Below are 56,232 nucleotides of genomic sequence, written 5' to 3' on the forward strand. Positions count from 1 at the left end.
AAGTCTCCCACGGTCCGTACTGGCTAGAGTCGGAATCGAGCTTTTAGTCCCGCCCACCCCTTCAAGTCTAAACATACAAGCGAGCTTGCTCGCGATGGCGGCCTGACAGGCAATGACGACAGTCAGGACCGCCCCCAATTGTTGAATCGGGCCAACGCCTCTTCAGCCAACCGCAGGGTCAACTCGGCTGTCGACAGCTCGCGCCCCAAGGGAAACGCCTGGCCGGCCCAGAGGTTGCTGAAGTCCGCTTCGCCCTTGGCGCGCAACGGCATCAACGCGCCGCCTGCCAAGGGGAATGCCGGCGCGAGCGGGCTCATCGGACCCACTTCGCGCATCACCCGGTTGACGATGCCCCGGGCCGGGCGACCGGTGAACAGGTTGGTGACGGCGGTCTGGCTTTCCTTGGCCGTGCGCAACGCCCGGTGATGGGACGCGCTGATTTTCGCCTCCGGGGTGAACAGGTAGGCGCTGCCCAGTTGCACCGCCGAGGCGCCCAGGGCGAATGCCGCGACAATTCCGCGCGCATCGCCAATGCCGCCGGTGGCGATCACCGGTACCTTCACCGCATCCACCACCTGCGGCAGCAAGGCAAACAGGCCGACCTGGGTGTTGAGGTCGTCGCTGAGGAACATCCCGCGATGCCCTCCGGCTTCATAGCCCATGGCGATGATCGCGTCGCAACCACGCTGTTCGAGCCAGATGGCTTCCTCGACGGTGGTGGCCGACGAAAGGATTTTCGCCCCGGTGGCCTTTACCCGGTCCAGCAGGGATTTTTCCGGCAGGCCAAAGTGGAAACTGACCACCTTGGGACGCATCTCCTCCAACACCCGGCAGGCGGCATCATCGAAGGGAGTGCGGTTGGACACCGGGGTCGGTGCGTCGAAGTCGACGCCCAGTTCCTGATAATACGGCTTGAGCCGTTGCTTCCAGGTTTCGGCCCGTTGTTCGTCGAAGGCCGGCGGCTGGTGACAGAAAAAATTCACATTGAACGGCTTGTCGGTCTGTTCGCTGATGGTCGTCAGCGCCTGGCGCAACTGCTCGACATCGAGCATCGCCGCCGGCATCGAACCCAGCCCGCCGGCATTGCAGGTCGCGACCACCATGGCCGGGCCGGTCACCCCGGCCAGCGGCCCTTGGATGATGGGCAGCTCGATACCGAGCAGATCAAGAAGGCGAGTGTCTGGCCACTGGCTCATGTGCGGGTCTCCGACGGCAGAAGGAAACCGTGTTTTTAGCAGGTGTGGGCCGGCGAGGGCCAGTCGAGTTTTTCAATCGCCCGTCGCAACTTGATCCCGCCGGTGGGAGGGTTACCATGCGGCTTCAGTCATCAAGGAGCCTGACCCATGGACGTGAAACTCAAGACCGTCGAACCCTTCACCGTGGCCGGTTTGCAGGTGCACACTCGCAACGCCGACGAGCAGCAGCCCGACACGGCCAGGATCGGCCCGATGTGGCAGCAGTTCTTCAACGAAGGGTTGTTCGACAGCATCCCGGCCAGGCAGTCGGAGTCGTTCGTCTACGGGGTGTATTCCAACTACGAGTCCGACGCCACCGGCTACTTCGACGTGACGGCCGGCGTACAGGTGGATGCGACGAGCGCCGGTTACCCCGCCGTGGACATCGAGGGCGGGGATTACCTGGTGTTTTCGGCCAAGGGGCCGATGCCCGATTGCGTGATCCAGACCTGGGGCCTGATCTGGGCCTACTTCGCGGATAACCCACAAACACTGCGCCGCTTCACCACCGATTTCGAGGTCTACAGCGGCCCCGACTCGGTGGCGATCTACATCGGCGTTCAGTCCCCGGCCGAGCGCTCCAGCGCCAGCAGCTGACGCTTGCGCTCCACGCCCCAGCGATAGCCCGACAGGTTGCCGTCGCTGCGCACCACCCGGTGGCAAGGGATCGCCACTGCCAGGCTGTTGGCGCCGCAGGCCTGGGCCACGGCGCGCACGGCCTTGGGCATGCCGATGCGCTGGGCGATCTCGGCGTAGCTGGCGGTGCTGCCCGGTGGAATGTCCCGCAACGCCTGCCAGACCCGTTCCTGAAAGGCGGTGCCGCGCAGGTCCAAGGGCAGGTCCAGGCCCAGGGCCGGTGCTTCGATGAAGCCCACCACCTGGGCGATCAACTGCTCGAATTCCCGGTCGGCGCCAATGAGGTTGGCTCGACGGAATTTGTCCTGCAGGTCCCGCACCAGCGCGTCGGGGTCGTCTCCCAGCAGGATCGCGCACACACCACGCTCGCTTTGCGCCACCAGGATCGCCCCGAGGGAGCATTGGCCGACGGCGAAACGGATGTCGGTGTTCTGCCCGGCGGCGCGGTAGTCGGCGGGTTTCATGCCCAACACTTTGTCGGCCGCTTCATAGAAGCGGCTGTTGGAGTTGAAACCGGCGTCGTACAGTGCCTCGGTGATCGTGCCGCCATCGGCCAGGCGTTCGCGCACCTTGCGTGAACGATGGGCGGCAGCGTAACCCTTGGGCGTCAGGCCGGTGACTGCCTTGAAGACCCGATGAAAGTGGAAGGGGCTCAAGCCGGCGCTTGCGGCCAGCTCATTCAGGCCTGGCAGCTGCTCGGCCGCCTCGATCTGCCGGCAGGCCGCCGCGACTCGGGCCGCTTGTTGGGCGGCGATCTGGGTCTGGTCCCGGGCCACGCGCTTGCTGGGCCGGTAGCCAGCGGCCTGGGCCTGTTCCGGCGTGTCGAAAAATTCGACGTTGCGCGGGTTGGGCAGGCGCGACAGGCTGCTGGGGTGGCAATAGATGCCGGTGGTTTTCACGCCATAGACGAATTGCCCGTCGGCGCGCGGATCCCGGGCGAGCACGGCGGCCCAGCGAGGATCCAGTTCAGGGGCAAGATTGTTCGAAGTGCTGTTCATGGTCGTTATTCCATTGGCCCGTTTTGCCTACAGTAGCGAGCCAGCCAAGTGACGACACTCCGGGTCTTGCGGTTGAATTCTGCACCTTCATCCAGCGGTGCGAAACGTCAGGTTGATCCGCTGGGTGCCCAGGCGCGGGTGATGTCCTTCCTTGAGCGGCAGCACACCGTGGTAACGCAACCGGTCCACGCCGCCCCAGACCACGATGTCACCATGGAGCAGCGCGATGCGCAGGCTCTTGTCGCTGCGCTCGAAACCGCCGAACTGGAACACCGCTGGCAAGCCCAGGGAGATCGAGACGATGGGCGCGGCGAGGGAGCGTTCGTCCTTGTCCTGGTGCAGCGACATCCGCGCACCGGGCACGTAGCGGTTGATCAGGCAACTGTCGGGTTCGAAATGCTCGAACTGCGCCTGCCGGGCGGCGGCCTGGGCCAATTCGCGAAACACCGCCGGCATGCCGGGCCAGGGGTGGCCGGTCTGCGGGTCATGGGCGGTGTAGCGATAGCCGCTGCGGTCGGTGGTCCAGCCCAGCGCGCCGCAGCTGCTCAAGGCCACCGACATGGTAAAGCCACCGGGCGTGACCATCTGCCGGAACGGAGCAGCCTGCAGGACGCTTTCCAGCGCCGGCAGCAAACGTTCGAGCCAGGGCAAGGCGAACCCGCGCAGCACGAAGGATTGTTGGCCAATCTGTTCGATCTGGCTGGACGTGGTGGGCGCCTGGTCGGCGAACAGGTCCAATGTGATCGGTGTGTCGTTACTGCGCATCATGAAAAATGATTCCCAAGGTGTGCCGTCTGCCGCTGTGCACGCGGCTGACGCCATGGCGCATGTTCACCCGATAATAACCGCGAACACCTTTGACTGGCCGTTGGTGCACGGCAAATACCACGGCGTCGCCCTGTTTCAGATCGATGACCTGGGGCCGCGACTGCATGCGCGGGCGCTGTTCAGTGAGGACAAACTCGCCGCCGGTAAAGTCCTTGCCCGGTTCCGACAACAGGATCGCGACCTGCAAGGGGAACACCTGCTCGCCATACAGATCCTGGTGCAGGCAGTTGTAGTCCTGCGGACCGTATTGCAGCAACAAGGGCGTCGGACGCGATTGTCCCGCAGCGTGACAGCGTTGGATGAAGTCGGCATGCTGGTCGGGATATCGCCCTTCAAGGCCCATGCATTCATTCCAGCGGTTCGCCAGCGGCACCAGCATTGGGTACAACGCCTGACGCAGCTGTTGGATGAGGTCCGGTAGCGGATAGCGGAAATACTGATACTCGCCGCGCCCGAATCCGTGGCGCCCCATGATCACCCGGGAACGAAAAAGTCCGCTCTCTGCGTATAAACCGCTGAGCATTCGACATTGCGTGGCGGGCAGCAGGTTGCGGATGAGCGCGCTGCCGTCCTGCTCGAGGCTGTGTTCCAGGGGCGACCCATCCAGGTGATTTATTCGTTGGGTCAGTGAGGGCAGATGCGGGGGAGTGGGCATGATGACAATCCTGGGTGCAAAGGATTGGTCAGTCTGGGGAGTGCTTCGTTGGTCAGCACTCCGGTTCTTGCGATGCATCAATGTCCTGAGTCGCTCCCGTCAGCAGGCACGACAAATCCCCTGTGGCGAGGGAGCTTGCTCCCGCTCGACTGCGCAGCAGTCGTAAAACCTGCCAGCGCGGTCTGCTTGCAAGAATGCACCAGACAATTGGGGCGGCTTCGCCGCCCAGCGGGAGCAAGCTCCCTCGCCACAAAAGCACTGTGCCCACTTGATGCCACAAACATTTATCAGGGTGAGTCTTTACAGCGCTTTGCTGACGCCGATGTCGCTGATCACATCGTCGGTTTCGCCATGCAGCTTTTGCAACGCGGCCCGGGCTTCTTCCTCGGTGCCGGTTTCCAGCTGCGCGAATTCGAAGCGGCGTTCGCCGTTGAGTTTGTACTTGATGACGTATTTGGTCGTCTGGGCCACGGTTTTGCCTTTCTTGAAAGGGCGATGCTCAGCTCAGTTTCGAGCTGGAACGCCGGATGATTTTGATCTTGTGGGTCAGGGTCGGCTTGCGCGTGACGCTGATTGCACGGCGGTTGACGGTGTCGATGGTGATGTTCCAGAAACCGGTGCTCGGCGCCGTGATCCTGGCCGGGAAAGTGTCGAACGCGCCACCGTGATAGGTGTGCCGGCCGCCGTTCTTGAAGCTGCGGAAGTTGGCGTCGTTCATCAAACGGATGTTGCACATTTGGGAGCATTCGATGACGACAATGTCGTCTTCGTTCAGGTGCTCGCGCTGGTGAATGAATTTCATGGGCGCCTCCAGAAGGGCTTTTTCTACAAAATCAAAACGATAGCAAGGGGCAATGGGGCGCAGTTTATCAGCCTCGAGTGTTAATATCCGGCCCGCGCTTCAGGCTTTGTTCATTTATCGCAGGTGGCGGGGAAAAAAAAGCGGTGCGGCACCGGAGCAAAACGGCGTCAGCACTGTCGGAGGATCTTTATTGGAGGAAACATATGAAGCGCAGCGTGTGGGTGTTGGCATTGGCCATGAGTGGATGTGCATCGGTATCGGACATCAACCAGACGCCTCCCACCATGAGCGTCATCTCCGGAAAGAAACCACACGAATATGCCAAGTGCGTTGCCGACAAGCTGGCCAGCAGCCGTGGCTCGCTGCAAATGGAGCCGCACAAGAACGGCGTGCGGCTGATCGTCCCAGGCAAATTGTCGACCCTGCCGGCGGCGGTGTTCGACATTGACGAGCGTTCCAGTGGCAGCAGCATCAAGCTGCACGAAAGCATGTCCAACGTGCCGGTGCGTCCGGGCGACGTGCAGGATGCGGCCAACGCCTGTATTTCCGGCTGAACACCGTCAGCGCCTGACGAGCGGACGGCCATCGGATAGACTGGCGCCCTCGACAAAAAATGCCGCCACGGTCAACGTTGGCGGCATTGTCATTCATGGAGTCAGTCGATGAAACGCGAGCAGGTGCGCGAGCGCCATGCAGAAGGCCTTATTTATGCCACCCACGTGATTCAGAACCCGGCGAACCCGGGCGAATGGGTCGTGTTCTTCAAGAAAAGCGCGGGGCGCAGTTTTTTCCTGGTGGATGAGCAGGACGAAGTCGAGTCCTTCAGCCAACTCGATGACCTGATCGAGACCATACGCGGGCTGGGCATCAAGACCGCCGAGATTCACATCTAGTGTCCTGTATCGCCAATACAGGACACTCGCTTATTTACAGACCACCACGACACTGCGGCTGCTGAAGTTGCCGACATCGACCCCCAGGGTCTTCTCGCTTTCCTTGGCCTGGGGCGTACCGTCGGTGCCGACGATGCGGTAGCCGGTGCCGGCACAGGACGCATCGGCCTTTTCATAGCAAGTCGCCCAGGAATTGGCCTCGCCCGAGCAGTCGATGGCTAAGCCCTGCTCGCCATTATCGAGAAAGGTTTTTTCGGCCGAGGCACAGCCCGCCAGGGCCAGGACTGTAAACAGCGCCAGAAGTGTCTTCATGAGATCGTCATCGAGGAGGGAAGGGCAACGGCGAGATTATAGCGAATGGCCATTGCGGTACAGCTAAACCAGCCTCGTTCGATGTCCGGGTGGCATCTACTAGAGGCCGGTCTGGTTATTTCTTGCGGCGGGGGCTGCGTGCGGGGGCGCTTTCGCGTTCATTCGTCGCTGGGGCAGCGCGTTCGTCCTGGAATACCGCTGCCACTTCCACTGCCATGGCCTTGCTAGGCAAGGGACCGGCGACCTGCTCGCCGTGGTAGTTGATAATCCACCACTGGCCGTCCTTGCCCTGGCTGACCGAATAACCGTTTGCGTTTCTTGCCGACATCTAACTGCCTCAATTGGCGTGATCAAGGACGCCATGATACGTCAAATGCTCGCAAACAGCGCTCACTGGCGTACAGTGGGCCGCTGCAGCCATCGAAACGAAAGCCGATTGAACTATCCGCCGTTTTTTATTTCTCTATGATGGCACCGGTTGGCCAGTGCGGGCATTGTAAGGTGCCCGTCGCCTGATTAGACTGCGCCGAAACTCGTACACACCGCCTTTTCAAGGACTTATATGATCAAGAAATGCTTGTTCCCAGCAGCCGGTTACGGTACTCGCTTCCTGCCAGCGACTAAAGCCATGCCCAAAGAAATGCTGCCGGTGGTGAACAAGCCACTGATCCAGTACGGCGTCGAAGAAGCCCTCGATGCGGGCCTGACTGAAATCTCCATCGTGACTGGCCGTGGTAAACGCGCGCTGGAAGACCATTTCGACATCAGCTACGAGCTGGAAAACCAGATCAAAGGCACCGACAAGGAAAAATACCTGGTCGGCATCCGCAAACTGCTGGATGAGTGCTCGTTCTCCTACACCCGCCAGACCGAAATGAAAGGCCTGGGCCACGCGATCCTGACCGGCCGCCCATTGATCGGCGACGAACCGTTCGCCGTGGTCCTGGCGGACGACCTGTGCGTCAACCTCGAAGGCGACGGCGTGCTGACCCAGATGGTCAAGCTGTACAAGCAGTTCCGCTGCTCCATCGTGGCGATCCAGGAAGTCGATCCGCAGGAAACCAACAAGTACGGCGTGATTGCCGGCGAAATGATCCGCGACGACATCTACCGTGTTCACAGCATGGTTGAAAAACCAAAGCCTGAAGACGCACCGTCGAACCTGGCGATCATCGGCCGCTACATCCTGACCCCGGACATCTTTGACCTGATCGAACAGACCGAGCCAGGCAAGGGCGGCGAAATCCAGATCACCGACGCCCTGATGAAACAGGCCCAGAACGGCTGCGTCATGGCCTACAAGTTCAAGGGCAAGCGTTTCGACTGCGGTGGCGCCGAAGGCTACATCGACGCGACCAACTTCTGCTTCGAGAACTTCTACAAGACCGGCAAGGCTTACTGATAGCCGCCGCGCCTTGAAAACGCCCCGACTGGTTCGGGGCGTTTTTTTTGCGCGGGGAAAAGTCTCTCGCACACAAGCAAACTCCCTGTGGGAGCGAGCTTGACTTGCCCATTCGATCCAGTCCGGCTGGCTTTTTCGTTTTCCGCCCCCATAACCCACCGCAACGCTGCCTCAGGTGAAAACAGCAGGTATGCTGATGACCTGCCGAAGGAGATAGAAAATGGCCTACGATTTTGACTTGTATGTGATTGGCGCCGGTTCCGGTGGTGTACGGGCTGCGCGGTTCGCCGCCGGCTTTGGGGCAAAGGTGGCTGTGGCGGAAAGCCGCTACCTGGGCGGAACCTGCGTCAACGTGGGCTGCGTGCCGAAAAAACTATTGGTCTACGGCGCGCATTACGCCGAGGACTTCGAGCAAGCGTTGGCCTATGGCTGGACGGCGGGCGAGGCGAGTTTCGACTGGGCCACGCTGATCGCCAACAAGGACCAGGAGATCAATCGCCTCAACGGCATCTACCGCAACCTGCTGGTCAACAGCGGCGTCGCGCTGCACGAAGGTCACGCCAGGCTGACCGGGCCCCATGAAGTCGAGATCAACGGCCAGCGTCACACCGCCAGGCACATCCTGATCGCCACCGGCGGCTGGCCGGTGATCCCGGACATCCCGGGGCGCGAGCACGCTATCAGCTCCAACGAGGCATTCTTTCTCAAGGAACTGCCCAAGCGCGTCATCGTGGTGGGCGGTGGCTACATTGCGGTGGAGTTCGCCGGGATCTTCCACGGCATGGGCGCGCAGACGTCGTTGCTGTATCGCGGCGAACTGTTCCTGCGCGGTTTCGACGGTGCGGTGCGCAAGCACCTGGCCGAAGAGCTGGCCCGTCGTGGCCTGGACCTGCAATTCAACGCCGACATCAAATCCATCGAAAAACTGGACGATGGCAGCCTGAGGGTCGAGCTCAAGGATGGCAAAACGTTGATCACCGATTGTGTGTTCTACGCCACCGGCCGGCGGCCGATGCTCGACAATCTCGGCCTGGAGAACACCACCGTCGCGGTGGACGAGAAGGGTTTTGTCAAGGTCAACGAAAAATACGAGACCACCGAACCGTCGATCCTGGCCATTGGCGACGTGATCGGTCGCGTCCAGCTCACCCCCGTTGCCCTGGCCGAAGGCATGGCGGTGGCGCGGCGTCTGTTCAAGCCCGAGCAGTATCGACTGGTGGATTACCGGATGATCCCCACCGCCGTGTTCAGCCTGCCGAACATCGGCACGGTGGGTCTGACCGAGGAGCAGGCCCGGGAAGAAGGGCATGAGGTCGAGATTTTCGAAAGCCGTTTCCGGCCGATGAAACTGAGCTTGACCGATTGCCAGGAGCGCACATTGATGAAACTGGTGGTGGATGCCCAGACCGACAAGGTCCTGGGTTGCCATATGGTCGGTCCGGATGCCGGTGAAATCGTCCAAGGCTTGGCGATCGCCCTCAAGGCCGGTGCCACCAAGCGCGACTTCGACGAGACCATCGGCGTGCACCCGACCGCCGCCGAAGAGTTCGTGACGATGCGTACGCCCCTCGCCTGACACGCCCCGTACCCGTAGCGTAGAAACTGACGAGTACAACGAGGCTGCGATCTTCCCCAGACACTTGGGTCCCAAGCGGAAGATCGCAGCCTTCACCAGCACCTACAGATTTTTTCTATCTATATAGATTCCTGATAGCCAAAACCAATCATTCACATGAGGTTTGCCAATGAGCCAGCCTGGGGATGAGTGGTTAAGATTCCCTCCATCAACTTCTCAACCCTGATGGAGAAACATCGATGCCTATCATCAACAGCCAAGTTAAACCGTTCAACGCTACCGCCTTCAAAAACGGCGAATTCGTCCAGGTGTCGGATGCCGACCTGAAAGGCAAATGGTCTGTCGTGTTCTTCTACCCAGCCGACTTCACCTTCGTTTGCCCAACCGAGCTGGAAGACCTGGCTGACAACTACGCCGAGTTCAAGAAGCTGGGTGTCGAGATCTACAGCGTTTCCACCGACACTCACTTCGCCCACGCCGCCTGGCACAACACTTCGCCAGCCATCGGCAAGATCCAGTACACCATGATCGGCGACCCGACCCATGTCATCTCCCGCAACTTCGACGTGCTGATCGAAGAAGTCGGCCTGGCTGACCGCGGTACTTTCGTGATCAACCCTGAAGGCCAGATCAAGATCGTCGAAATCAACGACGGTGGTGTAGGCCGCGACGCTTCCGAGCTGCTGCGCAAGGTCAAGGCTGCTCAGTACGTTGCCGCTCACCCGGGCGAAGTCTGCCCAGCCAAGTGGAAAGAAGGCGAGGCCACCCTGGCTCCGTCCCTGGACCTGGTCGGCAAGATCTAAGCCTGTGAGTCATCCGAGGGCGATCCGCTCTTAATCAAGTAAGCCGCTTCGCCCCAAAAAACGCCCGGGCGAGATTCGCTCGGGCGTTGTTTTTTTCTGAATTCACAAAATGGAAATCGCCCGTATGTTGGACGCCAATCTTAAAGCTCAGTTGAAGTCATACCTGGAACGGGTCACCCAGCCGATCGAGATCGTCGCCTCCCTCGACGACGGTGCGAAATCCCAGGAAATGCTCGCGTTACTCCAAGACGTTGCCAGTCTTTCCGACAAAATTACCTTGCTCGACAACGGTACCGATGCGCGCAAGCCGTCGTTTTCGTTGAACCGCCCGGGAGCCGATATCAGCCTGCGTTTTGCCGGCATCCCCATGGGCCACGAATTCACTTCGCTGGTGTTGGCCCTGCTGCAAGTCGGCGGCCACCCATCGAAGGCCAGTGTCGAGGTCACCGAACAGATTCGCGCCCTTGAAGGCGAGTTCAACTTCGAGACCTATTTCTCGCTGTCGTGCCAGAACTGCCCGGACGTGGTCCAGGCGCTGAACCTGATGGCGGTGCTGAACCCGAACATTCGCCACGTCGCCATCGACGGCGCGCTGTTCCAGGCCGAAGTCGATGAGCGCCAGATCATGGCCGTGCCAAGCATTTACCTGAACGGCGTGAACTTCGGCCAGGGCCGCATGGGCCTGGAAGAGATTCTCGCCAAGATCGACACCAGCGGCATCGAACGCCAGGCTGAGAAAATCAGCGCCAAGAATGCCTTCGATGTGCTGGTGGTCGGCGGCGGCCCGGCTGGCGCTTCGGCGGCGATCTACGCGGCCCGTAAAGGCATCCGCACCGGTGTGGCGGCCGAACGTTTCGGCGGCCAGGTGCTCGACACCATGGCCATCGAGAACTTCATCTCGGTCCAGGAAACCGAAGGGCCGAAATTGGCCGTTGCCCTGGAAGAACACGTCAAGCAGTACGACGTGGACATCATGAATCTGCAGCGTGCCGACGCCTTGCTGCCGGGCAAGGACGGCAGCCTGCATGAAATCAAGTTCGCCAGCGGTGCGAGCCTCAAGGCCAAGACCGTGATCCTGGCGACCGGTGCCCGTTGGCGCGAAATGAACGTGCCGGGCGAGCAGCAATATCGCAACAAGGGCGTGGCGTACTGCCCGCACTGCGACGGCCCGCTGTTCAAAGGCAAGCGCGTGGCGGTGATCGGCGGCGGTAACTCCGGCGTCGAGGCAGCCATCGACCTGGCGGGTATCGTGGCCCACGTCACCTTGCTGGAGTTCGATGTGCAATTGCGTGCCGACGCGGTGTTGCAGCGCAAACTGCACAGCCTGTCGAACGTGACAGTGGTGACCAACGCCCAGACCACCGAAGTGACGGGGGACGGCCAAAAGGTCAATGGCTTGCGCTACAAGGATCGTCCGAGCGGTGAAGTGCGGGACGTGGAACTGGAAGGGATCTTCGTGCAGATCGGCCTGTTGCCCAACACCGATTGGCTCAAAGGCACCGTCGAGCTGTCGCCGAGGGGTGAGATTATCGTCGATGCCCGTGGTGAAACCTCGATCCCAGGCGTGTTCGCCGCCGGTGACGTGACCACTGTGCCGTACAAGCAGATCGTGATTGCCGTGGGCGAGGGCGCCAAGGCTTCGCTGAGCGCTTTCGACCACCTGATCCGCACCTCCGCGCCGGCCTGAGCGGCCGATCGCGGCAAAAGAAAAACCCCATGAGCCTTGGCTCATGGGGTTTTTTTATCGCCCATCATTCTGTGAAGCGAGCTTGCTCGCGATGGCGGTGGGTCAGCTTGCCTCAATGCTGAATGTGCTGCCCTCATCGCGAGCAAGCTCGCTCCCACAATGGGCATCAGTACAGCTTACAGCGGCGCCGGCTGGATGATCTCGACCCAGTAGCCATCCGGGTCCTTGATGAAGGCCAGGCTTTTCATGCGGCCATCGGTCAGGCGTTTCTGGAAGTCACAGCCCAGTGCTTCGAAGCGCTCGCAGGCTGCGACGATGTCCGGTACCGAGATGCAGATGTGGCCGAAACCGCGTGGGTCGGTGTTGCCGTTATGGTAGGCAAACGCCGGGTCGCTTTCGGTGCCGTGGTTGTGGGTCAGTTCCAGGATGCCAGGGATCGATTTCATCCATTCGGTACGCGCCGCAGCGTCCGCCGGGATCTGGTTCTTGTCCACCAGCGCCAGGAAATACAGGCTGAATTCGGCTTCCGGGAAGTCGCGTTTTTCCACCAGCGAGAAACCCAGCACGCGGGTGTAGAAATCCAGGGACTTGGTGATGTCCTTGACCCGCAGCATGGTGTGGTTGAAGACGAACCGGGCCGTGGCGGCGTCAGGTTGTGCGGTGACGCCAGGGAAAGTATTGAGTTCGTGCAGGCTCATGGGCCCTCCGGAAAATAAGTGGGGCAAACGGCGTCGCAAGCGTGGTCGCGACGGTTCCTGGGCTTGCGTCAGACGGCTTCCTTGCAGGTGCGCCCATGATACGCAAGGGGCGCGGCGTCGCCAAACCGCACGTGACTATTGCCTGGTGCTGCCCTGGGCTTCAGACTTTACGATTCGTCCTTGAGTGGCCTCGCAATGATTCGACCGTTCCTTTCGCTGTTTGTCCTGCTGTTTGCCAGTGTTGCGAGTGTCGGTGGTGTCCAGGCCGCCGAACCGCAGATCCTGTGGCCCCAAGGCTGGGTGGTCGAACCGCTGCCAGTGGACGCATCGGCCTCGGCGCCACCCGGAACCCTGCGCCAACGGGCAACTAAAAGTGATCCGGCAGGCAACGCTGTGATGGTCATGGAACTGACCACCACCCCTGTCGAGCCCGATCATCAGGTCAACTTGCAAGGCGTATTGTTGGAAATGCGCAAGTCAATCCAGAAGGATTTTTTCCAAGGGGGTTACCAAAGTGTATGCACTAAGGTCCATGCCTCCATGTTGGGCGGCGTAACTGCGTTGGAAACCACTTGCACGATCACGCAAAACGGACGACATGTATTGTCTCAGGCACTCGTCGCGGCACTAAATGAGGGCAAGGCTTATGTGCTGTCCTATGCAGGGCAGGCGCAGGTGTTTGTTGAAAGCCAAGATGAAATACAGTCGGTGCGAAACAGTTTGAAACTATGACGCCTTCAGCGTAATACGCCAATGGGCTTAATCCTAAAGTCCTGCCCATAAAAAAGCCCTGAATGTTCAGGGCTTTTTTGCGTCTTGGGGGTTGTCAACCACGTACTGTCAACCACGCAGCCAAGAATCGACGGTCGCTGCACCGTACTGTTCTTTCCAGGCTTTCAGGCCGCGGTGATTGCCGCCTTTGGTCTCGATCAATTCGCCGGTGTGCGGGTTCTGGTAAACCTTCACCACGCGCGCGCGGCGTGTCTTAGTGGGCTTGGTCGATTGCAGGCTCGCCTTGGACGGGTTCGGGTCGAGGATCGCGACGATGTCGCGCAGGTTCTTGCCGTAGGTTTTCATCAGTCCCTGGAGCTTTTCCTCGAATTCGATTTCCTTCTTGAGCCCGGCATCGTTCTTCAGCGATTCCAGCTGCTTGAGCTGTTCTTGAAGGGCCTTTTCGGCTGCACGAAATTCAGCGAGTCTGGACAAAATGATTACTCCAATCAAAATATTTGGCTGATACCAACCGCAAACAAAGCTATAAGCCAAGCGCCTTGAAGCGACTCGGTGTTAATGACTCTCTCCTGTTATGTGGCACAGGTAGAAAAATTGTAGTAGTTAATCCGTAAAGTGTAAATCGTAACTTTTTCGTTATGTCACAACAGCAAGCGCATTTATCAATTGGCCGGACATCGTCAATAGATCGACGGCGGTTAACTGCCATTAGTGCCGATCAAGGTCTCAACGAACGCCTGCCCGCTAATCGGTCGGCCAAATAGATAGCCTTGTAGAAAGTTCACCCCGTGGGCGCTCAGGTAGTCGCTTTGTTCGGCGGTTTCGACGCCCTCGGCAACCATATCCAGGTCCAATTTGCCCGACAGTTCGATGATGCTATCGAGGAGGTGGCGCGACAAGGCGTCGGCCCCGATCATCGCGACAAAACTCTGGTCGATCTTCAGGAAGTCCACATTGAACTGGCGCAAGTACGCCAGGCTGGAATGACCGGTGCCGAAATCGTCGAGGGCGATCTTGACGCCCAAATCCCTCAGTTGGTCGAACAGTTGCCGGGTCACGGGTGTCGGTTCGATCAGCTCGCGCTCGGTCAACTCCAGCACCAGGGTCATCGCACCCGGCGCGAAGGCATTGAGAAACTCGCGGCAATCGTCCACCAGCGCCAGATCCTGGCAGTGACGGGCGGTGATGTTGATGCCGACATGAAACGGCGCTTCGAGTCGAGGCGCAAGCGGCACCAGCAGGTGCATGGTTTGCTGCATCAGCGCACGGGTCATGGGCACGATCACGCCGCTGTGTTCGGCGAAGGGAATGAACAGATCCGGGCGGACTAGGCCTTCCTTGGGATGGTTCCAGCGCATCAGCACCTCGACGCCGGCCCAGCGTTTGCTATCGCTGTGCACGACCGGTTGCAGGTAGGGCACGAACTCGCCGGCTTCCAGCGCCCGTTGCAATTCACGGCTGGGAGACGAGGCGCGCTGTTGCAGCCAGTGTCCGAGTGTCCCGGCCACAACGCCGAAGAAAATCAGCAGGCTGAACAGCGGCGGATATTCCCTGGCCATGTAGCGCCAGGTTTCACCCTCGTCGAATCCTGCTTCCACATTGAAGGCGTAGCGCGCTGAACCCAGTTCGGTCTGGGCTACCGGCAACCCGGGCAAGGGCGCTGGCCGGACCTTGCCGTCCGCCGCCAGCCAATTCGGCCCGACTTGCAGGCGCAGCCGGGTCTGACGGCCGATTAGGCGCAGGATGTTGGCCAGGTGATACCCGTCAAGGGTGGCCAGGGCGCCTTGCCGGCCTTCAGTGAGCCGGTAGATCAGCAAAGCGGTGTCCGGCGTGACCGGGTTGCCGTCCAGGAGCCACAGCGTGCCTTGGTGATAGTCGCTCGGGTTGACGCGTTCCTCGAAGGCCCCGAACAGCGAGCTGCAATAGAGGTCGTTGTCCCAGATCAGGTTGGTCGAGCGGACAAAGGGCCGGCGCGTCACCTGTTCGCGCAACGCCAGCGTCACCGCTTCGCAGGGCTGGCCGGCGAGGGGCAATAGTTCACGGGCCGCCAACGCGGTGTTGTCGAGCATCAGTTCGATCTGCCTGACCGACGCCTCGGCGGTCTGCCGGGTGTGTTGCGCCAGCGTCCGTTCGGCTTGCATGTACAAAATGACCAGCCCTGACAGGATCGGCACCAGGCCGCAAAGCAGGGTGATCAGATAGCGACGGGGACGGGTGTGCGAGCGGGTGGCGGTCAAGGGCATCGGCACAACCTGAGGAAAAAGGAGATGAGGGCAGCGTCGGATGCCGACCATGATAGATGGCCTGTCGGTGACTTGCCTGTCTGTGGGCGTGCCCGCGATTGTTGCAAGCCGCCCACCGCCATCGCGAGCCACCTTGGCCCCCAGCAGAGGCTCATGACTGTCGGGCCAGCTCGATGAACGCCAGGGTGGCGGGCGAGGCCTGGCGGCTGTCCAATACCGCCAGGCCGATCTGGCGCGGCACCGGCGGCGACAGGGGCCGGGCAACGTAACCGGAATTTCCATCGTCCGGCAACGACCCTTCGGATACCACGCTCACCGCCTCGCCACGCCTGACGACATCCAGGGTGCTGAGCAACTGCGAACAACGAAAGCGCACGTTCGGTGTCAGCCGGGCGGCATTGAACAGGCGCGTGACCAGCTCCGACGATCCGGCCTCGGTGTGCACGAAGGGGTCGTTGCACAGGTCCTTGAGGCTCAGGCTGGCCTGGGCGGCGAGGGGATGTGAGGCGGGCAGCAGGGCGACCATCTGATCTTCCAGCAACGCGAACGTATCGAAACGCTCCTCGGGCAGTACCACGAAACCGACGTCGATCCGCCGTTCGTCCAGCCATTGGATGACCTGCCTGTCGGGCCCTTCGTCGATGTGCACTTCGATTCCGGGATGCAAGGCTCGATAGCGCCGCAGGATCCCGGGCAACAGTTTCATCGATGACGTCGGCCCGAACGAGCCGATGCGCAAGGTGCCGCGGCGCATGCCCCGGGCATCGGCGGCTTCCTGACGCAAGGTGTTGGCCAGCCCGAGCATGGCCCGGGCCCGTAGCAGCAACTGCTGGCCAATGTCGCTGAGCTCCACCACCGACTGATGGCGCCTGAGCAACTCCACGCCCAACTCTTGTTCCAGGGATTTGATGGCGTGGGACACCGCGGACTGGCCAATGCCCAAACGCGTGGCCGCGGCGGTGAACCCCCGCAGCTCGGCGACCAGGGAGAAGATTTCGAGTTGAGTGAGGGTCATGAGTGATCGCTCATTTTACGATGACAAAGCATGAGCCCGATGATGAGGCATCTGATTCGAATCAGAAAGCAATACAGAACTTTGTGGCGAGGGGATTTATCCCCGTTGGGGCGCGAAGCGGCCCCCTCGAACTCCAGACACACCGAGTCGTCAGGTTTGGGGCCGCTGCGCAGCCCAGCGGGGATAAATCCCCTCGCCACAGGTTTTGTGAGTGACTTCACTTACAGGTTTCGGTGCACCATGAAAACCCTCGAACAAACCGTCCCGATCCCGTCGGACCTGCCCGTCTACCTGAAGCTCGCCATGGTCACCATGATCTGGGGCGGGACCTTCGTGGCCGGCCGGATCCTTGCCGATGCCCTGGCGCCGATGTTTGCCGCCAGCCTGCGGTTCCTGTTGGCGAGTCTCGCGCTGCTGGCGTTTCTCGCCCTGGCCGGGATCCCGCTGGCCAGGCCCACTGTGAAGCAGGGGCTGCAATTAGTGGCGCTGGGATTCTTCGGCATCTTTTTCTACAACCTGTGCTTCTTCTATGGGTTGCAGTACATCAATGCGTCGCGGGCTTCGCTGATCGTGGCCTTGAACCCGGCGGTGATCGGGCTGGCGTCCTGGTGGTTGTTCAAGGAGCGGCTGAGCCGCCTGAAAGTGGCGGGTATCGTGTTGTGCATCGGCGGGGCGGGGTTGGTGATTGTCAGTCGTGATCCGTCCTTGCTGCAAGGCGCGACGCAGGGCTGGATCGGCGACCTGTTGATTTTTGGCTGCGTGCTGGGCTGGGGCATCTATTCGCTGTTTTCGAAAAGGCTCAATGACAGCCTCGGCCCCTTGCAGACCGTGACCTGGTCGATTCTGCTGGGCACGCTGATGTTGTGGCTGACCTGCGCGGCGGCGGGCGAGGTTCGGCTCGATGCCCTGCGCGCGTTGGACATGGAGCAATGGCTGAGCCTGTTGTACCTCGGCGTGCTGGGCTCGGCCCTGGCCTATATCGCCTGGTATGACGGCATTCGCCGGATCGGCGCGACCCGCTCTGGCGTATTCATCGCGCTCAACCCGCTGACGGCGGTGCTGCTGGGGGCGCTGCTGCTGGACGAACGGCTCACGGCCTTGATGTGCGTCGGCGGGGGCGTGATCCTGGTGGGTATTTTCCTGTGCAACAAACCCCTTGCGCGCTCGAAGGAAAAGGCGATTTGATACAGAAGGCGGACAAATCCGGTTACGCTGTGTAGAATCGATTTACGCATATAAGAATAACGTCTTCTGGCAGCAGAAGCCTCGCCCGCAAGAGCCTTGGGTCGACAATGAAGATACTTGGGTTTCAACTGATCTACGGCGATTTCCTCGCCCGCAGCGTTCGTGGCATTTCCTGCGCGCCGCCCCGTGTCTCCAGCATTGCCTGCAACTAACGTTTTTTGTTAATTGACCAGAATGATGAGGCGCCGACATGGCAGATCTATACGAAAACCCCATGGGCCTGATGGGCTTCGAATTCATTGAATTCGCATCCCCGACCCCCAACACCCTGGAGCCGATCTTCGAGATCATGGGCTTCACCAAGGTGGCTACCCACCGCTCCAAGGATGTGCACCTGTATCGCCAGGGCGCGATCAACCTGATCCTCAACAATGAACCCCACAGCGTGGCCTCGTACTTTGCCGCCGAGCATGGCCCGTCGGTGTGCGGCATGGCGTTCCGGGTCAAGGATTCGCAACTGGCCTATAAGCGCGCCCTGGAGCTCGGCGCCCAGCCGATCCACATCGAGACCGGCCCGATGGAGCTGAACCTGCCTGCCATCAAGGGCATCGGCGGCGCACCGCTGTACCTGATCGACCGTTTTGGCGAAGGCAGCTCGATCTACGATATCGATTTCGTGTTCCTCGAAGGTGTGGATCGCAACCCGGTGGGCGCGGGTCTGAAAATCATCGATCACCTGACCCACAACGTTTATCGCGGGCGCATGGCCTACTGGGCCGGCTTCTACGAGAAGTTGTTCAACTTCCGCGAGATCCGTTACTTCGACATCAAGGGCGAATACACCGGCCTGACCTCCAAGGCCATGACCGCCCCGGATGGCATGATTCGCATCCCGTTGAACGAAGAGTCGTCCAAGGGCGCCGGGCAAATCGAAGAGTTCCTGATGCAGTTCAACGGTGAAGGCATCCAGCACGTGGCCTTCCTCACCGATGACTTGATCAAGACCTGGGACCACTTGAAAAGCATCGGCATGCGCTTCATGACCGCGCCGCCGGACACCTACTACGAAATGCTCGAAGGCCGTCTGCCGAACCACGGCGAACCGGTGGATGAACTGCAATCGCGGGGCATTTTGCTCGATGGTGCTTCCGAGCAGGGTGATAAGCGCCTGCTGCTGCAGATCTTCTCGGAAACTCTGATGGGGCCAGTGTTTTTCGAATTCATCCAGCGCAAGGGCGACGACGGCTTTGGCGAAGGCAACTTCAAGGCACTGTTCGAGTCCATCGAGCGCGACCAGGTGCGTCGGGGCGTGCTGGCGACCGAGTAACACCTGCCCCATGAAAAAGCCCGCCCGGCAGTGATGTCGGGCGGGCTTTTTATTGAACGACGCAGACCCCTGTGGGAGCGAGCTTGCTCGCGATAGCGGTGGGTCAGTTTGTATCGATACTGGCTGATCCGACGCCATCGCGAGCAAGCTCGCTCCCACAGGGGTTGACGTTGACCTTAAGCCCTGCGCCGTTGCCGCACCAGGTGCTTGAAGCCTTCGAACACCAACACCGCCACGGCCATCCAGATGGGGATGTAGGTCAGCCATTCAGCGGCCTTGATGCTTTCGCCCAACAACAGCGCAACGCCCAGCAGCAAGACCGGTTCGACGTAACTCAACAAGCCGAACAGGCTGAACGGCAGCAGCCGGCTGGCGACGATATAAGACACCAGCGCGCTGACGCTGATCACCCCGAGCAACGGGATCAGCAGCGACAGCCGCGGGTATTGATCGAATACGTGGAAACCCTGTTCACCGCTTTGCACGAACCACAGCGCCACGGGCAGCATCAGGGTCATGTCCAGCCAGAGCCCACCGAGGTTGTCGGTCTTGATGCGTTTGCGCAGGATGAAATAGATCGGGTAGCCGATCACCACCAGCAAGGTGGCCCAGGAAAAACCACCCACCTGGTACAACTCGTTGAACACGCCAAGGGTGGCGAAGAACACGGCGACTTTTCGCAGGTAGGACAGGCGCTCGCCATAGACGATGCGCCCGGTCAGGACCATCGACAGCGGCAACAGGAAGTACCCCAGCGACACGTCCAGGCTGTAGCCATTGAGCGGGGCCCACATGAACAGCCACAGCTGCGCGCCCATCAGGGCCGAAGAGACGATTGCCGCGATCAATAGCCGTGGCGTGGCGACCAGGCGGCGGATCAGCGCCGTGACCAGGTGCCACTCCCGTACCACCAACATGAACACGGTCATGCATGGCATCGTCAGCAGCATGCGCCAGCCGAAAATCTCCAGGCCGGTCAACGGTGAGAGCAGCGAGGTGTAGTAGTACATGACGGCGAACAGCGCAGAGGCTGAGACCGATAGAGCGATGCCTTTGGACACTGAGGCCTCTTATTTTAATGGGCAGAAACACCGTTGTGGTGAGAAGGGCAGTTGTGGCGAGGGAGCAAGCTCCCTCGCCTTGTTCTTATTCGATGAATGATTATGACGTACGCGGAACTCGCCCCGGCACGAAATGCCCCACGTCATTGAACCCCGGCGTCGACGCATGCCCCGGCGTCACCAGCGAATCGATGAAGGCTTCATCTTCCGCGCTGATCTTCACCGCCTGCGCCTTTATGTAGGAATCCCACTGTTCCTCGGTGCGCGGCCCGACGATGGCAGAAGTCACGGCGCTGTTGTTCAGCACCCAGGCGATGGCGAACTCGACGATGCCCACGCCTCGGCCCTGGGTGTATTGCAGGATCTGCTGGGCAATGCGCAGGGACTCGACCCGCCATTCGGTTTCCAGGATGCGTTTGTCCTGGCGGCCGGCACGGCTGTTGGCGTCCGGTGCCACATCCGGCGCGTACTTGCCGCTTAGCACGCCGCGGGCCAGCGGGCTGAATGGCACCACGCCGAGGCCATAGTTCTGCGCCGCGGTGATCTGCTCGGTTTCCGCCTGGCGGTTGACGATGTTGTACAGCGGTTGGCTGATCACCGGTCGGTCGATGCCCAGGCTGTCGGCGATCCGGATCACCTCGGCGATGCGCCAGCCACGGTAGTTCGACAGGCCCCAATAGCGGATCTTGCCCTGGCGAATCAAGTCGCCGATGGCCGACACGGTGATGTGCAGCGGGGTGTTGTGGTCTTCGCGATGCAGGTAATAGATGTCCAGGTAATCGGTGCCCAGGCGCGTCAGGCTGGCCTCGATGCCATTGAACAGGTGCTTGCGGCTCAGGCCGCTGCGGTTGGGCACGCCGTCCGGCGGGCCAAAGCCGACCTTGGTGGCCAGTACCCACTCGTGGCGGTGACGGGCGATCGCCTCGCCGACAATCTCTTCGGAGCGGCCGTTGGTATAGACGTCCGCGGTGTCGATGAAATTGATGCCCTGGTCCCAGGCCTTGTCGATGATCCGCAGCGAATCCTCGGTGCTGGTCTGTTCGCCGAACATCATCGTGCCCAGGGTCAACGTCGAGACTTGCAACCCGGAATGGCCTAGCGTGCGGTAGCTCATGACAAGATCCTTTTATCCATGAAGAAAGGCTCAATCAAACCCCAGAACCATTGCATGGATCAAACAGAATTCTCAAAACACCCCAATTCAACTGTGGGAGCAAGCGCTCCCACGGGGGAAAAAGAGCGTCAGGCCCGCAGGGTGCGGGCCATGCGCAGCGCCAGTAGGCTGCCACACACGATCACACCGGCGAGCAGGTACAACGCCGCGTCGGTCGAGCCGGTGGCGTCCTTGACCCAACCCACCAGGTACGGGCTGAGGAAGCCTGCCATTTGCCCCATGGAGTTAATCAACGCCAACCCGCCGGCCGCCGCGCCCGCGCTGAGCAGGGCGGAGGGCACCGGCCAGAACATCGGCAGGCCGGTGAGGGCACCCATGGTGGCAATGGACAGGCCGATGATGGCGATGGCCGGGGTGGTGGCGAAGTTGACGGCGATCAGCAGCCCGGTCGCGCCCATCAGCATCGGCACCACCAAGTGCCAGCGACGCTCCTTGTGCAAGTCCGCCGAGCGGCCCACCAGCAACATGAACACCGCTGCCAGCAGGTAAGGGATCGCACTCAGCCAGCCAATCACCAGGTTATCGCTGAAACCCAGGTTCTTGATGATCGACGGCAGCCAGAAGTTGATCGCATAAACGCCGCTCTGGATGCAGAAGTACACCAGGCCGAAGGCCCAGATCGCCGGGTTCTTGAACACCGCCAGCAACGAATCGGTGGCGTTTTTTGGCTTGTTGGCCAGGTCTTCGGCATGGTCGGCGGTGAGCACGGCGCGTTCCTCGGCGGTCAACCACTTGGCGTTGGCGAAGGTGTCGCTGAGCAGGAAGAACGCCAGAGCGCCGAGGATCACCGTCGGAATACCTTGCAGCAGGAACATCCACTGCCAACCCGCCAGGCCGCCCTGGCCCGCTGCGAAGTGGTTGAGGATCCACCCGGAAAACGGGCTGCCCAGCAGGCCGGACACCGGAATGGCCGACATGAACAAGGCCATGATCCGGCCGCGGCGGAACGTCGGGAACCATTGCGAGAGGTACAGCACCACGCCAGGAAAGAATCCGGCTTCGGCCGCACCCGTAAACAGCCGCAAGGTATAGAACTCGGTGGGCGTGGTGACGAACAGCAGGCAGGTCGACAGCGTGCCCCAGGTGATCATCATCAATGCGATCCAGCGCCGGGGGCCGAACCGGGTCAGGGCCAGGTTGCTCGGTACGCCACACAGCACGTAGCCGATGAAGAAAATTCCGGCGCCGAGGCCATACACAGTTTCACTGAATTTCAAGGCATCGAGCATCTGCAGCTTGGCGAAGCCAACGTTGACCCGGTCGAGGTAGTTGAACAGGTAGCAGATGAAGATGAACGGGATCAAACGCAGGGTGATGCGCTTGTAGACGGTATTTTTTTCGTCGGGGGTAGCCAGGAGGGCTGCTGCGCTCTGGGACATGGCGAGGTCTCTCTTTATTATGATTTTTGCGAGCCAGGGGGTAACGTTGACCGCCCCTTGAGTCTCGTCCAGCCCAAGGTCCCGTGTCTTTGTGCCTGGGCACAGGGTTTGGAGGCAGACCCTGTGCGACTGACCAAACCCATGTCTGAAACAACAATCCAAGCCGCTTGCAAGGAACACCGCCCATGTTCGAACTCGATCACGACCTGGCACAGGACATTGTCGACCGGGCGATGGCGATCCTGCCGTACAACGTCAATGTCATGGACAACCAGGGGCTGATCCTCGGCAGCGGCGAGCGCGAGCGGGTCAATACCCGCCACGAAGGCGCGCAACTGGTCCTGGCCAATGGCCGGGTGGTGGAAATCGATGAGCACACCGCGATGCACCTCAAGGGCGTGCAGCCGGGAATCAACTTGCCGCTGATGCTCGATCAACGGCTGATCGGCGTCCTGGGCATCACCGGCGAGCCTACGCAACTGCGTACCTATGCCGAACTGGTGCGCATGACCGCTGAAATGCTGGTGGGCCAGCGCAACCAGCAGGCCGAGCAGCAATGGCGTCGCCAGCGTTGCGATGACTTGTTGGCGTTGCTGCTGGGGGACGCCGGGGATTCGCCACGCTTGCTGGACGAAGCGCGGCAGATGGGCCTCAAGCCGCAACTCTCAAGGGTGCCGTATCTGTTCGAACTGGGCCTGGAGCACGGGCCCGGCCAGACCGTCGAGACGCTGAGCGCGTGGCTGATGTCCCGCTACCCGGACAGTTGGTGCCTGACGTCGTCCAAATCTTCCTTGCTCTGGTGCCGACCGGTGACCGCCTCGGTGGAGAACGAACGGCTGCTGGCCAAGCTCGACGGGTTGGGCTGGAGCATTCTGCGCGTGGCAGTGGGCGGCCAGGCCGAAGGGCTGGCGGGCCTGCGTCGTTGTTACCGGCGAGTCGGGGATCTACTGGCCTACGGGCGCGATGTGTTGCCGCAGTCGCGCCTGCTGGCGCTTGCCCGTTATCGCCTGCCGGTGATGCTCTGGCGTCATCGCAGCGACGACGCCCTGAATGAATTGCTGACCCCGCTACGCAAGGTCATCGCCAAGGACAGCAACGGCCAATTGCTCGCCACCTTGCGCAGTTGGTGCGAGCACGACGGCCAGAGCCAAGCCTGCGCCGACGCCCTGGGCATCCACCGCAACAGCCTGCGCTACCGCATGGAACGCATCGCCGAACTCAGCGGCGTGGATCCGTTGCGGCTGGATGGAATGCTGGCGTTGTATCTCGGTGTGCAACTGTTGCCGCAGACCGAAAGCACACCGCTATAACCCTGTGGGAGCGGCGGCACTACTTCTGTGGGAGCGAGCCTGCTCGCGATGAGGCCGGCAGCTTCAACCTGAATCCTCCTGGAAAACCGGTATTTGTGAAATTGAACAATAATGCCCGGTGTCTTTTGTGCGGCAGACCGGCGTCACGGCTGCGGTCAACTGGCAGCATGCTGTGCATCGGAACCGGAGAATAATATGAAAATAATCATCGCCCCCGACTCGTTCAAGGACAGCCTCAGTGCCCAGGGCGTCGCCGATGCCATTGCCCAGGGGTTGGCCCAGGTCTGGCCGGATGCCCAGTTGGTCAAGTGCCCGATGGCCGACGGCGGCGAGGGGACGGTGGAGTCGGTGCTGGCCGCCTGCAACGGCGAGTGGCGTCACACCCCGGTCCGCGGCCCCCTGGGCACTCCCGTCGAGGCCCGCTGGGGCTGGTTGGCCGACAGCCGCACCGCGATCATCGAGATGGCCGAGGCCAGTGGCTTGCAGCTCGTGCCGCCGGAGCAGCGCGATGCCTGTTCCAGCAGCACCTACGGCACCGGCGAGTTGATCCGTGCCGCTTTGGACGAAGGGGCCGGGCGGGTGATCCTGGCCATCGGCGGCAGTGCCACCAACGATGGCGGTGCTGGCGCGATGCAGGCCCTGGGCGTGGCCCTGCTGGATGAACACGAGCAACCCCTGGTGCCCGGTGGCCAAGCCCTGGCGCACCTTTCACGCATCGACCTGGGCGACCTGGACCCGCGCTTGGCCCAGGTCAGTTTCGAGATCGCCGCCGACGTCGATAACCCGCTGTGCGGACCCCATGGCGCTTCCGCGGTCTTCGGTCCGCAGAAGGGTGCTTCGGCCTCTCAAGTGCAAGCACTGGACCGGGCCCTGGGGCATTTCGCCGACCATTGTGCCCAGGCGTTGGGCCGGGATGTACGCGACGAACTGGGCAGCGGTGCCGCTGGCGGCCTGGGTTTCGCGGCCAAGGCATTCCTGCGGGCGCAGTTCCGGACCGGCGTGGACGTCGTCGCCCAGTTGACCGGGCTGGCCGATGCGGTCGAGGGCGCCGACCTGGTGATCACGGGCGAAGGCCGCTTCGACGCCCAAACCCTGCGCGGCAAGACCCCCTTCGGCGTGGCCCGCATCGCCCGCCAGCACGGCGTACCGGTGGTGGTCATTGCCGGCACACTGGGGGAGGGTTACCAGGCGCTGTACGAACATGGTGTCGACGCCGCCTTTGCCCTGGCCAACGGGCCGATGACCTTGCAGCAAGCCTGCCTCGACGCCCCGCGCCTGCTGAGCGAACGAGCCCAGGACATCGCCCGGCTGTGGCGGGTGGCGCGCCGATAAAGCCGGTCGCGCATTCACCTGTGGCGAGGGAGCAAGCTCTTTCGCCACAAAGTCTCGTGAAATATTTTTTTACATCTCCCTGTAAAAAGCCTGGAGCCTGGCCGATAACGACCTCAGGCGTACCCACAATTATTCCAACCCGTACGCTGGCGGCATGGATGCTCGACCCCATCACAGCGAGTCTCCCCATGTCTCTACGCAGCTTGAATATTGCTCCCCGGGCTTTTCTGGGCTTCGCCGTCATCGCGTTGCTCGTCGTTATCCTCGGCGTATTCGCCGCCAGTCGCATGTCAGTCATCCGCCAGGCTTCGCTGGACATGGAGCAGACCCAGGTGCCCAGCGTCGGCTACCTGGCCAATGTGCTGGAAAGCGTGTTGCGCATGCGCATTCTTTCGTTCCGGATCCTGGTCAACCGCGACCCGGCCAGTCTGGCAGAGGCCGACGGCCGCATTGGTGTGCTGGTGGAAAAACTGAACAAAGCCAATAGCGGCTACGCTGCGTTGCCGGCTTCGCCGCAAGAGGCTGAGCTGTACAAAGTCTTTTCGGCGACCCTCGACAAATATCTGCAAGCCCAGAAAGAAATGCTCGAGTTGTCGCGCCAGAACAAGACTGACGAACTGCGTACCCACATCAATACGCGGATCAAGGAAGGCACCGACCTGATGGGCGAGCAGCTCAATAAGCTCATTGCCCTCAATGTGGCCAGTGCCGGTGAGGCATCGGCCCTGGCCGGCGAGCATTACAACAGCGCCATCACCGGCATCATCGTCGTCTCGCTCATTGCCGCGCTGGCCACGGTCGTGTTGGCCTTGCTGCTGACCCGCAGCATCGTCGCGCCACTCAACCGGGCATTGGAGGCAGCCCGGATCATTGCCAGCGGCAATCTGGTCCAGGTCATCGCGGTTGACGGCAAGGATGAACCCGGTCGCTTGCTCCAGGCCTTGGCCGCGATGCAAGGCAGCCTGCGCCAGACCATCGAGCAGATCGCCGGCTCCGCCAGCCAATTGGGAGCGGCGGCCGAAGAACTGAGCGCGGTCACCCAGGAATCCTCCCGCGGCCTGCAACAGCAGCACAATGAAATCGAACAGGCCGCCACTGCCGTCAACGAGATGACCGCCGCCGTGGAGGAAGTGGCCCGCAACGCCGTGTCCACCTCCGAAGCGTCGAACCAGTCGACCCAGGCCGCCCAGGAAGGTCGTAGCCGGGTGGTGGAAACCGTCGATGCGATCCAGACCATGACCCATGACGTGCAAGCCACCGCCACCATGGTCGAGGGCCTGGCCGTCCAGGGGCGCGACATTGGCAAGGTGCTGGATGTGATCCGTGCCATCGCCGAACAGACCAACCTGCTGGCGCTCAACGCCGCCATCGAAGCGGCCCGTGCGGGGGAGGCCGGACGCGGTTTCGCCGTGGTCGCCGATGAAGTCCGGGCCCTGGCCCATCGCACTGCGCAATCGACCCAGGAAATCGAGAAAATGGTCGCCGGCATCCAGAACGGCACCGGCGAGGCGGTGCAATCGATGCAGCAGAGCAACCAACGCACCCAGAGCACCCTGGAACTGGCCCGTGCCGCCGGCGTTGCGCTGGAACAGATCACCCAGTCGATCCATCAGATCAACGAACGTAACCTGGTCATCGCCAGTGCCTCGGAAGAACAGGCCCAGGTGTCCCGAGAGGTGGACCGTAACCTGGTGAACATTCGTGACCTGGCGACGCAGTCGGCCTCGGGCGCGCAACAGACGAGCGACGCGACCCACGAACTGTCGCGCCTGGCGGTGGGTTTGAATGCGATGGTGGCGCGGTTTGTGATTTGAGATAGGGTTGAGGCTGGACACCGCATAAACCAGGAGCCGTACATGCGCTATTCAGCCTTGACCCAACGCATCACTGGCGAGGGGGCTGCCGCGTGGCAGATCCACGACCGGGCACTGGCCATGCGTGAGCAGGGTAGAGACGTGTTGTTGCTGTCGGTGGGCGATCCGGATTTCGACACGCCGCAGGCCATCGTCGACGCCGCCGTGGACAGCCTGCGGGCCGGGGACACTCACTATTGCGACGTGCGCGGCCTCCACGGTCTGCGCGCCAGCATCGCGGCCCGTCATCGTCGGCGTAGTGGCCAGCCGGTCGGGGCTGAGCACGTCACGGTACTGCCGGGCGCGCAATGCGCGGTGTATTCGGTCGCGCAATGCCTGCTCGACCCTGGCGACGAAGTCATCGTGGCCGAGCCCATGTATGTTACCTATGAAGCCGTGTTCGGCGCCTGCGGAGCGAAGGTGATACCGGTGGCGCTACGCCCGGAGAATGCGTTCCGGGTCGAACAGGCCGATGTCGCCCGCCTGATCACCCCAAAGACTCGAGCCCTGCTGCTCAACAGCCCCAACAACCCCTCTGGCGCGAGCCTGCGATTGCCCACCTGGCAGGCGTTGGCGCAACTGTGCATCGAGCATGACTTGTGGCTGATCAGTGACGAGGTCTACAGCGACCTGCTGTACGAAGGCGAGCACATCAGCCCGGCCAGCCTGGCGGGCATGGCTGAACGCACCGCGACCATCAACAGCCTGTCCAAATCCCACGCCATGACCGGTTGGCGCATCGGCTGGGTCATCGGCCCCGAACCCTTGGCCGAACACCTGGCGAACCTGTCGTTGTGCATGCTGTTCGGCCTGCCGGAATTCGTGCAGCGGGCAGCCCAGGTGGCGCTGGAGGAAGAGCTGCCTGAAGTGGCGTCCATGCAAGACGAGTATCGCCAGCGCCGGGACCTGGTGTGCGCCATGCTGGATGATTGCCCTGAGCTTACCCCGCTGCGGCCCGACGGTGGCATGTTCGTAATGGTGGACGTGCGCCGGACGGGACTCGGTGCCCAGGCGTTTGCCGAGCGGCTGTTGGACGGGTATGGCGTGTCGGTGCTGGCGGGGGAGGCGTTCGGACCCAGTGCGGCGGGGCATATACGGATCGGGTTGGTGCTTGGGCTCGCGCAACTCGAAGATGCCTGCCGACGGATTATCCGGTGTGCAGCGGACTCACTGGAGCCGCGGCCGCGAGGATGATTGCCCCGACGAACGGACCTCAGACCTGTCAGATCTGACAGTAGGCGCATCCGGGATATCCACGTCTAATTCTTCCAGACCCTTTGAAGGTTCGGTCTGGAGGATGGCGTATGGCCTGGTCAGATGAAAACAGCAAGAGCGGGGGAATCCTGGCGGCGCCTTTGATCGTCGAGGGCGTCGGCACGAGTGGTGTGCTCCCGCCCGAGGCCTCCGTGGTGGGCGCCAGACTGTTGATTCCGATGTGGACAAACCCTTCGATTGAACCTGGCAAGAGCGATCTGCTGGATATTTGGGTGCTCCAGCCTGGCGACCTGGATGAAGTGCATTTCTACAGCACGGCGTTTCCTGTGCCCGTACAGCCGCCTCCCGTTATTACCTTGCCGGCGCAATACCTTCAGCGCGATGGAGAGATTCGCTTGAAGTATCGGGTTACTGCCGGAGACACCGGCAACCCGGATACATCGATCCCTCAAGTGTTCATTGTCAATCGTTCGCCGCCGGTGAATCTTGAAGAGCCGACGTTTCCCAACGCCACGTTATGGGGCTATCTCAATTGCGATAGCCAGCCAAAGTTATGGGAACGGGTAGTGGTCCATGTACCCGCACAACCGGGACGCTTCGAGACGGGCGACAACTGTGCGCTGGATTGGGAGGGATTCAATAGCCTGAATGGTACAGCGCCGATCGCGGATACGGCGTTGCGACTGACCAAGTCATTAACGCAAGAAGAAGCTTCGTCTGCGCAGGGATTCGATTTTGTATTGGGGAGCGATAAATATGAAAAATATATAAAGCCGATGGAAAGAAATGCGTCGGCCACGGCCAGTTACACACTTTATCGAAATGGGGTCGGGTTAGGGAAGTCCGCTCTGGGATTGGTAAAGATTGATCGAATTGTTCCAGGGCAAAGTGTTCCCTGTGGTCCAGGTGGTGTATCAGGGCTGGGTTCGTCCGCTGAGAATGATTAAGCATTATTGAGTGGGAAAAGTTACAAGGCATCAATGCCAGGAGCCTGTGACCTGCCATCGTGCGGTCCTTCATCGGGTCATGACGTTGATTGTCCAATGATTAACTCATCGATGGAGTTTACTAAAATGAATACACAGGTAAAGTCGGGTGAAGTGCTTGCGGAAGAGCCGGTCGTGGTCGATCTGTTGCCAGATAATCGGCTCACTTATAAACAGCTCAAGGAAGATCGGAATATCAAAGTGCGGTTGACGGGTATCGATAGTACAGATCCCGACAGTGGCGCAAAGGTGGAGCTCTATATCCTCCCGGAAGGTGAGGACGTCGTTGAGGGTGACTACACATATTTGGTCGCTACGAAAGAAAAAAGCCAGCAGCCCGGCGGGGACTGGTCATTTCCGGTAGAGTTTGATTTGGACACCAGTGGCTTGGGTTTGGAAGATGTCCATGATTTGGCGGGTGAATACAATCCTTATAATTTTGCATTTGTTATCTATGATGCTTTTGACAACGTCGATACATCGGCTTATACCCCCGTTCTGGTTGATTTGACGGCGCCCTACCAGCGTCAACCCGGCACGGGCAATGGCACGGGCGTGAGGCCATACCGATTAACCCTGGACGCTACAGTCCCTTCCATTGTTGACGACGCCTGGCTGAGCGATCCCGCCAATGCGGGAGGATTGAGCCTGACTATTCCCCACGCCTATCAAAAGTTCGAAGCTGATAATGACAAGGTCAACTTTTATATCTCGACCCAGACGACTTTTTCCCTGATGCAAGGAGAGCCCCCCGCCTTTACAGGAGCGGTGCCGGCCACGGGTATTATCAATATTCCGCTGGCTTTTCTGCGGGCGCTGGACGAAGGGACCTATTATTACTCCTATAATCTCACTGACCTGCCGGGGAATATCAGCAATAACGCCAACATCACGCTGCTGTTTCAACGAGTGAAAACAGCGGCCCCGGTTCTCCATCCTCCAAAGATTCCGGTGACCAATGGAGGTCAATTGCCCATCAACTTCTCGTTGGTGACGGAGCCTCCCACTACCCGGGTCATTATGGAAATCGATATCCCGGACAATGCACTTCCGGGTGACCGTATCATCCCCTACCTCTTCTCGACAGAAGACGGACCCATAGCCTTGCCGGAAGATAGCGTTCCGCCTGTCGGCACCCCTGGACCGTTGAGGTTCGAATTGGACTATTCAACATTGGCAACGTTGTTTGGAGATGCCAACAAGGAGGATGAGACCGAGCTGGAGTACTGGTATGAACTGGAGCGCTCCACTATTTCACCCAATCCGGTTTCGGAGCGCAGGTTCGCTGTCATTGACTTTTCCTATGCCGGACCTGAACAACCTAATCTGCCCGATCCGGAAAACCCTAACATTGCTCCCGTGGTGGTACAGGGTGCAGGCACTCCGGTACCTGCTCCAAACACCCTGGGGCCGAACCAGGCAGGTTTGCCGGCGACTATGAGCTGGCCGTTGTGGAACGACCCCAATCGACCCGTGACCGGGCGTGAAATCGTCAAATTCTACTATCAGGGTAAACAGGTGGGTGCTCCCGTACCGGTGCGGCAGGGCGCCACGACAGTCACCACCGAGCTGCCTTGGTTAACCATCCTGACGGAAGGGAATGGCTCGGCAGCGGGCGGGGACGCCAGGGAGGCTTACATCACCATCGAGTATCCTGGCGGGAACCTGATGAAACAGCAGGTCACCACCAAGGTCGACGTGACGGCCATCGTGATCGACTTGCCTGCGCCACAAATTGTGATCTCGTCGTTCAGAAGCCCAACAGGAACGACGGTGCCGGAACGAATCGCCACCCTCATCAACTGCCCTAGCCTCAATCATCCGCAGGTTGCCGATGGCCCCATGCCCCCCTATGCGCCGCGCTACCTGCGTATCCGGATCCGGCGTGATGCCAACATCCCCAACGGCGCCACGGTCGATCTGGAGTTCGAAGGGCGCGTGACCAATACGCCGGGTGGTGCTGCGATCCCTAACACGCTCATTACGGAGTCGGCACCGATGCCTGCGACGGGGGATCTGGAGTTCAGGCTGACGGATTACGCAAAAATCCGTGAAATCCAATTGCCGAAGAACGGTACACAACGGCCACCTGTTCGGTACGCGCGTATTGCCTATACGGTCAATGGTATCGAATCGGAAACTATCGCTACGGTACAGCTGCTGAACTCCAGTCTGGTTTATTGCGACGAGGAACGCCCTGAAACGCCATGATTTGATCTTCATAATATAAAGTTAAGGGCGATGATATGAGTCGTCCTTAACTATTGAAGTAGCTTTCGTTGTTCAGCTGCAGAGCTATTGCAGAAAAAAAGGAAAAGTCCTACGCATTTACGGATGTGTCCTACATAAGACTGGATGGGTAAACCTTAGTCTGGCGGCCGCTTTTTATTCCGGCTCCGACATATTTGTGGGTCGGAGATCCGTTCCTTATGGAATGTCATCGAGCAGGACTTACTTATGTTGTCTAGACCCGCATTTCTCTTTCATAAAACCTCACTCAGCCTGTCGGTCATGTTGTGCATACCGTTGCTGACTCACTCATTATCGGCTCAGGCCGGCGTCGTTCCCGGTGGGCAAAGCGAAACCATTGACGCCAATACCCCAGTGGAAACATGGAGCGTTGGAGCCGGAGCGACACTGATTGGCACGGACGCCACGACCTTAGGCATCACCAGCACCAACGGCGGCGTGGTCAACCTGACCGACTCGACGGTGAATTCCGCCGGAGGAGGCGGAATCAGCCAAGGCATTTTCCTCACGAATGCCAGTGCCACCTTGAATAACTCCAATGTGACCAGTACCACGGGCATCGGGATATCTGCCGTGCGTGACGTCAACAGTGCTGGCGGCTCCAAGGTGACGTTGAGTAATAACAGCGTCGTGAGAGGACTGTTGGGTGGAATCGCCGGGAACCGCTTTAGTGAGCTGTCTTTGCAGAACTCCACCGTGGAAGGCACGGGCGCCAACAGTTTCGGCATGCGCCTGCTCGAAAGCACGCTGACGGCCAGCGGCAGCACGATCAAGGGTGGTCTGAACGGGATAACCGTGGGCACCGATACGGGCGCAACAACGGTCATTCCTACCTCCATTGTGCTGGATGGGACCCGGGTGGAGGGCGTCACCGGTTCGGCCATTGTCGTGGGTATCAATGCTCCGAATTTTCCAACCGTGGCCAACATTGAAGTACGTAACGGTTCAACCCTGGTTGGCGGTAACGGTACCTTGCTTGAGGTACGCAACGGTGCTACGGCTGGTTTGCTTGTCGACAACAGTCAACTGACGGGCAATATCGTGGTAGATGCAGGCGGTTCTGGCAACGTCACCCTGCAAAACGCGGCCTCCTTGACCGGAGATATGCGGAATGTCACCAACGTGACACTCAACAATCAGGCCCGTATGACCGGCAATGTACTGGGCGCCTCCAGTGTGGTGATCAACAACGCATCCACGCTCACGGGTAACTTGCAGGATGTTGCCAACGTATCGATCGACAACCGGAGCGTGATGGTCGGTGATGTGACAGGCGCTGCCAACAGCGTTTCCAGCCTGACATTGGACAACGGTGCCAGCTTGACCGGTAAGGTGAACGACGTATCCAATTTCGCCATCAGCAACCAGGCCCTGTGGCAGATGACCGAGAGCCAGTCGGTAAGCAATCTCACGCTAAACAGTGGTGGTACGGTACGGTTGGGGGGCAACCAGGAATACTTCCAGTTGGACGTGGCCAATCTGGCAGGCAACGGCCGGTTCGAGATCGGTACCGATTTCAATCAGGGTATCAGCGATCTTCTGAATATCACCGGCAGCGCAACCGGCAATCATCAACTGTTGGTCGCCAGCTCGGGGCTCGATCCGGTCAATGATGCGTCGATCAAGGTGGTCCAGAGCGTCGCATCCGGCGCGCAATACGACCTTGTCAATGATCGGGTGGATGTCGGGGCGTATACCTATCGCCTGGTCAAGAATGGCGATGATTGGTATCTGCAACCCGATAAGGATGTCATCAGTACACCGACCCGTTCGGTTATGGCCATATTCGGTACTGCACCTACTGTCATTTACGGCGAGATGGCGCTGCTGAACAACCGAATGGGCGACCTTCGTGTCAATGGTGGGCAAACAGGCGGATGGATTCGTTCCTTCGGCAGCCGATACAGCATTACCAACAAGGCTTACGGCAACGGCTACAGCCAGAACCAGCATGGCATTTCCATGGGTGTCGATACCCCGGTCGAGATCGCGGGGGAACGGGTACTGTTGGGGGCCTTCGCCGGTTACAGCAAGTCGAACCTTGACTTGAGCCGCGGCAGTTCCGGGGAAATCGATAGCACGTCTATTGGTATGTACGGCACTTGGATGGGTGACAGCGGTTACTATTTGGATACCGTGGCCAAGCTCAACCACTTCCGCAACGATGCCAAAGTGACGATGAGTGATGGAACCAGGACCAAGGGTGGTTATAACAACCTGGGTGCCAGTGCGTCCGTCGAATTAGGTAAGCACATCGAGATCAGGGATGGCTACTACGTGGAGCCGTTTACGCAATGGCAAGTAGCGACGGTACAGGGTAAGGATTTCAACCTCGATAATGGGTTGAAGGCTGACGCCGACACGACGCGCTCCATGCTTGGCAAGGTGGGTGTGACCCTAGGGCGGGGCATGACTCTGGACGATGGCAGCGTATTGCAACCGCATATCCGTACGGCGGTGGTTCAGGAGTTCGCCAAGCACAACGAAGTTCAAGTCAACAATAACAAGTTCAACAACGACCTTTCCGGTACCCGCTTCGAGGTGGCTGCGGGAGCCTCTTGGACATTGAATGATCGTTGGCAGGTTCACGCTGAACTCGACACCAGCAAAGGCGACAATCTGACCAAGGACTTCGGTTTCAATTTCGGGGCGCATTACGCGTTCTGAACAAAATAAAAGGGAAGCTTTGGCTTCCCTTTTTATACCGCCAGAGCGGATTATTTGGCCTTGAGCACTTGGAACTGGCCCTTCAGGATGAAGGTTTCTCCATTGGTATCCGGAAGCTCGAGATTGACGTTGAATTTCCCTTTGATATTCCCCTCCGGCGCCGGTACCAGGTCAATCGTACCTGAAACACCTTCATAGATAGTCTTGTCGGAGTCTCTGAGGCTAAAGCTCACATCATCGCGTGTTTTCAGCTCATAGCTGCCGGGTTCATAATCGGCCGGAATGCTGATAATGAGTTCACGTTTGGATGTAATCGATGCCCTTGTCTGTTTTTCTTCCCGATCAACTGCCGTAATCACTACGGTTTCTGTTTGTTTGACTCCCGCTTTTTTCTTTTCAATCAGTCGCGAAGTGGCAGCAAACTCAGGGAACTCCTTGTCATGGTTTGAGAAGGCTGACGCAGTGACATAATTGCCTTTGGCAAAACTCAATTGGTTGATGACAGCATTCATGGATTCGATCTCCGTGCTGGAATTGAGATACCCAGCGACTCTGTGAGCCGTGATTCTGGATGAACCATGAAAGCCCGTAGGCCAGAGCTTGTAAACTGTCACCTATAACAGTTTACAAGCTGCTGTTTTTGTGGATTTGCCTCACCGCATGACGCCGCATCGCGCGTTCTTCCAAGTGTGCACGTTGCCGACATCAGACACCCCAGGGCATTGGCCTGATTGCGGTCGACTTCCGCATCAGCGTGGCATGGCGGCAACATCGTCGGCGGTCTGGCGGTCTGGCGGTCTGGCGGTCTGGCGGTCTGGCGGTCTGGCGTGCGGCGGCGCGGGCGTTGTCGTAGTCCTGGGCGCTGATGGCATTGTCCTCGATCAACCGGACGTAGCGCTGCGCCTGCAAGCGCGTCTGGAACGCGTTGGCCTCGGCCTTGCGCAACGCCGCCTCGCGCTGTCCAGGTCGGCCTTGAACGGCGCCGGATCGATGCGGAACAGCACGTCGCCCTTTTTCACGTCGCGGCCTTCGCGGTAGAGCCGTTGCAAACACCACGCCGGGCACCCGTGCGCGGACTTCGGCGATGCGTGGCGGCGGCGAGGCCTTGTCGCAGGCGCTCAACGACAGTACCCCGAGCAACAGGCCCAGGGTGGCGAAAGAGTTCTTTGGCGTGGTGCTTCCCCAATGATGAACCTCGCCATGCTACGGAGAGCGGTTGGGGACAGCGGTAAAGCTTTGTAGGGCGTGTGTGAAATTGTGTAAGGGGTTTGCTCGCGGGTGGGTGAGGACGTATATCCTTGGCAGCTTGAGATTTTTTCTGCGCCTGTTACACGGCCATCGCGAGCAAGCTCGCTCCCACAGTGGTTTTGTGTCGTTCCCAAGACCCTTGTGGGAGCGAGCTTGCTCGCGATAGCGGCATTGCCGGCGCCACAGCACTTTTCTGGAAACACCTATGCCCAACATTCTCCTGGTGGAAGACGACGCCGCACTCTCTGAACTGATCGCCAGTTACCTGGAGCGCAACGGCTATCAGGTCAGCGTCCTCAGCCGTGGTGATCATGTGCGTGAACGGGCACGGGTCGATCCGCCGGACCTGGTGATTCTCGACCTGATGCTGCCGGGGCTGGACGGCCTGCAGGTCTGCCGCCTGTTGCGGGCCGACTCCGCGACCTTGCCGATTCTGATGCTCACCGCCCGGGACGACAGTCACGACCAGGTCCTGGGCCTGGAAATGGGTGCCGACGACTACGTCACCAAACCGTGCGAGCCCCGGGTGTTGCTGGCGCGGGTGCGCACCTTGTTGCGCCGCAGCAGCCTCACCGAGCCGCAGTCGGCGAATGATCGTATCCTCATAGGCAACCTGTGCATCGACCTGTCCGAGCGCACGGTGACCTGGCGCGGGCAGGCGGTGGAATTGTCCAGCGGCGAATACAACCTGCTGGTGGTGCTGGCCCGGCATTCCGGCGAAGTGCTGAGCCGCGACCAGATCCTGCAGCGCTTGCGGGGTATCGAATTCAACGGCACCGACCGTTCGGTGGACGTGGCGATTTCCAAGTTGCGGCGCAAGTTCGACGACAACGCCGACGAAGCCCGCAAGATCAAGACCGTGTGGGGCAAGGGCTACCTGTTCAGCCGTTCCGAGTGGGAATGCTGAGCCGATGTGGAAGCTGCTGATCCGCCTGTACCTGGTCACCATCGTGTCCTATAGCGCGGCAATCTACCTGATGCCGGAACTGGTGATCCGCCTGTTCCACGAGCGTTTCGTGACCTACAACCTCGATTATTCCCGGGGCCTGCAAACCTTGTTGGTCAAGCAATTCCGCACCGTGCCCAGCGAACAGTGGCCGACGCTGGCGGCGCAGATGGACAAGGAATTCGACCCGCTGCGCATTCAACTGGCCGCCATTGATGACAACGGTTTCAGCGCCGAGGAGCAGGCGCGTCTCAAGCGTGGCGAGAATGTGGTTCGCCTTGGCGACTGGGCCTGGCGAACCCTGGCGGCGGCGCCGCTGGATGAGCGCACGGCGGTGAAGATGGTCGTGCCGCCGGACCCTGCCGATGTCAGCTGGTTGTACTGGAGCATCAACGTGTTGATCGGCGCGACGATGCTGGCCTGCCTGTTGCTCTGGTTGCGGCCCCACTGGCGCGACCTGGAACGCCTGCGGCGCACCGCCGAGCGTTTTGGCAAAGGTCATCTGGGGGAACGTACGCACATCGCCTCCAGTTCGAACATCGGCAGCCTGGCCCACGTGTTCGACACGATGGCAGGGGACATCGAGAACCTGCTCAACCAACAGCGGGATCTGCTCAACGCCGTGTCCCACGAACTGCGCACGCCCCTGACGCGGCTCGACTTCGGCTTGGCCCTGGCGCTGTCCGACGACCTGCCGGCACCCAGTCGCGAGCGCCTGCAAGGGCTGGTGGCGCACATTCGCGAGCTGGATGAGTTGGTGTTGGAGCTGCTGTCCTACAGCCGGTTGCAAAACCCGCAACGCTTGCCCGAACGGGTCGAAGTGGCACTGGATGAGTTTGTCGACAGCATCCTGGGCAGCGTCGACGAGGACCTGGCGGCGCCGGACGTGGTCATCGACGTGCTATTGCATGGGACGCTGGAGCGTTTTGTGCTGGACCCACGACTGACCGCACGGGCGTTGCAGAACCTGCTGCGCAATGCCATGCGTTATTGCGAAAAGCGCATCCAGATCGGCGTGCTGGTGGGTGATCAAGGCTGTGAGATCTGGGTCGACGACGACGGCATCGGCATTCCCGACAGCGAACGCGAGCGTGTGTTCGAGCCGTTCTACCGCCTGGACCGCAGCCGCGACCGCGCCACGGGCGGCTTTGGCCTCGGCCTGGCCATTAGCCGCCGGGCCCTGGAAGCCCAGGGCGGCACACTCACCGTCGAGGCCTCGCCACTGGGCGGGGCACGTTTCAGGCTATGGCTGCCAACACCACCCTGAATCCTGTGGCGAGGGAGCTTGCTCCCGCTGGACCGCGAAGCGGTCCCACGGCCCATTACCCAAACAACCCCGCTGCAATATTGATCGAAAACCCCAGGATCGCCGTGTTGAACACAAACCCGATCAACGACTGCGCCAGCACGATCTTGCGCAGCTGCCGGGTGGCGACCCCCACGTCGGAAGTCTGCACCGCGACTCCGATGGTGAAAGAGAAATACAGGAAATCCCAATAGTTGGGTGTGGTCAGCCCTTCGGCAAAGCGCAGCGCCGGCTCCTTGCCTTCCCAGGTGTAATACAGCCGTGCGTAGTGAACGCTGAAAATCACCCCGATCAGCAGCCATGAACCGATCACGGTCATTGCCGTGAAGCCGTAATGCAACAGCTTGCCAGCGGCTTGCAGGTCGCGGCTGCCGGCCAGCTCGAAGGTGATGGTCGCCAGGCTGGCCAATGCGGCGATGCAGACAGTCAGCAGCACCAGCCCGGCATTTTCATCTTCGATTTCGGCGATGCGCTTCACATCGGGCGCCTTGGCCCGCACGGTCAGCCAGAACATCAGCACCAGGTAGGTCCAGACCCCGGCATTCCAGCCGATCAGGATCTTGCTGATGATCGAGTCCACGGGAGCCAGGATACCCACCGCCAGGCCAAGGACCGTGGCGCTGGAAAGACGCGGATGAGTGCGGGCGAGGAAGGGCATGGAGGCTCACTGTCCGGAAAAGAGGTGCCTAGTATGAGCCATCAAGCGAAGGGGCGACCGTCTATCGCGCTGGATTCGATCAATTGCACGCCCGCTTCCTGCATCCGCCGGATCGCCGCCTTCATCGAGCCCTCCCTGTCAATGCCCCGGCAGGCGTCCAGCACCACAAATGCGTTGAACCCGGCCAGCCGGGCATCCAGTGCCGAAAACATCACGCAGAAATCCAGGGCCAGGCCCACCAGGTAGACGGTGTCGATGCCGCGTTCCTTGAGGTAGCCGGTCAAACCGGTCGGGGTCTGGTGGTCCGCTTCCAGGAAGGCCGAGTAGCTGTCAATGTCCGGGTTGCAGCCTTTGCGAATGATCAGCTTGGCATGGTCAAGCTTGAGCGCCGGGTGCAGCGCAGCACCGTGGCTGCCCTGTAGGCAGTGGTCGGGCCAGAGTGTTTGCTCGCCGTAGGGCAACTGGATGATGTCGAAAGGTTGCTTGCCCGGATGGCTGGAGGCAAACGAGGCGTGTCCGGTCGGGTGCCAGTCTTGCGCGAGGACGATGTGCCTGAATGATTGGCCGAGCTGGTTGATCAACGGCACGATCTCATCACCTCCTGGCACGGCCAATTGGCCGCCGGGGATGAAGTCGTTCTGTACATCGATCACCACGAGTGCGGTGGTCAAGGCTCGGTTGGCGGGAACGCCCATGGGGGGAATCCTCCTTGAATTGGTTCTTCGAGAGTAGCTGAACGGCTCGGGCCCCGTGTGCAGACTGACTCACCGCTATCGCGAGCAAGCCCGCTCCCACATTGGAGCTGCGGGGAACACATATGGATGGCTTCCAGAGAAAATCTCCCTGCTCGAGGTAGTGTCTTTCGTCGAAAATATTTCAGGTTTGATGGCTTTTTGATATTTGGTACGTGCGTCCCTGTCACGATTCAGTACAATCGCCGACCTCCAACCGGGCATGGAAGCAGTACGGCTCTTCTGTTACGAGAAAAAAACATGCTCATCGGCAGTTATTCCCCCGCCCTCGTTTCGATTTCCTTGTTTGTTGCCGTGCTGGCTTCCTACACCGCGCTGGATCTGGCCGGGCGTATCGCCACCGCCCAGGGGCGCGCCGCGCATTTTTGGATGACCGGGGGCGCGCTGGCGATGGGGGTGGGCATCTGGTCCATGCACTTCATCGGCATGCTGGCGTTCACCTTGCCGGTTGAGCTTGGCTACGATGTCCCGATCACCGCGCTGTCACTGCTGACCGCCATTCTTTCCAGCGGTTTTGCCCTGTGGCTGGTCAGTCAGCCGCGATTGCCGGCGTGGCAGTTGGCCTTCGGTGCGCTGATCATGGGTGCCGGGATCAGCGCCATGCATTACACCGGCATGGCCGCGCTGCGGATGCAGCCGGGCATCGATTACGACCCGACGCTGTTCGGGGCTTCGTTGGTGATTGCTGTCGGCGCGTCGGCGGCGGCGCTGTGGATTGCCTTTCGCCTGCGCCAGAACAGCCCCCACGTGCGTCTGGCTCGTGCGGGCGCCGCGGTGGTCATGGGCATCGCCATCGTCGGCATGCATTACACCGGCATGGCCGGGGCGCGGTTCAGCGAGGGCAGTTTCTGTGGTTCTCTGGACGGCTTGAGCGGCAAGGGCCTGGACAATCTGGTGTTGATCACCACCCTGGCGGTGTTGGCCATTGCCTTGCTGACGTCGATTCTCGATGCGCGCCTGGAAGCCCGCACCGCCGAGCTTGCCCAGTCCCTGACCCGGGCCAACCGGGAACTGACACAGTTGGCCCTGCACGACCCCCTCACCGGGCTGCCCAACCGTGTGCTGCTGGCCGACCGGATCGACCAGGCCATGCATCGGGTGCAAGAGCAGGGCGGCTGCTTCGCCTTGATGTTCATCGACCTCGATGGTTTCAAGCCGGTCAACGATGCCTTTGGTCACCACATGGGCGATTTGTTGCTGCGGGACGTGGCCCTGCGCTTGCGCGAAGACCTGCGCAGCCAGGACACCCTAGCGCGGATCGGTGGTGATGAGTTCGTGCTGCTGGTGCAACTGGCCGAGCCCGACGATGCCCTGCGACTGGCGGCACGCCAGGTCGGCTTGATCGGGCGCACGTTCCGGGTGTCTGAGCATGACTTGCAGATCTCCGCCAGCGTCGGCATCGCCCTTTATCCTGGCAACGGCCAGAGCGCTGAAGAGCTGCTGATGAACGCCGACGCGGCGATGTACCACGCCAAGGGCGCCGGCAAAAACGGCTACAGTTTTTTCGACGCCTCGATGAACAGCAACGCCCGCAAGCAATTGCAGCTGTTGCAAGACTTGCGCATGGCCGTCGAACAGCGACAGTTCAGCCTGCATTACCAGCCCAAGTTCGACGCGGCCAATGGCCGTCCGGTCGGGGCCGAAGCCTTGTTGCGCTGGACCCACCCGACCCAAGGCCTGTTGATGCCCGACACGTTCATCGACTTGGCGGAAAAGACCGGGTTGATCATCCCTATCGGCGAATGGGTGTTGAACGAAGCCTGCCGGCAGATGCGCGAATGGTACGTGCTCGGTTATACCGACTGGCGCATCGCGGTGAACCTCTCGGCTTTGCAGTTCTGCCACACCGGTTTGGTGCAGAGCGTGGCCAAGGCGTTGGAAACGCACAAGCTGCCGGCCAACAGCTTGACCCTGGAAATCACCGAAACCACCGCCATGAGCGATGCGGACGCGAGCATGACGGTGTTGCAACTGCTCTCGGACATGGGCGTGGATTTGTCCATCGACGACTTCGGCACCGGCTATTCGAGTCTGATGTACCTCAAGCGCCTGCCGGCCAACGAGCTGAAGATCGATCGCGGCTTCGTGCGGGACCTGGAGCACGACAGCGATGACGCGGCCATCGTTTCGGCCATCGTCGCCCTCGGCCAGGCCCTGGGCCTGCGGATCGTCGCCGAAGGCGTGGAGACCGACATGCAACAAGACTTCCTGACCCAGTTGGGCTGCGATTCGCTGCAGGGCTATCTGTTGGGCCATCCGCTGCCGGCCGAGCGTTTTCTGCAGGACATTCGCCAGGCGAAAACCGTGGCGATAGCCTGACCCCCTCAGGAGACGATATCGAACGCCGTGCTGCCCAGCCGCTCGCCGTTGACCAGCAGGTGCACGGCATGCCGGCCCGCGTAGTGTTTGCGAGTGGTCAGTTCGCGAATATGTTGCGAACGGCTGAGGTTGACGCGATCCTGGGCGGGCAGGTCGAAGGTCTTGAGTTTGAAGACCTTGGCCGAGGTGCCGCCCGAGGCTTTCACGTAGTCGACGGCGTAGTCGATCACCAGGCGCTGGCTCTGCCCGAGGGTTGATTGCACCGTGAAGGACAGCGTGACCTGTTCTCCCAAGCGAATCACCGCCGGCGTCACCTGCAAATCCAGCACCTGGACCTGCGCCTTGCCGCTGGCGCCGATGACCCCCAGCGCCCTGGGATTACCTTGTTTGATCAAGCTACGCAGCGCATGCCGGGCAATCCACGCGGTGTGGCGTTCTTGCAATGGCCAGCCTTCGATCTGGTCCAGCACCCAGTCCGGATGCTGCTTGGTGACGTCGTTGAGGTGGTTGGCCACGGATTTGCGCACATAGAGGCTCTCGTCGCCCTTGAGCGTGTCGAGGATCGCGGCGGCCAGGTCGGGGTTGGCCTGGATCGGTTCCAGGTGAAACGACCATGGCAGGCGCGGCCGGCTACCTTCGCTGGCCAGGCGACGCACGTGTTCGTTGGCGTCCAGGGCCCAGCCGTGCATGACCTTGAGGGTGCGTTCCAGGTCGTCCCGCAAGAAGTGCCGCACGGCGAACTCCGACGAGCCGAACCGAGTGAAATACTGGAGCGCGTCCAACGACATGTCGAAGTGATTGCGGCCGAAAGCCGCCACGTAGTGCGGCAGGAACATGCTGACAAACATGCTGTTCAGACGCGGGGCCAGGGCGCGCAGCACCTCCAGCGACGCTTCATAATCGAGGGGCAGCACGGCGTGCAGGCACTCGCTGACCCGGGCCATGCGCTGCATCACCGACAACTCGGCCAGCCCGTCTTTGGCCATGCGCAAGAACGCCTTGGCGTCGAAGGTCGGATACACCACGCGCATTTCGCTGGCAATGTGCTCCAGGCGGGCGCTGTTGAAGATTTCCTTGAGGGCAGGGGAGGCAGTGGTCGGGGTCGTCATGGCAGGGTCCGTCGTGCAGGGCTTGTCACTATATCCCGTGGCGAGGGCGCTTGCTCCCGCTCGGCTGCGTTGTAGGAGCTGCCGAAGGCTGCGATCTTTTGATCTTTCGCTTGGGATTCAAGTGTCTTGGGAAAGATCGCAGCCTCGTTGCACTCGACAGCTCCTACGAGCTCCTGCGAATTCCTACGAGCTTCTACGGTAAAAGGAATGATTTGCCGCCCGCGAAGTCCCAGATTCAGTCCCTCGAATAACTGGAGTTTTTTCTATGCGCAAACCCACCCTGATCGCCAGCCTGGTCCTGATTGCCAGCCTTGGAACAACCCTTGGGCCTGTTGCGCAAGCGGTCGAGAAAACCGGAGACGCCTTGGAGCATTCGCCGAGCAATGGTCGCAGGCTGGTGGAGAACGACCGCGTACCGGCGGACTACCAGCGCGCGGACAGGGCCATGAAAGACTGGAAACAGAAGAAGCTGGAACAGCCGTCAAACGAGCAGCAATGGGTGCAAATCGACGACAAGTACCTGCTGATCGAAACCGTGTCCGGCGCGATCGTGAAGATCGTGCCGGCCACACGTTAAATCTTCAGAGCACTTCGCCTTTGTCCCATAGGTGAACCAACTCGCCGGGTGCCCGGTCCTCGGGCACCTGCAGCACCATCTCGTCGTCCTGGTCGTTGGCGCGATAACGCACCTCGATCTGGAAAAACCGCTGGTCACCGCGCCCGGGGGTGGAGGAGGTCAGTGGTAGGCAGCCCTCCAGGACCGAACAGATGCGTGTGCGCTGGTCGAGGTCGCACTGGGCGAACTCGATTTCCCGTGGCCGGGTCAGCGCATGGATGGCGGCCACGCCGCCCTGGCGCGACAGCCGTACCACGGCTTTGTCGTCGAGGTCTGGAAGGGTTTTCATCAGCTCTCCTGTGTCAGGTCGACGCCGACCTGGGCCCAGCCGTTCTGTACCGCTTGCACTTCCCGCGTGCCGAAGCGCTGGCGGGCATGCTCGACGGTCAGGCGGGCGAAGGCGCTGAAGGACGCGTCATTGGCCAGTCTTCGGTCGCACAAGGTTTCATACCAGATCCGGCCGGCCTTTTCCCAGGCAAATCCGCCCAGCGTGGTCGCCACCAGATAAAAGGCCCGGTTGGGAATGCCGGAGTTGATGTGCACGCCACCATTGTCTTCACGGGTAATCACGAATTCGCGCATGTGCGCCGGTTGCGGGTCCTTGCCCAGCAGCGGGTCATCGTAGGCGCTGCCGGGGTTGGACATGCTGCGCAGGCCGTCGCCGTTGATCTTGTCGGTGAGCAGGTCGGCGCCGATCAGCCAGTCGGCCTGGTCGGCGGTTTGTTCGAGCACGAACTGCTTGACCAGCACACCGAACACGTCGGAGATGGACTCGTTCAGCGCACCGGACTGGTTGGCATAGATCAACCCGGCTTCGCTTTCGGTGACGCCATGGGCCAGTTCGTGGGCCACCACGTCCAGGGAGCGGGTGAAGCGCTGGAAAATTTCGCCGTCGCCGTCGCCGAACACCATCTGCGCGCCGTTCCAGAAGGCGTTTTCATAGCCTTGGCCGTAATGCACGCTGCCCACCAGGGCGAAGCCTTTGTTGTCGATGGAATCGCGCCCCAGGACCTTCCAGAAAAAATCGTAGGTGGCGCCCAGGGCATCGTAGGCCTCGTCCACGGCCGGGTCGCCACTGGCCTGCTGGCCTTCCAGGCGTACCGGCTGGCCGGGCAGTTCCATGCTGTTTTGGGCGTCGTGCACGCTGCGTTGCGGGTGTCCGGCCTTGCCGGGCTTGGGCAGCGCCGCCGTGACGGGCGGGGAGCTGGGTGGGCCAGGGTTGTGCCGCAGATTGCGCACGTGGGTCAAGGTGCCGAGGGCGCTGGAGCGTTGCTGTTCGGAACCGTGGGCGATGATGCGATTGAGGATGTACGGCGGAATGAAACTGTGGAACGGACGAGAGTCGATCATCAGAAAATCCTTATCTGAAATGCAGGGTCGATACCCATGTGAACCGAATAGGCCGTTGCGGTTCCCTGATGCATGGCAGACAACGTTTGCCATGCAGCCTGATTTCTGCGAAAACCCCGCGCCTGGATCACACGAGGGATACGCCATGAATGAAGAACTGCAAATCATCGACCTGCAACAGGGCGACGGCAAAAGCGTAGTCAAAGGTGCGCTGATCACCACCCAATACCGCGGCACCCTCGAAGACGGCACCGAATTCGATTCGTCCTACAGTCGCGGCAAACCCTTCCAATGCGTGATTGGCACCGGTCGCGTCATCAAGGGCTGGGACCTGGGCCTGATGGGCATGCAAGTCGGTGGCAAGCGCAAGTTGCTGGTGCCGGCCCACCTGGCCTACGGTGAACGGTCCATGGGCGCCCACATCAAGCCCAACGCCAACCTGATCTTTGAAATCGAGTTGCTGGAAGTGCTGACCCGGGACGAGTGAGGGCAGCAACCGATCGGTGCGCTTGTTCCATTGTGGAGTGAAATATGAACGCAGAACGTCATGACGTAGGCGTGTCCCAAGTGGCCGCCGCCATTGCCGAACCGGCTCGTACCCGGATGCTGTGTGCCTTGATGGACGGCCATGCCCGGACCAGCACCGAGTTGGCGAGCATCGCCGAGGTCAGTGCCTCCACCGCCAGTGCCCATCTGTCGAAACTCAAGGATCTGGCGTTGGTGCGTCTGCACATCCAGGGCCGGCATCGTTACTACAGCCTGGCGGACCCACGCGTCGCCCAGGCCCTCGAAGCACTGATGGTGATCGGCCAGAACGCCGCGCCGACCTTCACGCCGCGTACTCCGGATCGCCTGCAATTCGCCCGCACCTGCTACGACCACATGGCCGGCACCCTGGCGGTGCGGCTGCATGATCGGATGATCGAGGCTGGGTGGCTGGTGGAGGTGCCAGAACAGGGCTATCGGTTGAGTGAATCCGGCGTGGGGCTGTTCGAGGGCGTGGGCATTGACCTCCAGGTCGTCGCCGCGCAACGACGCCGGTTCGCTTGCCCCTGCCTGGACTGGAGCATGCGCCGTGCACACCTGGGCGGGGCCCTGGGGGCGGCGTTGCTGCAAGTGGCGATCAAGCGCAAGTGGGTGACCCAGGACCTGGATAGCCGGGCGCTGGGGTTGACGGCCAGGGGTCGTCGGGAGCTGGCGGGGCGGTTTGGGGTCAGTGCAGAGAGGGATGTCGAGCCCGCCATCGCGAGCAAGCTCGCTCCCACCATGGACCTGCGGCGAGCGCAGGATCGGTAGACAACGGATACCCCTGTGGGAGCGAGCTTGCTCGCGATAGCAGTATCAGCAGGCCCTCGCTATCCGGTCATATGTTGACGCCGATACTCATCCGGTGTAGTCCCCATCATTTTGCGAAACATGCTGATGAACGCCGAGGCGCTGCTGTAGCCCAGATCCAGGCCGATGGTTTCCACGGTCTGGCCACGTGCGAGCAAGGCAAGGGCTTCGATGACTTTCACGCGCTGGCGCCATTCCACCAATGACATGCCCAGGTCCCGTTGGGCCCGACGCATCAGCGTGCGTTCGGTGGTGTTGGCGGCGCGGGCCAGTTCCGGCAGTGAGCGCGGGTCGCCGGGATTGGCCTCCAAGGCCCGCAGCACAGGGCCCAGAAGCGGGTCATCGGAAGAGGGCAGGTAGCTGCCGACATGGGGCGCTTCGGTCAGTTTGTCCACCAGCACCTGCAACAGGCGTTGCTGCTGAGGCGTCTGTGGTTGGCTGGGCGGATCGCTGCGCAGCTCTTCCAGGAGGGCGCGGATCAGCGGGCTCAAGGTCAGCGCGCAGGGCTCGGCAGGCAGCGCACCGCACAGTTCGGCCGCCAGGTACAACGAACAGTGGCAAGCCTCATGCCGATTGAACCCTACATGTTCCATGTCCGGCGGCAACCAGATGCCATACTGCGGCGGGGCCAGATAATGGTACTGGGCGATCTCGATCTCCATCACCCCACTGTAGGAGTAGACGAATTCCCCCCAGGCATGTCGGTGCCGTGGGTAAGTGGCGTGTGCCGGCATGCAGGCACTTCGAAAGTAGATCGGCGCCGGCAGGGCCGTTTCGAACGGAGGCATCTTCAGGTGTTGGGCGTGGGACTGCATATCGACCGCTATGGCGGATTACCGGGATGGTTTGTCGGGTAATCACTATATCCAGCAAAGGTGTCAGGAACACACTCCTTTATCGATTCCCGCCCAAGGACCCCTCCCCATGACTCTCCGCCGCGCCCTGGATGGCCAAGTCTGTGCCCTGATGACCGGCCTTTGCGCCATTTGGGGTTTCCAGCAAGTCGCGATCAAGGCCAGCGCCGCCGACATGGCGCCGATGCTGCAACTGGGCGTGCGCTCGGCCATTGCCGCGGTGCTGGTCTGGCTGCTGATGCGGGTGCGCGGTGAACGCCTGTCCCTGGCCGACGGCAGTTGGCGGCCGGGCCTGCTGGTGGGCCTGCTGTTTGCCCTGGAGTTCGTGATGGTGGGCGAAGGCCTGCGGCATACGACGGCTTCGCACATGGTGATTTTCCTGTACACCGCACCGATGTTCGCCGCCCTCGGGTTGCACTGGAAACTGCCGAGCGAACGCCTCAAACCGGCGCAATGGCTGGGTATCGCCGTCGCATTCGCCGGGATCGTGGTGGCCTTCAGTGGTGGCTCGGGGGCGGCGAACGGCAGTTCATTGCTCGGTGACGGCATGGGGTTGTTGGCCGGTGCGCTATGGGGCGCGACCACGGTGACGGTCCGTTGTTCGCGATTGACGGATCTGCCCGCCAGCCAGACGCTGCTGTATCAATTGGTCGGCGCCGGGGTGCTGCTGATCGGGATGTCGGTGGCGTTGGCGCAAACGACGATCAACCCCACGCCGCAACTCATTGCCAGCCTGGCGTTCCAGGTGTTGCTGGTGTCCTTCGCCAGTTTTCTGATCTGGTTCTCGCTGCTGCGCCATTACCTGGCTTCGCAGTTGGGCGTGCTGTCGTTCATGACGCCGTTGTTCGGCATTGGCTTTGGTGTCTGGCTGCTGGACGAGCCGTTGGAGCCGAACTTTATCCTCGGCGCGGTCCTGGTGCTGGGCGGGATCTTGCTGGTCAGCGGTTACGGTTGGTTTCACCAGCGCTGGGGACGATGGCTGGTATTGCGTCGGGGGTAGCCGAAGCCGCCAGTAAAAAGCCCACCCTTGCCGAGGCAGGGGTGGGCTTTTTCATGCAGGCACTGAGCAGGCGGTTGCTTAGGTCAAACCTTGACGATCCAACCCGCTGGCGCTTCCACATCACCGGTCTGCACGCCGGTCAGCTCCTTGTAGAGCTTCTGGGTGATCGGGCCGACTTCGGTTTCGCTGTGGAACACGTGCAGCTTGTCCTTGTAGCTGATGCCGCCAATCGGGGTGATCACCGCGGCGGTACCGCAGGCGCCGGCTTCCTTGAAGTCCGACAGCTTGTCGATGAACACGTCGCCTTCGATCACTTCCAGGCCCAGGCGCGATTTGGCCAGTTCGATCAACGACAGACGGGTGATGCCCGGCAGGACCGAAGGGGATTTTGGGGTGACGAATTTGTTGTCGTGGGTGATGCCGAAGAAGTTGGCCGAGCCGACTTCCTCGATTTTCGAATGGGTCATCGGGTCCAGGTAGATGCAGTCGGCGAAACTGGCCTTCTTGGCCTGGGAGCCGGGCATCAGGCTGGCGGCATAGTTGCCACCGACCTTGGCCGCGCCAGTGCCTTGCGGGGCGGCGCGGTCGAAGCTGGAGATCAGGAAGTTGTGCGGGGTCAGGCCGCCCTTGAAGTAGGCGCCGACCGGAATGCAGAAAATCGAGAAGATGAACTCGGGTGCGGTGCGCACGCCGATGTTGTCACCCACGCCGATCACGAACGGGCGCAGGTACAGCGCGCCGCCGGTGCCATACGGCGGGATGAAGCGCTCGTTGGCGCGGACCACTTGCTTGCAGGCTTCGACGAACTGCTCGGTGTCGACGTGCGGCATCAGCAGGCGGGCGCAGCTACGCTGCATGCGGGCGGCGTTCTGGTCCGGGCGGAACAGGTTGATCGAGCCGTCCTTGCAGCGATAGGCCTTCAGGCCTTCGAAGCACTGCTGGCCGTAGTGCAGGGCGGTGGAGCCCTCGCTGATGTGCAGCACGTTGTCGTCGGTCAGGGTGCCGGCGTCCCAGGCGCCATCGCGCCAGTGCGACAGGTAGCGCTTGTCGGTCTTGATGTAGTCAAAGCCCAGTTTGTCCCAATTGATGCTCTCGTTACCCATGACACCCTCTATTTCTTAACAACCGTCGAAACGGTTCAAGGCTTCTGACGTTTTTTGGATGGGGACAACAATACTTCATTCCGGGGCTGTTTCGCAGCCCGCTCGACAAGGTGCAGACAGATAAATGATGGTGTTCTTGGAAATCGCGAGCAAGCTCGCTCCCACCTGAGATTGCGTTCCCATGAACGACCGTTATCACCTGTGGGAGCGAGCTTGCTCGCGATAGGGCCCTCACTCACACCATCAATTCTCCTGAATCACAGATGCAAAGCATGCCCCAGCGCCCGCAACGCCGCTTCCTGCACGGCCTCGCCCAGCGTCGGATGGGCGTGGATGGTGCCGGCGATGTCCTCCAGGCGCGCGCCCATTTCCAGGGACTGGCCGAATGCCGTGGACAGCTCCGACACGCCGACGCCGACCGCTTGCCAGCCCACGATCAGGTGATTGTCCCGGCGCGCCACGACCCGGACGAAACCGCTTTTCGATTCCAGGGTCATGGCTCGGCCGTTGGCAGCGAACGGGAAGCTCGAAACCAGGCAGTCCAGCCCGGCAGCCTTGGCCTCGTCCGGCGTCTTGCCGACCACCACAAGTTCCGGGTCGGTGAAGCACACCGCGGCGATGGCGGTCGGGTTGAATTCCCGATGCTGTCCGGCGATCAGCTCGGCGACCATTTCGCCTTGGGCCATGGCTCGGTGGGCGAGCATCGGTTCGCCGCTCAGGTCGCCGATGGCCCAGACGTTGTGCATGCTGGTCTGGCAGCGGTGGTCGATTTTCACTGCAGCACCGTTCATCGCCAAGTCCAACGCTTCGAGATTCCAACCTTGGCTATTGGGTTTGCGCCCGACCGCCACCAGCACTCGGTCGGTGTCCAGGTTCAGCGTGTCGCCATTGGGATCACGCACTTGCAAGGTGCTGGCCTGGGCATCGAACCCTTCGACGCTGTGCTTGAGGTACAGCTTCACGCCCAACTGCTTGAGTGCCTCGTGCACCGGTTGCGTCAGCTCGCCGTCGTAGGCTGGCAGGATCCGTTCCTGAGCCTCGACCACGCTGACCTCGGCGCCGAGCTTGCGATAGGCGATGCCCAACTCCAGGCCGATGTAGCCGCCGCCGACCACCACCAGGTGCTTGGGCACCGAGGTGGGGGCGAGGGCTTCGGTGGAGGAAATGATCGGCCCGCCCAGTGGCAGGATCGGCAGGTTGACGCTTTTCGAACCGGTGGCCAGCAGCAGGTGTTCGCATTGGATGCGGGTGTCACCGACCTCGACCGTCTTGCCATCGATCACCTTGGCCCAGCCATGAATGACCTGGACCTTGTGCTTTTTCAGCAATGCCGCGACGCCGGTGGTCAGGCGATCGACGATGCCGTCTTTCCATTCCACGCTCTTGCCGATCTCCAGCGTTGGCGCCGCCACCGTGATGCCCAAGGCTGAGCCTTGGCTGTGGTGGCGCGTCTGGTGAAACTGCTCGGCCACATGGATCAACGCCTTGGACGGGATGCAACCGATGTTCAGGCAGGTACCGCCCAACGCCTGGCCTTCCACCAGGATCGTCGAGATGCCCAACTGGCCGGCGCGGATCGCCGCCACATAGCCGCCGGGGCCGCCGCCGATGATCAGCAGCGTGGTGTTCAAAGTCTGTTGCATACCTTACTCCACGAACAGGGTGGCGGGTTGTTCGAGCAGGCCGCGCAGGGCCTGGATGAATTGCGCCGCGTCCATGCCGTCGACCACTCGGTGATCGAAAGAACTGGAGAGGTTCATCATCTTGCGGATCACGATCTGCCCCTTGATTACCATGGGCCGCTCGACGATTTTGTTCACGCCGACAATCGCCACTTCCGGCAGGTTCAGCACCGGTGTGCTGACGATGCCGCCGAGGGCACCGAGGCTGGTCAGGGTGATGGTCGAGCCGGACAGTTCCTCGCGACTGGCCTTGCCCGTGCGCGCGGCTGTCGCCAAGCGGGCGATTTCCGCCGCGCTGTCCCACAGGGTACGGGCTTCGGCGTGACGCACCACCGGCACCATCAGGCCAACGTCACTCTGGGTGGCGACGCCCACATGCACCGCGCCTGAGCGATTGATGACCTGGGCTTCATCGTCGTAGCGGGCATTCATCTGCGGAAAGTCCCGCAGGGCCACGACCAGCGCGCGGACCAGGAACGGCAGCAAGGTCAGCTTGCCGCGACTGGCGCCGTGTTTTTCATTCAAGTGAACCCGCAGCTCTTCCAGGGCCGTGACGTCGATTTCCTCGACGTAGCTGAAATGAGCCGCGCGTTGGGTCGCTTCCTGCATGCGCTGGGCAATCTTGCGGCGCATGCCGATCACCGGGATCTGCTGTTCGTCGTGGCGTTCGGCATAACCCGAACCACCCTTGGCCTGGGACGACGGTCCCTGGGCCAGATAGGCTTCGAGGTCTTCGTGCAGGACCCGTCCGGCCGGGCCGCTGCCCTGGACCAGGCGCAATTGAATACCCAGGTCCAGCGCGTGTTTGCGCACGGCCGGCGAGGCCAGTGGACGCTCGTCGGGGTCACGGGCCACCGGGGTTTGCGGCGCCGGGCGAGGGACGGCGGTCTTCTCCAGCACCGGTTCACGCGTGGCCACTGGCGCCGGCTTCGGCGCCTGCGCTGTCGCCACTGGCGCCGGTTGTGCCGACTCTTTCAAATTACCCGCACCTTCGACTTCAATGCGGATCAGTTCGCTGCCCACCGCCATGACTTCACCCGGCTCGCCACCCAGGGCGATGACCCGGCCATGCACCGGCGAAGGGATGTCCACCATCGCCTTGTCGGTCATGACATCGGCCAGCACCTGGTCTTCGACCACCATGTCGCCGACCTTGACGTGCCACACCGACAGTTCCACTTCCGCGATGCCTTCGCCGATGTCCGGCATCTTGATAACGTGCGTGCCCATTCAGACCTCCATGACCCGTTTCAACGCCGCGCCCACTCGGGACGGCCCAGGGAAATACGCCCACTCCTGCGCGTGCGGGTAGGGGGTGTCCCAACCGGTGACACGCTCGATGGGCGCTTCCAGGTGGTGGAAGCAGTGTTCTTGCACCAACGACACCAGTTCGGCGCCGAAACCGCAGGTGCGGGTGGCTTCGTGGACAACCACGCAGCGGCCGGTTTTCTTCACGGATTTGACGATGGTTTCAAGGTCCAGCGGCCAAAGGCTGCGCAGGTCGATGACTTCGGCGTCGATGCCGGTTTCTTCGGCCGCCACTTGAGAGACGTAGACCGTGGTGCCGTAGGTGAGAACCGTCACGTCCTTGCCCGGACGGGTGATGGCGGCGACGTCCAGAGGCACGGTGTAGTAACCGTCCGGCACCTGGGCCGAGGGGTGTTTCGACCACGGTGTTACCGGGCGGTCGTGGTGGCCGTCGAACGGGCCGTTATACAGGCGCTTGGGTTCGAGGAAGATCACCGGGTCATCGTTTTCGATGGAGGCGATCAGCAAGCCCTTGGCGTCGTAGGGGTTGGACGGCATCACGGTGCGCAGGCCGCAGACCTGGGTGAACATCGCCTCGATGCTCTGGCTGTGGGTCTGGCCGCCGTAGATGCCGCCGCCGCAGGGCATGCGCAGGGTCATCGGCGCGGTGAACTCGCCGGCCGAGCGATAGCGCAGGCGCGCCGCCTCGGAAATGATCTGGTCCGATGCCGGGTAGACGTAGTCGGCGAACTGGATCTCGGCCACCGGCCGCAGCCCGTAGGCGCCCATGCCCACCGCCACGCCGACGATGCCGCTTTCGGAAATCGGTGCGTCGAACACCCGCGAGGTGCCGTATTTGTTCTGCAGGCCTTCGGTGCAGCGGAACACGCCGCCGAAGTAGCCCACGTCTTGGCCGAACACCACGACGTTGTCGTCGCGCTCGAGCATCACGTCCATGGCCGAGCGCAGGGCCTGGATCATGGTCATGGTGGTAGTGGTCATGGCGGTATCCAGCGCAATATTGGTGTTGTGATCGTTCATGTCAGATCCCCAACTGCTGACGCTGGCGCTTCAAGTGCTCCGGCATCTCTTTGTAGACGTCTTCGAACATGGTCGCGGCGCTTGGAATCTGCCCGCCGGCGAGGGTGCCGTACTGCTCGGCTTCCTTCTGCGCGGCGATCACCTCGGCTTCGAGTTCGGCGGTGACCGCCGCATGTTCCTCTTCGGACCACTGGCCGATCTTGACCATGTGCTGCTTGAGACGGGCAATCGGATCGCCCAGCGGGAAGTGGCTCCAGTCGTCGGCAGGGCGGTACTTGGAGGGATCGTCCGAGGTGGAGTGCGGACCGGCGCGGTAAGTGACCCATTCGATCAGCGCCGGGCCGAGGTTGCGGCGGGCACGTTCGGCGGCCCAGCGCGAGGCGGCGTAGACCGCCATGAAATCGTTGCCATCGACACGCAGGGAGGCGATGCCGCAACCGACGCCGCGTCCGGCGAACGTCGTGGCTTCACCGCCGGCAATGGCCTGGAAGGTGGAAATCGCCCATTGGTTGTTGACCACGTTGAGGATCACCGGCGCCCGGTAGACGTGGGCGAAGGTGAGGGCGGTGTGGAAGTCCGATTCGGCGGTGGCGCCGTCACCGATCCAGGCCGAGGCGATCTTGGTATCGCCCTTGATCGCCGAGGCCATGCCCCAGCCCACGCCCTGGATGAACTGCGTGGCGAGGTTGCCGGAAATGGTGAAGAAACCGGCGTCCTTGACCGAGTACATGATCGGCAACTGCCGGCCCTTGAGCGGATCGCGCTCGTTGGACAGCAGTTGGCAGATCATGCCCACCAACGGCACGTCGCGGGCCATCAGGATGCTTTGCTGGCGATAGGTGGGAAAGCACATGTCATCGATGTTCAGCGCCAGGGCCTGGCCGCTGCCGATGGCTTCCTCGCCAAGGCTTTGCATGTAGAACGACATCTTTTTCTGACGTTGGGCGACCACCATGCGGTTGTCGTAGATCCGCGTCTTGAGCATGGCACGCATGCCTTTGCGCAGGATCTCGACGGGAATGTCCGCCGCCCAGTCGCCCAAGGCATTGCCCTGGTCATCGAGCACGCGGATCAGGCTGCGGGCCAGGTCGGCGGTGTCGGCGGGTTCGACGTCGATGGGAGGTTTGCGCACCGTGCCGGCATCGGACAGATGCAGGTAGGAAAAGTCGGTCTTGCAGCCGGGACGGCCCGAGGGTTCGGGGACGTGCAGGCGTAGCGGTTCGTACGCTGGGTTCATGGCTTTCTACGCTCGATCTTGTGAATTTCTTGTAGTGGGCGCGCTAGCTGACGAATGTCCCGGGTAGGGGAAATTGTCCTACAACAATCATAGGCTCGACGAAGAAGAATATTTTTCTCTGTTAGCTTGCTGTTCAGATCATTTGCAGATAAAAAATCTGCACAACGATAAAAAACAGGATTATTTGTCTCATGCGTAAATTGGATCGCACCGACATCGGCATTCTGAACAGCCTTCAGGAAAACGCCCGCATCACCAACGCCGATCTCGCCCGCTCGGTCAATCTGTCGCCGACGCCGTGCTTCAACCGCGTCCGGGCGATGGAGGAGCTGGGGGTGATCCGCGAGCAGGTCACGCTGCTGGATGCCGACCTGCTGGGGTTGCACGTCAACGTGTTTATCCATGTGAGCCTGGAGAAGCAGGTGGAGGAAGCGTTGCAGCACTTCGAGGAGGCGATTTCCGACCGACCGGAGGTGATGGAGTGCTACTTGATGGCCGGCGATCCGGACTACCTGATCCGCGTGCTGGTGCCGACCATCCAGTCGCTGGAGCGGTTCATGATGGACTTCCTGACCAAGGTCCCGGGGGTGGCGAACATCCGTTCGAGCTTTGCCCTCAAGCAGGTGCGCTACAAGACCGCGCTGCCGTTGCCGGCCAATGGGTTGACCTTGGGGACCTGAGGTTCATTGTTTCCTGACCCACTGTCATCGCGAGCAAGCTCGCTCCCACATTGGGTTTGCAGTGTTGCCGGGTTCTGCGACCTCCGCCAATCCCTGTGGGAGCGAGCTTGCTCGCGATGAGGCCATTACATTCAGTACAAGCTTCTAAAGTTGATTGATCGGAATCTTCAGATAGGTCACGCCATTGTCCTCGGCCGGCGGCAGGTGGCCGGCCCGCACGTTGACCTGGATCGCCGGCAGCAACAGCGTCGGCATGCCTAGCGTTGCATCACGTTGGGTCCGCATGGCCACGAACGAGGCTTCATCGATGCCATCGCGGACATGGATGTTGTGCTGGCGCTGTTCACCCACGGTGCTCACGCAGTGGGGCTCGCGTTCCTCCGGTGGATAGTCGTGGCACACATACAGCCGCACCCCGGCGGGGAAAGCCAGCAGCTTGCGGATCGAGGCGTAGAGCTGATGGGCGTTGCCACCGGGGAAGTCGCAACGGGCGGTGCCTACGTCGGGCATGAACAGCGTGTCGCCCACCAGGATCACGTCGCCATCGATCAGGTAGGCCATGTCCGCCGGGGTATGGCCGGGCACGTGCAGGGCGGTGGCCTTGAGGTTGCCGATCAGGAAGGACTCGTCGGGCGCGAACAGGCGGTCGAATTGCGAACCGTCGACGGCGAAGTGCGGCTCCAGGTTGAACAGGGTCTTGAACACGTTCTGCACCTGGCCGATGGACTCGCCGATGGCGATCTTGCCGCCCAGCTCCCGACGCAGATAAGGCGCGGCGGACAAGTGATCGGCATGGGCGTGGGTCTCCAGCAGCCATTGCACCGTCAGTCGATGTTCCCGCACAAACGCAATCACCCGATCCGCCTGCGCGGTGCCGCTGCGGCCCGAGGCCGGATCGTAGTCGAGCACTGGATCGGCTACCGCGCAGTACCCGCCATCGTGCTCATACACAACGTGGGTATAGGTCTTGGAGGCGGGGTCGAGAAAACTTTGGATCTGCGCGGGCATGACAGCGAACCTGTACGGGAAGAACTCATGAAAGGGGCTGTTACGCAGCCCAGCGGGAGCAAGCTCCCTCGCCACATACCAATCTAAAATAGCTTGTTGCAACGCTTGGGGCTTACAACATATGGTCCGCAGCTTAGTGAGGACCAAGGCGTCCTGCAAATGCGATCGCACCTGCCATCAGGTGTGCGCGGCTTGAGAGAACCTGAATGTTACTGGCGAGTTTTTTTGGTGTGGTCATGGGCCTGGTCCTTGGCCTGACGGGGGCGGGCGGCGGCATCCTGGCGGTGCCGGCGTTGGTGTTGGGCCTGGGCTGGAGCATGACCCAGGCCGCGCCGGTGGCGTTGTTGGCGGTGGGTAGCGCGGCGGCGGTGGGGGCCATCGACGGGCTGCGCCATGGCCTGGTGCGTTACCGTGCGGCGCTGCTGATCGCATTGCTGGGCGCGGTGTTTTCGCCGCTGGGCATCTACCTCGCCCACCAGCTTTCGG

The 56,232-nt window shown here is 61.2% G+C and carries 53 protein-coding genes and 3 pseudogenes (1 of these 56 only partly in view); 27 read left to right on the plus strand and 29 right to left on the minus strand.

Annotated features, from left to right (window positions below):
- Positions 1-122: 122 nt before the first annotated feature.
- Entirely contained in the window at positions 123-1,196 is a 1,074-nt protein-coding gene (locus BT125_RS25300) for an NAD(P)H-dependent flavin oxidoreductase (RefSeq protein ID WP_072411508.1), read from the minus strand.
- Between the two features lie 147 nt (positions 1,197-1,343).
- Here BT125_RS25300 and BT125_RS25305 point away from each other — a divergent pair, with 147 nt between their 5' ends.
- Positions 1,344-1,832, plus strand: a complete 489-nt coding sequence (locus tag BT125_RS25305; protein WP_072411510.1) for a GyrI-like domain-containing protein — start codon at positions 1,344-1,346, stop codon at positions 1,830-1,832.
- Here the strand turns inward: BT125_RS25305 and ada are convergent.
- The 5 genes from ada to BT125_RS25325 form a co-directional block, all read right to left on the minus strand.
- Complete coding sequence (gene ada / locus BT125_RS25310) at positions 1,796-2,869, minus strand: bifunctional DNA-binding transcriptional regulator/O6-methylguanine-DNA methyltransferase Ada (protein ID WP_072411512.1); 1,074 nt, start codon at positions 2,867-2,869, stop codon at positions 1,796-1,798. The genes BT125_RS25305 and ada overlap by 37 nt on opposite strands.
- Positions 2,870-2,956: 87 nt before the next feature.
- Positions 2,957-3,637: a DNA oxidative demethylase AlkB gene (gene alkB / locus BT125_RS25315; protein WP_072411514.1), complete on the minus strand. Its 681-nt coding sequence runs from the start codon at positions 3,635-3,637 to the stop codon at positions 2,957-2,959.
- A complete protein-coding gene (locus tag BT125_RS25320; protein ID WP_072411516.1) occupies positions 3,624-4,352 on the minus strand; it encodes a 2OG-Fe(II) oxygenase in 729 nt (242 codons plus the stop codon). Before BT125_RS25320 ends, alkB begins: the two co-directional genes overlap by 14 nt.
- A 300-nt stretch (positions 4,353-4,652) precedes the next feature.
- Entirely contained in the window at positions 4,653-4,823 is a 171-nt protein-coding gene (locus BT125_RS29510; RefSeq protein ID WP_170866872.1) for a hypothetical protein, read from the minus strand.
- A gap of 28 nt (positions 4,824-4,851) precedes the next feature.
- The gene (locus BT125_RS25325; protein WP_003182962.1) at positions 4,852-5,154 is read right to left on the minus strand and encodes a DUF1883 domain-containing protein; all 303 of its coding nucleotides are present in this window, start codon (positions 5,152-5,154) and stop codon (positions 4,852-4,854) included.
- A 203-nt stretch (positions 5,155-5,357) separates the two neighbouring features.
- On the opposite strand from BT125_RS25325, the gene BT125_RS25330 reads away from it, so the two are divergent.
- Positions 5,358-5,708, plus strand: coding sequence for a hypothetical protein (locus tag BT125_RS25330; protein WP_053122953.1), 351 nt, complete (start codon positions 5,358-5,360; stop codon positions 5,706-5,708).
- Positions 5,709-5,816: 108 nt separating this feature from the next.
- Positions 5,817-6,047, plus strand: coding sequence for a hypothetical protein (locus BT125_RS25335; protein WP_072411518.1), 231 nt, complete (start codon positions 5,817-5,819; stop codon positions 6,045-6,047).
- Positions 6,048-6,077: 30 nt separating this feature from the next.
- Here BT125_RS25335 and BT125_RS25340 read toward each other — a convergent pair whose 3' ends face one another.
- On the minus strand, positions 6,078-6,359 hold the full coding sequence (locus tag BT125_RS25340; RefSeq protein WP_072411520.1) for a hypothetical protein: 282 nt from the start codon (positions 6,357-6,359) through the stop codon (positions 6,078-6,080).
- Between the two features lie 115 nt (positions 6,360-6,474).
- Positions 6,475-6,687: a hypothetical protein gene (locus BT125_RS25345; RefSeq protein ID WP_072411522.1), complete on the minus strand. Its 213-nt coding sequence runs from the start codon at positions 6,685-6,687 to the stop codon at positions 6,475-6,477.
- Positions 6,688-6,921: 234 nt separating this feature from the next.
- Between BT125_RS25345 and galU the strand changes: the two genes are divergently transcribed.
- The 4 genes from galU to ahpF all read left to right on the plus strand — a co-directional run bounded on the left by galU (position 6,922) and on the right by ahpF (position 11,827).
- Entirely contained in the window at positions 6,922-7,761 is an 840-nt protein-coding gene (gene galU / locus BT125_RS25350) for a UTP--glucose-1-phosphate uridylyltransferase GalU (RefSeq protein WP_003182953.1), read from the plus strand.
- Between the two features lie 220 nt (positions 7,762-7,981).
- Entirely contained in the window at positions 7,982-9,337 is a 1,356-nt protein-coding gene (gene gorA, locus BT125_RS25355) for a glutathione-disulfide reductase (protein WP_072411524.1), read from the plus strand.
- Between the two features lie 239 nt (positions 9,338-9,576).
- Positions 9,577-10,140, plus strand: coding sequence for an alkyl hydroperoxide reductase subunit C (gene ahpC, locus BT125_RS25360; protein WP_047227636.1), 564 nt, complete (start codon positions 9,577-9,579; stop codon positions 10,138-10,140).
- 124 nt (positions 10,141-10,264) lie between these two features.
- Positions 10,265-11,827 carry an alkyl hydroperoxide reductase subunit F gene (gene ahpF / locus BT125_RS25365; RefSeq protein WP_072411526.1) on the plus strand — a complete coding sequence of 521 codons (1,563 nt, stop codon included), beginning with the start codon at positions 10,265-10,267 and terminating at the stop codon, positions 11,825-11,827.
- A gap of 176 nt (positions 11,828-12,003) precedes the next feature.
- On the opposite strand, the gene gloA is transcribed toward ahpF, so the two are convergent.
- Positions 12,004-12,525, minus strand: coding sequence for a lactoylglutathione lyase (gloA, locus tag BT125_RS25370; RefSeq protein ID WP_072411528.1), 522 nt, complete (start codon positions 12,523-12,525; stop codon positions 12,004-12,006).
- 195 nt (positions 12,526-12,720) lie between these two features.
- Between gloA and BT125_RS25375 the strand changes: the two genes are divergently transcribed.
- Positions 12,721-13,257 carry a DUF4946 domain-containing protein gene (locus BT125_RS25375; protein WP_072411530.1) on the plus strand — a complete coding sequence of 179 codons (537 nt, stop codon included), beginning with the start codon at positions 12,721-12,723 and terminating at the stop codon, positions 13,255-13,257.
- Positions 13,258-13,365: 108 nt separating this feature from the next.
- On the opposite strand, the gene BT125_RS25380 is transcribed toward BT125_RS25375, so the two are convergent.
- The 3 genes from BT125_RS25380 to BT125_RS25390 all read right to left on the minus strand — a co-directional run bounded on the left by BT125_RS25380 (position 13,366) and on the right by BT125_RS25390 (position 16,515).
- Positions 13,366-13,731: a histone-like nucleoid-structuring protein, MvaT/MvaU family gene (locus BT125_RS25380; protein WP_072411532.1), complete on the minus strand. Its 366-nt coding sequence runs from the start codon at positions 13,729-13,731 to the stop codon at positions 13,366-13,368.
- A gap of 224 nt (positions 13,732-13,955) precedes the next feature.
- Positions 13,956-15,500, minus strand: coding sequence for an EAL domain-containing protein (locus tag BT125_RS25385; protein WP_072411534.1), 1,545 nt, complete (start codon positions 15,498-15,500; stop codon positions 13,956-13,958).
- A gap of 151 nt (positions 15,501-15,651) precedes the next feature.
- Entirely contained in the window at positions 15,652-16,515 is an 864-nt protein-coding gene (locus BT125_RS25390; protein ID WP_072411536.1) for a LysR family transcriptional regulator, read from the minus strand.
- Positions 16,516-16,755: 240 nt separating this feature from the next.
- Between BT125_RS25390 and BT125_RS25395 the strand changes: the two genes are divergently transcribed.
- Positions 16,756-17,700, plus strand: a complete 945-nt coding sequence (locus BT125_RS25395; protein WP_072411538.1) for a DMT family transporter — start codon at positions 16,756-16,758, stop codon at positions 17,698-17,700.
- Positions 17,701-17,950: 250 nt separating this feature from the next.
- Complete coding sequence (gene hppD / locus BT125_RS25400; protein ID WP_072411540.1) at positions 17,951-19,027, plus strand: 4-hydroxyphenylpyruvate dioxygenase; 1,077 nt, start codon at positions 17,951-17,953, stop codon at positions 19,025-19,027.
- A 176-nt stretch (positions 19,028-19,203) separates the two neighbouring features.
- On the opposite strand, the gene rarD is transcribed toward hppD, so the two are convergent.
- The 3 genes from rarD to BT125_RS25415 form a co-directional block, all read right to left on the minus strand.
- Positions 19,204-20,088, minus strand: coding sequence for an EamA family transporter RarD (gene rarD, locus BT125_RS25405; protein WP_072411543.1), 885 nt, complete (start codon positions 20,086-20,088; stop codon positions 19,204-19,206).
- A 100-nt stretch (positions 20,089-20,188) separates the two neighbouring features.
- On the minus strand, positions 20,189-21,202 hold the full coding sequence (locus BT125_RS25410) for an aldo/keto reductase (protein ID WP_072411545.1): 1,014 nt from the start codon (positions 21,200-21,202) through the stop codon (positions 20,189-20,191).
- Positions 21,203-21,330: 128 nt separating this feature from the next.
- Complete coding sequence (locus tag BT125_RS25415; protein ID WP_072411547.1) at positions 21,331-22,641, minus strand: MFS transporter; 1,311 nt, start codon at positions 22,639-22,641, stop codon at positions 21,331-21,333.
- A 185-nt stretch (positions 22,642-22,826) separates the two neighbouring features.
- Between BT125_RS25415 and BT125_RS25420 the strand changes: the two genes are divergently transcribed.
- The 8 genes and pseudogenes from BT125_RS25420 (at position 22,827) to BT125_RS25445 (ending at position 34,254) form a co-directional block, all read left to right on the plus strand.
- The gene (locus tag BT125_RS25420) at positions 22,827-23,951 is read left to right on the plus strand and encodes a sugar diacid recognition domain-containing protein (RefSeq protein WP_072411549.1); all 1,125 of its coding nucleotides are present in this window, start codon (positions 22,827-22,829) and stop codon (positions 23,949-23,951) included.
- Between the two features lie 195 nt (positions 23,952-24,146).
- The gene (locus BT125_RS25425; protein WP_072411551.1) at positions 24,147-25,283 is read left to right on the plus strand and encodes a glycerate kinase; all 1,137 of its coding nucleotides are present in this window, start codon (positions 24,147-24,149) and stop codon (positions 25,281-25,283) included.
- A gap of 188 nt (positions 25,284-25,471) precedes the next feature.
- Positions 25,472-26,194 (plus strand): annotated as a pseudogene (locus tag BT125_RS30120) (MCP four helix bundle domain-containing protein); the annotation flags it as partial.
- Positions 26,195-26,497: 303 nt separating this feature from the next.
- A pseudogene (locus tag BT125_RS30125) lies at positions 26,498-27,097 on the plus strand (methyl-accepting chemotaxis protein); the annotation flags it as partial.
- A gap of 42 nt (positions 27,098-27,139) precedes the next feature.
- Positions 27,140-28,330 (plus strand): pyridoxal phosphate-dependent aminotransferase, encoded by a 1,191-nt coding sequence (locus BT125_RS25435; protein ID WP_072411555.1) that lies wholly within the window; start codon positions 27,140-27,142, stop codon positions 28,328-28,330.
- A 110-nt stretch (positions 28,331-28,440) separates the two neighbouring features.
- Complete coding sequence (locus tag BT125_RS29795) at positions 28,441-29,298, plus strand: hypothetical protein (RefSeq protein WP_256573833.1); 858 nt, start codon at positions 28,441-28,443, stop codon at positions 29,296-29,298.
- A gap of 126 nt (positions 29,299-29,424) precedes the next feature.
- On the plus strand, positions 29,425-31,548 hold the full coding sequence (locus tag BT125_RS25440; protein ID WP_256573834.1) for a hypothetical protein: 2,124 nt from the start codon (positions 29,425-29,427) through the stop codon (positions 31,546-31,548).
- Positions 31,549-31,794: 246 nt separating this feature from the next.
- Positions 31,795-34,254 (plus strand): autotransporter outer membrane beta-barrel domain-containing protein, encoded by a 2,460-nt coding sequence (locus tag BT125_RS25445; RefSeq protein ID WP_072411557.1) that lies wholly within the window; start codon positions 31,795-31,797, stop codon positions 34,252-34,254.
- A 50-nt stretch (positions 34,255-34,304) separates the two neighbouring features.
- Here BT125_RS25445 and BT125_RS25450 read toward each other — a convergent pair whose 3' ends face one another.
- Positions 34,305-34,766, minus strand: a complete 462-nt coding sequence (locus BT125_RS25450; protein WP_072411559.1) for a hypothetical protein — start codon at positions 34,764-34,766, stop codon at positions 34,305-34,307.
- A gap of 304 nt (positions 34,767-35,070) precedes the next feature.
- Positions 35,071-35,403, minus strand: a pseudogene (locus BT125_RS28405) (efflux RND transporter periplasmic adaptor subunit); the annotation flags it as partial.
- 304 nt (positions 35,404-35,707) lie between these two features.
- On the opposite strand from BT125_RS28405, the gene BT125_RS25460 reads away from it, so the two are divergent.
- Both BT125_RS25460 and BT125_RS25465 read left to right on the plus strand, forming a co-directional pair.
- Positions 35,708-36,409, plus strand: a complete 702-nt coding sequence (locus BT125_RS25460; protein WP_072411561.1) for a response regulator — start codon at positions 35,708-35,710, stop codon at positions 36,407-36,409.
- A gap of 4 nt (positions 36,410-36,413) precedes the next feature.
- Positions 36,414-37,715: an ATP-binding protein gene (locus BT125_RS25465; RefSeq protein WP_072411563.1), complete on the plus strand. Its 1,302-nt coding sequence runs from the start codon at positions 36,414-36,416 to the stop codon at positions 37,713-37,715.
- 55 nt (positions 37,716-37,770) lie between these two features.
- Here BT125_RS25465 and BT125_RS25470 read toward each other — a convergent pair whose 3' ends face one another.
- Positions 37,771-38,412 carry a DUF1345 domain-containing protein gene (locus BT125_RS25470; protein WP_072411565.1) on the minus strand — a complete coding sequence of 214 codons (642 nt, stop codon included), beginning with the start codon at positions 38,410-38,412 and terminating at the stop codon, positions 37,771-37,773.
- A 41-nt stretch (positions 38,413-38,453) separates the two neighbouring features.
- Positions 38,454-39,107, minus strand: a complete 654-nt coding sequence (gene pncA, locus BT125_RS25475) for a bifunctional nicotinamidase/pyrazinamidase (RefSeq protein WP_072411567.1) — start codon at positions 39,105-39,107, stop codon at positions 38,454-38,456.
- Between the two features lie 297 nt (positions 39,108-39,404).
- Between pncA and BT125_RS25480 the strand changes: the two genes are divergently transcribed.
- Entirely contained in the window at positions 39,405-41,483 is a 2,079-nt protein-coding gene (locus BT125_RS25480) for a putative bifunctional diguanylate cyclase/phosphodiesterase (protein WP_072411569.1), read from the plus strand.
- A 5-nt stretch (positions 41,484-41,488) separates the two neighbouring features.
- On the opposite strand, the gene BT125_RS25485 is transcribed toward BT125_RS25480, so the two are convergent.
- Complete coding sequence (locus BT125_RS25485) at positions 41,489-42,592, minus strand: DNA alkylation repair protein (RefSeq protein WP_072411571.1); 1,104 nt, start codon at positions 42,590-42,592, stop codon at positions 41,489-41,491.
- A 265-nt stretch (positions 42,593-42,857) separates the two neighbouring features.
- Here BT125_RS25485 and BT125_RS25490 point away from each other — a divergent pair, with 265 nt between their 5' ends.
- Positions 42,858-43,169 (plus strand): RcnB family protein, encoded by a 312-nt coding sequence (locus tag BT125_RS25490; protein ID WP_072411573.1) that lies wholly within the window; start codon positions 42,858-42,860, stop codon positions 43,167-43,169.
- Positions 43,170-43,173: 4 nt separating this feature from the next.
- On the opposite strand, the gene BT125_RS25495 is transcribed toward BT125_RS25490, so the two are convergent.
- Together BT125_RS25495 and BT125_RS25500 are read right to left on the minus strand one after the other, a co-directional pair.
- Positions 43,174-43,497 (minus strand): protealysin inhibitor emfourin, encoded by a 324-nt coding sequence (locus BT125_RS25495; RefSeq protein WP_053122893.1) that lies wholly within the window; start codon positions 43,495-43,497, stop codon positions 43,174-43,176.
- On the minus strand, positions 43,497-44,558 hold the full coding sequence (locus tag BT125_RS25500) for a M4 family metallopeptidase (RefSeq protein WP_072411575.1): 1,062 nt from the start codon (positions 44,556-44,558) through the stop codon (positions 43,497-43,499). The genes BT125_RS25495 and BT125_RS25500 overlap by 1 nt, the downstream gene beginning before the upstream one ends.
- Before the next feature lie 145 nt (positions 44,559-44,703).
- Here BT125_RS25500 and BT125_RS25505 point away from each other — a divergent pair, with 145 nt between their 5' ends.
- Together BT125_RS25505 and BT125_RS25510 are read left to right on the plus strand one after the other, a co-directional pair.
- The gene (locus tag BT125_RS25505; protein ID WP_072411577.1) at positions 44,704-45,045 is read left to right on the plus strand and encodes an FKBP-type peptidyl-prolyl cis-trans isomerase; all 342 of its coding nucleotides are present in this window, start codon (positions 44,704-44,706) and stop codon (positions 45,043-45,045) included.
- Positions 45,046-45,089: 44 nt separating this feature from the next.
- Positions 45,090-45,854 carry an ArsR/SmtB family transcription factor gene (locus BT125_RS25510; RefSeq protein WP_072411579.1) on the plus strand — a complete coding sequence of 255 codons (765 nt, stop codon included), beginning with the start codon at positions 45,090-45,092 and terminating at the stop codon, positions 45,852-45,854.
- Positions 45,855-45,913: 59 nt separating this feature from the next.
- Here BT125_RS25510 and BT125_RS25515 read toward each other — a convergent pair whose 3' ends face one another.
- A complete protein-coding gene (locus BT125_RS25515; protein WP_072411581.1) occupies positions 45,914-46,708 on the minus strand; it encodes an AraC family transcriptional regulator in 795 nt (264 codons plus the stop codon).
- A gap of 109 nt (positions 46,709-46,817) precedes the next feature.
- Between BT125_RS25515 and BT125_RS25520 the strand changes: the two genes are divergently transcribed.
- Entirely contained in the window at positions 46,818-47,747 is a 930-nt protein-coding gene (locus BT125_RS25520) for a DMT family transporter (protein WP_072411583.1), read from the plus strand.
- An 83-nt stretch (positions 47,748-47,830) separates the two neighbouring features.
- Here BT125_RS25520 and BT125_RS25525 read toward each other — a convergent pair whose 3' ends face one another.
- The 5 genes from BT125_RS25525 to BT125_RS25545 all read right to left on the minus strand — a co-directional run bounded on the left by BT125_RS25525 (position 47,831) and on the right by BT125_RS25545 (position 54,058).
- Positions 47,831-48,850: a branched-chain amino acid aminotransferase gene (locus BT125_RS25525; RefSeq protein WP_072411585.1), complete on the minus strand. Its 1,020-nt coding sequence runs from the start codon at positions 48,848-48,850 to the stop codon at positions 47,831-47,833.
- Between the two features lie 257 nt (positions 48,851-49,107).
- Positions 49,108-50,493: a dihydrolipoyl dehydrogenase gene (lpdA, locus tag BT125_RS25530; RefSeq protein WP_072411587.1), complete on the minus strand. Its 1,386-nt coding sequence runs from the start codon at positions 50,491-50,493 to the stop codon at positions 49,108-49,110.
- Positions 50,494-50,496: 3 nt separating this feature from the next.
- A complete protein-coding gene (locus BT125_RS25535; RefSeq protein WP_072411589.1) occupies positions 50,497-51,762 on the minus strand; it encodes a dihydrolipoamide acetyltransferase family protein in 1,266 nt (421 codons plus the stop codon).
- Positions 51,763-52,821 (minus strand): alpha-ketoacid dehydrogenase subunit beta, encoded by a 1,059-nt coding sequence (locus BT125_RS25540; protein ID WP_072411590.1) that lies wholly within the window; start codon positions 52,819-52,821, stop codon positions 51,763-51,765. It abuts the gene before it with no gap.
- A 1-nt stretch (position 52,822) separates the two neighbouring features.
- Positions 52,823-54,058, minus strand: coding sequence for a 3-methyl-2-oxobutanoate dehydrogenase (2-methylpropanoyl-transferring) subunit alpha (locus tag BT125_RS25545; RefSeq protein ID WP_072411592.1), 1,236 nt, complete (start codon positions 54,056-54,058; stop codon positions 52,823-52,825).
- A gap of 191 nt (positions 54,059-54,249) precedes the next feature.
- Between BT125_RS25545 and bkdR the strand changes: the two genes are divergently transcribed.
- Entirely contained in the window at positions 54,250-54,738 is a 489-nt protein-coding gene (gene bkdR, locus BT125_RS25550; protein WP_003202929.1) for a Bkd operon transcriptional regulator BkdR, read from the plus strand.
- A 144-nt stretch (positions 54,739-54,882) separates the two neighbouring features.
- On the opposite strand, the gene BT125_RS25555 is transcribed toward bkdR, so the two are convergent.
- Complete coding sequence (locus BT125_RS25555) at positions 54,883-55,746, minus strand: MBL fold metallo-hydrolase (RefSeq protein WP_072411594.1); 864 nt, start codon at positions 55,744-55,746, stop codon at positions 54,883-54,885.
- Positions 55,747-55,952: 206 nt separating this feature from the next.
- On the opposite strand from BT125_RS25555, the gene BT125_RS25560 reads away from it, so the two are divergent.
- Positions 55,953-56,232 carry the 5' portion of a sulfite exporter TauE/SafE family protein gene (locus BT125_RS25560; RefSeq protein WP_072411596.1) on the plus strand. Its footprint extends 521 nt past the window's final position, so 280 of the gene's 801 nt are visible here — the first part of the coding sequence; it begins with the start codon at positions 55,953-55,955; its stop codon lies off the right edge, out of view.

This window comes from Pseudomonas sp. NFACC04-2, from assembly GCF_900119265.1.
Lineage (GTDB): Bacteria > Pseudomonadota > Gammaproteobacteria > Pseudomonadales > Pseudomonadaceae > Aquipseudomonas > Aquipseudomonas fluorescens_AA.

What these genes read in the sequence shown, in the direction of transcription:
- BT125_RS25420 (WP_072411549.1), top strand. Translation starts at nt 22,827, where the DNA reads ATGTTCGAACTCGATCACGACCTGGCACAGGACATTGTCGACCGGGCG.
- BT125_RS25495 (WP_053122893.1), bottom strand. Translation starts at nt 43,497, where the DNA reads ATGAAAACCCTTCCAGACCTCGACGACAAAGCCGTGGTACGGCTGTCG.
- BT125_RS25470 (WP_072411565.1), bottom strand. Translation starts at nt 38,412, where the DNA reads ATGCCCTTCCTCGCCCGCACTCATCCGCGTCTTTCCAGCGCCACGGTC.
- BT125_RS25425 (WP_072411551.1), top strand. Translation starts at nt 24,147, where the DNA reads ATGAAAATAATCATCGCCCCCGACTCGTTCAAGGACAGCCTCAGTGCC.
- BT125_RS29795 (WP_256573833.1), top strand. Translation starts at nt 28,441, where the DNA reads ATGGCCTGGTCAGATGAAAACAGCAAGAGCGGGGGAATCCTGGCGGCG.
- BT125_RS25465 (WP_072411563.1), top strand. Translation starts at nt 36,414, where the DNA reads ATGTGGAAGCTGCTGATCCGCCTGTACCTGGTCACCATCGTGTCCTAT.
- BT125_RS25435 (WP_072411555.1), top strand. Translation starts at nt 27,140, where the DNA reads ATGCGCTATTCAGCCTTGACCCAACGCATCACTGGCGAGGGGGCTGCC.
- BT125_RS25320 (WP_072411516.1), bottom strand. Translation starts at nt 4,352, where the DNA reads ATGCCCACTCCCCCGCATCTGCCCTCACTGACCCAACGAATAAATCAC.
- pncA (WP_072411567.1), bottom strand. Translation starts at nt 39,107, where the DNA reads ATGGGCGTTCCCGCCAACCGAGCCTTGACCACCGCACTCGTGGTGATC.
- BT125_RS25395 (WP_072411538.1), top strand. Translation starts at nt 16,756, where the DNA reads ATGAAAACCCTCGAACAAACCGTCCCGATCCCGTCGGACCTGCCCGTC.
- BT125_RS25540 (WP_072411590.1), bottom strand. Translation starts at nt 52,821, where the DNA reads ATGAACGATCACAACACCAATATTGCGCTGGATACCGCCATGACCACT.
- BT125_RS25485 (WP_072411571.1), bottom strand. Translation starts at nt 42,592, where the DNA reads ATGACGACCCCGACCACTGCCTCCCCTGCCCTCAAGGAAATCTTCAAC.
- hppD (WP_072411540.1), top strand. Translation starts at nt 17,951, where the DNA reads ATGGCAGATCTATACGAAAACCCCATGGGCCTGATGGGCTTCGAATTC.
- BT125_RS25345 (WP_072411522.1), bottom strand. Translation starts at nt 6,687, where the DNA reads ATGTCGGCAAGAAACGCAAACGGTTATTCGGTCAGCCAGGGCAAGGAC.
- galU (WP_003182953.1), top strand. Translation starts at nt 6,922, where the DNA reads ATGATCAAGAAATGCTTGTTCCCAGCAGCCGGTTACGGTACTCGCTTC.
- BT125_RS25490 (WP_072411573.1), top strand. Translation starts at nt 42,858, where the DNA reads ATGCGCAAACCCACCCTGATCGCCAGCCTGGTCCTGATTGCCAGCCTT.
- BT125_RS25525 (WP_072411585.1), bottom strand. Translation starts at nt 48,850, where the DNA reads ATGGGTAACGAGAGCATCAATTGGGACAAACTGGGCTTTGACTACATC.
- BT125_RS25340 (WP_072411520.1), bottom strand. Translation starts at nt 6,359, where the DNA reads ATGAAGACACTTCTGGCGCTGTTTACAGTCCTGGCCCTGGCGGGCTGT.
- BT125_RS25410 (WP_072411545.1), bottom strand. Translation starts at nt 21,202, where the DNA reads ATGAGCTACCGCACGCTAGGCCATTCCGGGTTGCAAGTCTCGACGTTG.
- BT125_RS25415 (WP_072411547.1), bottom strand. Translation starts at nt 22,641, where the DNA reads ATGTCCCAGAGCGCAGCAGCCCTCCTGGCTACCCCCGACGAAAAAAAT.
- gloA (WP_072411528.1), bottom strand. Translation starts at nt 12,525, where the DNA reads ATGAGCCTGCACGAACTCAATACTTTCCCTGGCGTCACCGCACAACCT.
- BT125_RS25480 (WP_072411569.1), top strand. Translation starts at nt 39,405, where the DNA reads ATGCTCATCGGCAGTTATTCCCCCGCCCTCGTTTCGATTTCCTTGTTT.
- ahpF (WP_072411526.1), top strand. Translation starts at nt 10,265, where the DNA reads ATGTTGGACGCCAATCTTAAAGCTCAGTTGAAGTCATACCTGGAACGG.
- alkB (WP_072411514.1), bottom strand. Translation starts at nt 3,637, where the DNA reads ATGATGCGCAGTAACGACACACCGATCACATTGGACCTGTTCGCCGAC.
- bkdR (WP_003202929.1), top strand. Translation starts at nt 54,250, where the DNA reads ATGCGTAAATTGGATCGCACCGACATCGGCATTCTGAACAGCCTTCAG.
- BT125_RS25440 (WP_256573834.1), top strand. Translation starts at nt 29,425, where the DNA reads ATGAATACACAGGTAAAGTCGGGTGAAGTGCTTGCGGAAGAGCCGGTC.
- gorA (WP_072411524.1), top strand. Translation starts at nt 7,982, where the DNA reads ATGGCCTACGATTTTGACTTGTATGTGATTGGCGCCGGTTCCGGTGGT.
- BT125_RS25305 (WP_072411510.1), top strand. Translation starts at nt 1,344, where the DNA reads ATGGACGTGAAACTCAAGACCGTCGAACCCTTCACCGTGGCCGGTTTG.
- BT125_RS25325 (WP_003182962.1), bottom strand. Translation starts at nt 5,154, where the DNA reads ATGAAATTCATTCACCAGCGCGAGCACCTGAACGAAGACGACATTGTC.
- BT125_RS25445 (WP_072411557.1), top strand. Translation starts at nt 31,795, where the DNA reads ATGTTGTCTAGACCCGCATTTCTCTTTCATAAAACCTCACTCAGCCTG.
- BT125_RS25500 (WP_072411575.1), bottom strand. Translation starts at nt 44,558, where the DNA reads ATGATCGACTCTCGTCCGTTCCACAGTTTCATTCCGCCGTACATCCTC.
- BT125_RS25330 (WP_053122953.1), top strand. Translation starts at nt 5,358, where the DNA reads ATGAAGCGCAGCGTGTGGGTGTTGGCATTGGCCATGAGTGGATGTGCA.
- BT125_RS25515 (WP_072411581.1), bottom strand. Translation starts at nt 46,708, where the DNA reads ATGCAGTCCCACGCCCAACACCTGAAGATGCCTCCGTTCGAAACGGCC.
- BT125_RS25555 (WP_072411594.1), bottom strand. Translation starts at nt 55,746, where the DNA reads ATGCCCGCGCAGATCCAAAGTTTTCTCGACCCCGCCTCCAAGACCTAT.
- BT125_RS25335 (WP_072411518.1), top strand. Translation starts at nt 5,817, where the DNA reads ATGAAACGCGAGCAGGTGCGCGAGCGCCATGCAGAAGGCCTTATTTAT.
- BT125_RS25390 (WP_072411536.1), bottom strand. Translation starts at nt 16,515, where the DNA reads ATGACCCTCACTCAACTCGAAATCTTCTCCCTGGTCGCCGAGCTGCGG.
- ahpC (WP_047227636.1), top strand. Translation starts at nt 9,577, where the DNA reads ATGCCTATCATCAACAGCCAAGTTAAACCGTTCAACGCTACCGCCTTC.
- BT125_RS25520 (WP_072411583.1), top strand. Translation starts at nt 46,818, where the DNA reads ATGACTCTCCGCCGCGCCCTGGATGGCCAAGTCTGTGCCCTGATGACC.
- ada (WP_072411512.1), bottom strand. Translation starts at nt 2,869, where the DNA reads ATGAACAGCACTTCGAACAATCTTGCCCCTGAACTGGATCCTCGCTGG.
- BT125_RS25535 (WP_072411589.1), bottom strand. Translation starts at nt 51,762, where the DNA reads ATGGGCACGCACGTTATCAAGATGCCGGACATCGGCGAAGGCATCGCG.
- BT125_RS25510 (WP_072411579.1), top strand. Translation starts at nt 45,090, where the DNA reads ATGAACGCAGAACGTCATGACGTAGGCGTGTCCCAAGTGGCCGCCGCC.
- BT125_RS25505 (WP_072411577.1), top strand. Translation starts at nt 44,704, where the DNA reads ATGAATGAAGAACTGCAAATCATCGACCTGCAACAGGGCGACGGCAAA.
- BT125_RS25545 (WP_072411592.1), bottom strand. Translation starts at nt 54,058, where the DNA reads ATGAACCCAGCGTACGAACCGCTACGCCTGCACGTCCCCGAACCCTCG.
- BT125_RS25460 (WP_072411561.1), top strand. Translation starts at nt 35,708, where the DNA reads ATGCCCAACATTCTCCTGGTGGAAGACGACGCCGCACTCTCTGAACTG.
- BT125_RS25385 (WP_072411534.1), bottom strand. Translation starts at nt 15,500, where the DNA reads ATGCCCTTGACCGCCACCCGCTCGCACACCCGTCCCCGTCGCTATCTG.
- BT125_RS25300 (WP_072411508.1), bottom strand. Translation starts at nt 1,196, where the DNA reads ATGAGCCAGTGGCCAGACACTCGCCTTCTTGATCTGCTCGGTATCGAG.
- BT125_RS25450 (WP_072411559.1), bottom strand. Translation starts at nt 34,766, where the DNA reads ATGAATGCTGTCATCAACCAATTGAGTTTTGCCAAAGGCAATTATGTC.
- lpdA (WP_072411587.1), bottom strand. Translation starts at nt 50,493, where the DNA reads ATGCAACAGACTTTGAACACCACGCTGCTGATCATCGGCGGCGGCCCC.
- BT125_RS25375 (WP_072411530.1), top strand. Translation starts at nt 12,721, where the DNA reads ATGATTCGACCGTTCCTTTCGCTGTTTGTCCTGCTGTTTGCCAGTGTT.